The sequence below is a fragment of the Streptomyces sp. NPDC094448 genome (genome assembly GCF_044763775.1).
GTDB lineage: Bacteria > Actinomycetota > Actinomycetes > Streptomycetales > Streptomycetaceae > Streptomyces.
On record NZ_JBIWGU010000014.1, the window covers coordinates 1 to 57,671 of the forward strand.

Below are 57,671 nucleotides of genomic sequence, written 5' to 3' on the forward strand. Positions count from 1 at the left end.
CCTTGGGTGTTGGGGTGGGTCGTAGCGCCCCCCCGGGGGGGGGGGGCCCCCCCCCCCCGGGCCCCCCCCCGCCCCCCCCCCCCCGGGCGCCCCCCCCCCCCCCCCCCCCCCACGGCCGTTCCGGAGCCGGACGGGACGGGCGTCCGTCAGCGGGGCAGCGCGTCCAGCCAGTCGACGAGGAGACGGCTGACCTCGCCGGGGGCCTCCTGCTGGACCCAGTGGCCGCAGTCCGCCAGCAGATGGGAGGAGACCAGGCCCGGCAGTACGGCCGGCTGGGCGTCGATCGCGGCGGCCAGCCACGACATCGCGGCGTCCCGGGCGCCTCCGATGTAGAGCGCGGGCCGGGTGACGGGCGCCCCGTCGAAGGCGGCGAGATCCTCCCAGTCCCGGTCCATGGCCCGGTAGCGGTTCAGCGCACCGGTGAAACCCGTCCGCTCGAACTCCCCCGCGTAGACGTCGAGATCGCCCTCGCTCAGCCAGCCGGGCGGTCCGCCGGCCGGGAACCGCTCCCGCAGCAGCCCGTCCACGGGGACGAACAGCGGATCGGGGGCCCCGGGCGGAGGCATGGTGTCGGCGGACAGCGCGGCGTAGAAGCCCGCCAGCCAGCCCCGTACATCGGGCTCGATTTCCGCCTCGGCCCGCCCCCGCTGCTGGAAGCGGGTGATGTAGAACTCCTCCTCGCCGCCCATGGACGCGCACACCGCCCCGGGACGGGATCCGCCCCGGGGGACGTAGGGCACGCTCAGCAGCCCCACCGCGCGGAAGACCTCGGGCTCCAGCAGCGCGCAGTTCGCCGCGATCGCCGCACCCCAGTCGTGGCCCACGACGACCGCGGACTCCTCGCCGAGCGCCCGGACCACGGCCGCGCCGTCCGCCACCAGCTCCACCATCCGGTAGGCGGACACCCCGGAGGGCCGGGAGGAGCGTCCGTAGCCGCGGACGTCGACGGCCGCCGCGCGGTATCCGGCGGCCGCCAGCACGGGCAGTTGGTGCCGCCACGAGTACCAGCATTCGGGGAAGCCGTGGAGCAGCAGCACCAGCGGGCCCGTGCCCTGTTCCACCACATGGATCCGGCCGCCCGGGGAGGGCACCAGCCGGTGGGTGAGCTGCCGTGCCTGCCGCTCCATGCGTTCCTCCAGGACTGCCGCTCCGCCGTACGCCGCTCGCCAGGTCCGGTCCGCCGGGCCCGCTGCCGCTGCAACCGGTACCGGCGGAACACCCCGCGGGTACGGTACGCGCCCGGCGGGTCCCCGCACAGCAGCCGCGGCGTGATCGCGAGGGGCGCGCCGGGCCCGCTGCCGGGCTCAGGCGGCGGGAAGCCGGACGGCGGACTGCGCCGGACGGGCTGCGCGGGCCGGGTGGGACGGGTGCGGCGGGCGGAACTCCCAGCTGAACACGGAGCGGAACGGGGAGAGTTGCGGGGTTGCCGTCGTTGGGCCGTGGGAGCATGGGGTGCCACGGCCGGAGGTTTCCACGGTCACGGCGCGCGGGGGGACGGACCGGGGGCGGCGGACGGGACGCCACCGCGGCCCCTTGCGTCCGACGGGGAGCCGGTCCCGTTCCCGGCGCCGTACGAAGGGATTCCGAACCGCATATGTCCATACGAACGAGGCTGTACGGGGCGGCCGTACCGCTGCTGGCCTTCCCGCTGGTCCTGCCGGGCGCCGTACCCGCCGCCGCGGCCTCCGCTCCCCCGCCCGCGCCCCTCGCCGTACCCGCGGGAACGTACGGGGAACTGACCCCCGAGGGTGCTTTCGCCGCGCCGCCCCCGGCCGGGCTCTGGTGGTCCTCCACCGGCCGTCCGACCTCCTTCGGGCCGGGGGCGCTCACCACCTCCGTGGGCACCGACAAACCGCGGGTATGGGACGCGATGCTGGGGCGCAACCAGATCCGGCTGAGGGCCGGTGCGCTGTACACGCTGTCGTTCGCGGCGTCGGCGTCGCGGGCCTCGGACATCCGGGTGACCGTCCAGGAGAACAGCGGGGCCTTCACGGCTCCGCTGGACCGGACGGTGACCCTGGGGCCCGGGACCGTACGCCACCAGTGGACGTTCCGCTCCACCGTATCGACGCCGACCGGCCAGATCACCTTCCAGGTCGGCGGGCAGCCCGCGGACACGGGTTTCACCTTCGACGACGTCTCCCTCACCACGTCGACGCCGCGCGAGGGCTTCTACACCGATCCGGACAGCACGGCGCGGCAGTGGGCGGACGGTGATACGACCGGGCATCCGCGGAAGGCGGAGATCCGGTCGAAGATCGCCGACCACACCACCGTCAAGTGGTTCGGCAACTGGTCCGGTGCGACCGACGCCGAGGTGGAGGCCGCCGTGGACCGCTATGTCACGGCGGCGGCGGACGCCGGGCAGATCCCGACCCTGGTGGCGTACAACGTTCCGGGGCGCGACTGCGGCGGCGCGTCGGCCGATCCCTCGGTGCCGGGGACGGCGCAGGCGTACAAGAACTGGATCGCGGCCTTCAGCCGAGGGGTCGGGGGGCGGCCCGCGATCGTCGTCCTGGAACCCGACGCGGTTGCCCAGGCCGACCGGGACTACCGCAAGCACGACGGCACGCCGTGTCTGACCGAGGTCCAGCGCACGGCCCGCTTCGACATGCTCTCCTACGCCACCGGGCAGCTCGACGCGCAGGGCCCGCTGGTGCGGACGTACCTCGACGCGGGCAACGCGCGGTGGATCCTCGGGGAGCAGTTCGACGACACCGGGCCGATGGGCCTGGCGGAGATGGTGGAGATGCTGGGCAGGTCGGGGCTGGCCGACGCCGACGGGGTCGCGGTCAACGTGGCCAACTTCCAGACGAACGCCGTCTCCGACGACTACGGGAGCAGGCTGGCGGCCCGGGCCCTCCAGACCCTCGGCATCACCACCACCTGGGTGGTGGACACCGGGCGGAACGGCACCGTACAGCCGACGGCCCCGGGTGATTTCTGCAACCCCCGCGGCCGCACACTGGGGCTGACATCACGTCAGGGAAGTGGCGCGAGCGGCACGGCCGCGTACTACCTGTGGATCAAGAATCCGGGTGATTCCGACGGCCGGCGGGAGGAGGATCCCCGCTGCGAGGCGGGGGTGCCCAAGGCCGGGCATTTCTCCCCCGAGCTGGCGCTGCGGCTGATCGACGGAAGCTGACGCCGGGCCGGTGCGCCCGTGGTACGGCCGGTCCCGCCGGCCGTACCCCACGGGGTGCGGAGGTCAGTGGGCGCCGTCGAGGCGGGCCCGCTGCTCCGCGGTCAGCTCCAGGTCGACGGCGGCGAGGCTCTCGTCGAGCTGGGCCACCGAGGATGCGCCGACCAGCGGGATGACCGGGATCTCGGCGCCGATGAGCCAGGCCAGGACGACCTGGTTGCGGGTGGCGCCGGTCTCCTTGGCCACCTCGTCCAGGGCGGCGAGCCGGACCGGGGTCCCGGCGTGGTCGAAGTCCGGCCCGAGACGGTCCTCGCTGGTGTAGCCGCCGCCGAGGAGCGGGCTGTAGGCGACCATGGCCAGCTGCGGTTCCTCCCGGAGATAGGTGAGGAGTTCACCGCCGACGAAGCCGACGGGGCCCTCCTCGTGGGTCGCGTCGGGCCGGTCGGTGCGGCGGCGCAGGTAGCTGTGGCTGTACTGGAGGACCTCGTATCCGGGGAGTCCGGCGGCCGCGGCGATGGCACGGGACCTCTCGACCTGCCAGGCCCAGTGGTTGCTGACGCCGAGGAGGCCGACCGTGCCGTCGGCGACGACAGCGGCGAAGCCCTCGACGGTCTCGGCGAGCGGGGTGGCCCGGTCCCGGACGTGGGCGTAGAGCAGGGGGATCCGGTCCATGCCGAGGCGTTCGCGGCTCTGCTCGGAGGCGATGCGGATGTTCTCCGCGGAGAGTCCGTCGCCGTTCTCTATCCAGCCGGTGCCGTGGGCCCGGGGGCGGGCGCCGAGCTTGGTGGCGATGGTGATCTCGTCGCCGATGCCCCGGCTGCGGCGCCAGCGGCCGAGGACTTCCTCGCTCACCCCGCCCTGGCTGTCGTCCAGCCAGTAGGCGTAGTTGTTCGCGGTGTCGACGAAGGTGCCGCCCGCCTCGGTGTAGCGGTCGAGGATGGCGTACGCCGTGTCCTCGTCGGTGCGGGTGCCGAAGAGCATCGCGCCGAGGCAGAGCACGCTGACGGTGCGGCTGTTGGCCGGGTTGCTGCCGATCTGACGGTACTTCACGGGTGGCCCCTCGGGTGCTTGGGATCGTCGGCCCGTGCTGTTCGCCGGGCCTGATGAGGAGCATTCCTGTTGGAGTGCGCTCCAAGTCAAGCCGCGATCGGGGAGCCCTCCGGGTCAGTCCTCGTCGGGTTCGGCGTGGGCGGCCATGATGTCGGTCTCGTACTGGTCGACGACCTGTTCGGCGGTCCGGCCGGTGTAGCGCGCGACTTCGTCGACGGTGGCGACGGCCCAGTTGGCGAGGGAGAGCGCGAACGCGAGTACGGCGTCGGGGCCCTGGGTGCGGCGGACGCCGAGGAGGAAGGCGAGGTTCAGATAGGGCACGAGTTCCGGCGGCTGTTCGGTGTTCTGCCGGACCAGGGCGATGGTGGTACGGGTCGCCTCGGCGCGCAGCGGCAGCAGCCGCTCCCGTTCGGCCTGGACCTCGGCGATCATCCGCCGGCGCCGTTCCCTGTCCACGCGACCTCCCCGTCCGCGGTGTCCTCCGCCGGATGCCACGGTACGGAAGGCGGGCGGGCCGGGGAGGGGGAACGGGCCAGGCGTTACCCGTGGGACGGGGGCGGTGCGGATGGGGCCGTACGGGCGCCCGGAAGTGGACTGGTGTTCCGTGCGGCGCCGGGGAAGTGGCGCCGCACGGAGCGTCGGGTCAGAAGCGCACGGACCAGGTGACCGAACCCTTCAGGGTCGCGGCGATCTTCGGGTCGCGCACCGACGGCGTGCGGTCCTCGGCGGTGACGGTGAGCCGGTGGACGCGCCGGTCGAGCAGGCGCGGGGCGAGGTGGGCGACCTTCACCTCGGCACGGCCCGCGAAGCGGGTCAGTTCCTTGCCGTCGAGGTACCAGCGGAGCGTCAGCTGCCGGCCGTCGGCCCCGGCCAGCTTCACCGGGGCGGCCTTCGCGGTGTGGCGGAGCCGCAGGACACTCGTCGTGGGTGTGACGGCGGTGACCGGCTCGGCGTGGCGGTAGAAGCCCGCGATCATCGCTTCGGTGCCGGGCAGGTTGAACGGCTTGTCGACAGAGCGCATCATCGAGTTCTCGGTGGGCCGGTTGAGGCCCTTGACGAAGTAGCCGCCGCCTTCGTAGGCGCCGACGGTGCCGCCGTCGGGCGAGGTCTCGCCGAGCCAGCGGTGCCATTTGACGCGTCCGGCGCCGATACCGGCGGCGGTGAGGGTGGAGATGTTGACGTCGGCGGGCTCGGGGCCGGTGTACTGCTCGTAGCCCGGGTAGCCGGGGTAGAAGTACTCGTCGGCGAGCTTGCCGAGGGAGTGCCCGGTCTCGTGGATGGCGACCTGGCCGGACTTGGGGTTGCCCGCGGATGCGGTCGCGATGCCCTCGTAGCCGAGGCTCTGGCTGGGCTCGTTGTATCCCGCGCCGCCGTACTTGGCGCTGTTGGCGAGGACGATGACCAGGTCCGCTTCGGGTGCCTTGGCTGCGTAGCGGTCGACCTTGGCCTGGTCGACGCAGAGCAGCCGCTCGATGTCGCCGCACCAGAAGTAGGAGCCGAGGGCGGTGTCGCGGACGGTGGCGCGGTCCGGGTCGCCGGTGACCCCGGTCTCGTTGGAGACGGCGTCGACGGCCCAGACGTTGAAGAGTCCGCGGTAGGTCGTGTACGGCTCGACGGCGGCGGTCTGGTTCCAGATGGCGCGTGCGTCGCTGTGGAAGCGGGGCAGTTCGGCCGCGGTGTAGCCGTCCCCGATGACGACGATGTCGAGCCGGTCGGCGGTGGTGCCGTCGCCGGTGAGCCGGGTGACCCGGCCGTCGTCGGCGGCTTCGGCGGCCGAAAGCTTCGAGTGCGGCCGGTCCCGGCCGGCGGCCGGGACGAGGGTATGGCCGGAGCCGGCGGCGGTGCCGGACTCCGGTCCGGGTATCTCCACCTCGACCCTCGGCGGTACGGTCGGCCCCGCGGTCGCCGGATCGGCGGTCGCACCGGGCGCGACGACGAGGGCGGCGGTGACGGCGGCGGCGGCGCCGGCCGCGGTCAAGGCTCCGCGTCGGATGAACGAGGGCATTCGGGTCCCCTCCCCTGAGACGATTCAAGTGGAGTTAAGTGGGAACTTAACTCCACTTAACGGCGTGCTTAAGCTAGGGGTCCGGGACCCGACTGCGCAATGGTCGGCCGACCGTCGATACTGGGGGTCCGAGTCAGCACGGGGGTCTGGGTGCAGGGGGATTCCATGGAGGACCAAGAGACCGGCATCGGCCGCCGGGTACAACGGCTGCGCAAACAGCTCGGCATGACGCAGCGTCAGCTCGCCGAGCCCTCGTACACCCCCGCGTACATCTCCATCGTCGAGTCCGGGCGGGTCCGGCCGTCGGAGGCGGCGCTGCGCTTTCTCGCGGGCCGGCTCAACACCTCCGTCGAGGAGCTGACGACCGGCCGGCCCGCCCGGCTCGCCACCGAGCTGCGGCTCGCCCTCACCGACGCCCAGCGCGAGCTGGCCACCGGCTCCGCCGTGGCCGCCGCGGGTGCCTTTGAGCAGGTGGCGGCCGATACGGAGCGGCTCGGCCTCGGCCCCGAGCAGGCGGAGGCGGCCCTCGGGCTCGGGGACTGCGCGCTGGAGACCGGGGATCTGGACCGGGCCCTCGAACACTTCGAGGAGGCGGAACGGCTGCTGGCCGACGCCCCGCTGCCGCGGCGGGCGCGGGCCGTACGCGGCCGGGCGGTGGCCCATCTGCTCACCGGTGAGCTGCGGTACGCCTGCTATCTGCTGGAGTCGGCCATCGAGGAGCTGAGCACCAGCGGCCTCGCCGATCCGGAGGCGCTGGTACTGCTGTACGCGGCCGTCATCGGGCCCTATATCGACATGGGGGCGCATGCCCGGGCGGCGCATGCGGCCGAACTCGCACTGTCGCTGGCGCCGCGGGTGAGCGATCCGGCGCTGGTGGCGGGGATGCACCGGCAGGTGGCGCGTACTTTCCTCGCCGAGGGCCGGATCGCGGACGCCGATGCGTCACTGGCCAAGGCCCAGGCCATATACCGGCAGCTCAGGCTGGGCACCGATCTCGCCCACTGCCACTGGATGCGGGGCTATGTCCATGCCCAGGGCGGCGAACTCGCCCTGGCCGAGGCGGAGCTGCGGACCGCGCGGGACATGCTCAGGGCCCGGCGCGCGGAGCTGTTCACCGCGCAGGTCGAGGTGGAGCTGGCGGACGTCCTGCGGCGCATGGGCCGCTACGACCAGGCGGCCGAGGTGGCGGGGACCCTGCTGAGGCTGGACGCCCGGCACGGCGCGGTGCACGCGGGCGGGGCGCACCGGCTGCTCGGGCTGATCGCCGAGGAGCGCGGGGAGACCGAGGCGGCGGAGGAACACTATGTGAAGGCGCTGGCGCTGCTGGAGCGGAGCGGTGCCAGCGGGGACCTGGCGGACCTCTGCCGGCTGCTGGGTGATCTGCTGCGGCGGTCCGGGCGGGTGGAGGCGGCGATGGACGCCTACCGTACGGGCCTGGGGTACCGGGCCACGCCCGGGACGACGACGCTGGGGCCGCCGCCCGCCGCTCCCCCGCGCCCGGAGGAGTGAGGGAGCGGGCGCCGGTTCAGGAGCCGGGGCGTTTCAGGGACGGCATCAGCCGCAGGGCGTTGTCCCGGTTGACGCGCCGCCGCTGGAGCGGGGTGAGCCCGCTGGCCCGGTCGAGCGCGGGTACGGCGACCCCGGTGAGGGTCTCGGCGGGCGTGGCCGGCCAGTCGCTGCCGTAGAGGATGCGGGACGGATCGGCGGTGGCCAGCAGGGCGGCCGCGGCGGCCTCGCCGAGGGGCGCGGCGGTGTCGTAGTAGAAGCGGTGCAGATAGTCCCGTACCCGCGCGGCCTCGACCTTCGGCGTCAGGAAGTGGGCGAAGGCGCCCATCCGGTCCGCGATGAAGGGGAGGAAGCCGCCGCCGTGCGGCAGGATGAAGGAGAGGTTCGGGTAGCGGTCGAGGGTGCCGCTGAGGATCAGATTGACGGCGGCACGGGTGGTGTCGAGGGGGAAGTCGCAGTAGAAGGCGGGCACTCCGGGGACGGCGGGCCGGGCGGGGTCGGTACCGGGCAGCTCGTGCGGGTGCGTGTTGACGACCGCCGACCGTTCGTTCAGTTCGGCGAAGAGGCGGTCGTGCGAAGGGTCGCCGAGATAGACGCCGCGGGTGTTGGCGCGCATCTGGACGCCGACGGCGCCGAGGTCGTCGAGGCCGCGGGCGACGGACCGGCGCGAGGCTTCGAGGTCGTCGGGGAAGACGGGCGTGAAGAAGGCGAACCGGCCGGGGTGGGCGGCGGTCAGCCCGGCGACGGCGTCCAGTGCGACGGTGATGCTCTCCCGGCGCTGGACGCTGGATTCGAAGCCGCGGACCGGCATGGCGGGGCTGACGACGGCGGTCGCGATCCCGGCGCGGTCCATCACGTCGAGGGTGCCGGCCGCTTCCCACCGGGTCCACCAGGGCAGTTGGCCGGCCGAGACCATTTCCTGCCGCTCGGCCCAGGCGAGCCACTCGGGGGCGGTGTAGTGGTGGTGGACGTCGATGCGGGCGGACCGGGCGTCGGCACCGGGATAGCCGGACGGGGTACGTCCGGCGGCGGGGTGGGCGGCGGCCCCGGTGGGGGCGGCGACGGTCACCGCCGCGGCGGCGGGGGCCATCAGCAGCAGACTGCGGCGGCCCACGGCCGGGGACTCGTATGACATGGCCGTTCCCTGGTCGGTGCGGGAGTGGGGTTCCACTGTGGGCCGGTGGCGGGGGGCCGGCTCCGGGCACACGCCGGTACGGCGGCGGGGATCGCCCGAATGCGGGCGATCCGGTGCGGTGGGGGCGGCCGGGCGGGTGACCGCCGTGGCGCCGCCGCGGGTGACGCGGAGCGCGGCCGGGGCACGGGAGCCCTCGACAGCGGCGACGGCGTACGGCGCCGGTGCGGGGCCACCGTACGCGGGGCCGGAGGACGCCGGTACGGCCGCCGCGCTCGCCCCGGAAGGTGCGCCGGCCCGGTGACGGGCCCTTCACGGCGCCCTGTTCCCGGCGGGCACCGGGGCCGGTTGCGGCCGGGCCGTCCGGGTGAGCCCGCACGGCGGGACGGCGGCCCGGCACGGGACCCCGCGCCCGTGGTGGCGGGGGCGGAGTCCGGCCGCCCGGCGGCGTGCAATTGCATATGGGATTGCATCCGGGTTTCGCTTCGGTGGAGAGTGGACGGACCGGTACCGCAAGGACCGGAAGCTGAAATACGTGCTCGATGAGGGGCCTTGCAGTGGAACAGATCGACAAAGGTGTGCGGGAGTCCGCGCTGTCCTCGGTGACCTGGACGAAGAGCAGTCACAGCAATGCCACGGGAAACTGTGTGGAGCTGGCCGCGCTCCCGGACGGCGCGGTCGCGATCCGCAACTCCCGCGACCCCCACGGTCCGGTGCTGATCTATACGCGGGACGAGGTCGCCGCGTTTGTCGCGGGTGCCCGCGCAGGCGATTTCGACGCGGTTATCGGCTGAGAACCTCCGGGCGGGCACGGGGGCTCCGTCCGGTCGCAGCGGCATGGTGAATACTGGCGTTTTCCCCGTATCCGCAGGAGCGCCCGATGGTTGCAGCCGACCCTCATGAGCCGTGGTTCCTCCGGCCCTTGGGCCCGGTGGAGAACAATCCCACGGCGCTGCGGCTGATCCTCGGCGGCAAGCTCCGCGAACTGCGGATCGCGGCGGGCCTGGAGCCCGCGGACGTGGACTCCCGGCTCGGCTTCTCCCGTTCGAAGACCAGCCGGATCGAACTCGGCCGGCACGGCTGCAAACGCCCCGACGCCCTGGCACTGCTGCGGTTGTACGGAGTGGGGGGCGAGGAGCGGGTCGGGGAGTTCATGCGGCTGCTGGAGCAGTCGCACCGGTCCGACTGGTGGCGCTCGTACAGCGATGTGCTCTCGGACTTCTTCACCCCGCTCGTCGCTCTGGAGGGGGCGGCGGAGCGGATCCGTACCTATGAGCCGTTCTATGTTCCCGGGCTGCTCCAGACGCCCGCGTACACCCATGCCGTGATCAAAGCGGGCCCCGGCGGGCTGTCGGCCCGGGACGCGATCCGCCGGGTGGAGCTGCGGCAGGAGCGGCAGCGGCAGCTCGACCTGCCGGATGCGCCGCGCCTCTGGGCGATCGTCGACGAGTCCGTGCTGCTGCGGGCGGTGGGCGGCCGGGAGGTGATGCGGTCTCAGCTGGAGCATCTGCTGAAGATGATGGAGCGGCCGCGGGTCACGCTCCAGGTGGCTCCGCTGGATGTGTCGGGGGCCATCGGCATCGGCACTGGCGTGACGTTTCTGCGGTTTGCGCTCGGCGATCTGAAGGACGCGGTGTACGTCGAGCATCTGACGGACTCGACGTTCAGCCAGAAGCCCCGGGTGGTGGAGGAGTACCGCGACATGCTGGACCGGCTGGGGGCCTGTGCGCTGACTCCCGTGGAATCGGCGAAGGTCCTGCGCAGACAGCTCGGGTTGCTGGGTACGCCCTGAGGGCGGCCCACCGGTGTCCGGCTCCCCCGCGCCCGGCGGGATCCGCGGCCGCGGGAGGGAGGCGGCGGGGCCGCGGCACTGTGACGCCGGTACGGGCCGTCAGACGATCCGGGCGACACCGCCCCATTCGAGCCATTCGTCGGTCTGCTGTACGGGGGCGAGGTCGCTGTCGGGCCGCCACTGCGACACCTCGACCAGACCGGGTGCGAGGATCTCGAACCCGTCGAGGTAGGCACGGACCTCGTACTCCTCCCTGACCCGTCCCCAGGCGCCGCCGGTCGCCTCCGCCATGAAGCCGGTGACGTAGCCGCGGATCTCGGGACGGTCGCTGACCAGCTGGCAGACGACGAGGAAGCTGCCGGGCACGAGGGATCCGGCGACCCGGCGCAGCACGGCGGCCGGGTCGCTCTCGTCCGGGATGCAGTGCAGGACCGAGACGAAGAGCGCGGCAACGGGCCGGGTGAAGTCGATGAGCCGGCGGGTCTCCGCGTGGCGCAGGATGCCGTCCGTGTCCCGCAGGTCGGCCTGGACGACGGCGGTCCGGTCGTCCTCTTCGAGCAGGGCCCGGCCGTGGGCGAGGACGATCGGGTCGTTGTCGATGTACACGACCCGGCAGCCGGGGTCGACCTCCTGGGCGACCTGGTGGACATTGTCGCGGGTGGGCAGGCCGGAGCCGTGGTCGATGAACTGGCGTACGCCGTAGTCGCGGGCGAGGACGCGGACCACGCGCTGGAGGAAGCGGCGGTTGTTGACGGCCAGGGTGCGGGTGCTGGGGACGCGTTTCAGCAGTTCCTCGCTGGCGACGCGGTCGGCGGCGTAGTGGTCGCTGCCGCCCAGGTAGTAGTCGTACATCCGGGCCACGCTCGGCACGGTGGTGTCGACGGCGTCGGGGCGCCACGACGTGGTGTGCATCCGGTACTCACCTGCATCCTCGGTCGCTTGAGCGGTGCCATGCTAGGCCGTGTCCGACAAATCCCGTCCGGCCCGCGACGCCCGGCACGCACACTCTCCCCCTGTGCCCTTCGGGCACGGGTGGGGGGAGCCGCAGGCCCCGCCCTGCGGGCGGACGACGCTGTTTGTCGGACACGGCTCAGTGCCGTCCGGCAGGCTGTGTCCGGTTCGGGATCGTGGTCCTCGGGAGGCGGGCAAGGGCTCTTTCAGGCCAGAGTTGAACATCAAGACATTATTAGCTTAGGCTTACCTAACTCGATTGCGTCCGGCTCTGATCGGCGCTTCGGCCATCGGTTCTGCACCTCTCACAACCCTTTGAGGAACATCCATGCTCGGGTTCACTCGCGTACGTCGTCGCGCCCTCGCCGCCGCGGCCACGGCCGCCGCCGTCGTCCTCACCGTCGGCGGTTGCTCGAAGGACGACGGCGGCAAGGAGTCCTCCGGCTCCGCGGACAAGAGCAGCGGCGCGTTCCCCGTCACCATCAAGAGCGCCCTCGGCTCCGCGGAGATCAAGACGGCCCCGAAGCGGATCGTCACCCTGGGCCAGGGTTCGGCCGAGACCGCGATAGCCCTCGGCACCACCCCGGTCGGCATCGAGGGCTACCCCTGGGGCAGCGACAAGACCGGCTACCTGCCGTGGATCCACGAGGCCGTGACCAAGAAGGGCGAGAAGCTGCCCAAGCAGTTCACGGGCGGCGAGGAGCTGGACACCGAGGCGATCCTGGAGCTGGACCCCGATCTGATCCTGGCCCCCTGGTCGGGTATCACCCAGAAGCAGTTCGACGTCCTCAAGGACATCGCCCCCACGATCGCCTACCCGGACCTGCCGTGGAGCACGAACTGGGACCAGCAGATCGAGACCATCGCCACGGCCATGGGCAAGCCCGACGAGGCGAAGAAGCTCGTCGCCGGCATCGAGAAGCAGCTCGCCGACGCCGCGGCCACCCGGCCCCAGTACAAGGACCTGAAGTTCTCGTACATCTACAACAGCGGTCCCGGCACCCTCGGCGTGTTCAAGCCAGAGGAGCAGCGGGTCAAGATGGTCTCCTCCCTCGGCCTCACCGTCGACCCGGTGGTGAACCAGTTCCCGGAGACCAAGGGCACCGACTCGGCGCTGATCGGTCTGGAGAACGCCGGGAAGCTGAAGGACAGCGACCTGGTCTTCACCTTCTACACGGACGAGAAGAACCGCCAGGAGATCGAGAAGCAGCCGCTGTACGCGGGCATCCCGGCGGTCAAGAAGGGCGCCGTCGTCGTCGGTGACACGCCCTCCTTCGTCACCGCGTCCTCCATCATCAACCCGCTGACCGTGCCGTGGGTCGTCGACCGCTATCTGCCGCTGATCGACAAGGCCGTCGCCGCGGCCAAGAAGTAGGACGGTAAGGACCGTACCGCCAGATGGCCACGATCTCACCGGCACCGCCGGGCGGTGTCTCCCGTACGGGGGGCACCGCCCGGCGGGCTGTCGGCATGTCCGGGGGGCTGCTGCTCCTCGCCTTCGCCCTGTTCGCCAGTGTCATGTTCGGCAGCCGGACGACCTCGTTCGGGGATGTGGTGGACGTGCTCTCGGGCACGGCCGACGCCCAGCTCACCGCGGTCGTCGAGAGCCGCTATCCGCGGACCGCGCTGGGGGTGCTCGCCGGGCTCGCACTCGCCGTGGCGGGCACCCTGATGCAGGGCGTGAGCCGTAACGCGCTCGCCGAGCCGGGGCTGCTCGGCATCAACGCGGGCGCCTCCGCGAGCATCGTCACCGCGGCCGCCTTCCTCGGTGCGAGCGGCAGCACGGCCGCCATGTGGTGGGCGCTGCCCGGCGCCCTGCTGGCGGGGGTGCTCGTCCTGGCGATCGGCTCCGGGGGCTCGGGCCGCAGCCAGGTGCGGCTGGTACTGGCGGGGGCGGTGCTCTCCGCCGTACTGATGGCGTTCATCCAGGCCGTGACGCTGACCCGGCCGCAGGTATTCGACAGCTACCGGTACTGGGTGGTCGGCGCGCTGGGCGGCCGGGACTTCGAGGTGTTCCGGGCGATGCTGCCGTTCACCTGCGCGGGCCTGGTACTGGCCCTGGTGCTGGCGCGCGGGCTGAACGCACTGGCCCTGGGTGATGCCACGGCCGCCGCGCTCGGTGCCCGGCCCTGGCTGGTGCGCTCCGGCGGACTGTTCGCCGCGACCCTGCTCAGCGCCTCCGCGACCGCGGCGGTGGGGCCGATCGCCTTCGTCGGACTGGCCGTACCGCATGTGGTGCGGGCCGTCGTCGGGGTCGACTTCCACCGGCAGATCCTGTTCTCGTGCGTGGCGGGTCCCGCACTGCTGCTGCTCGCCGATGTGGTGGGACGGATCGTGCTGCGCCCGCAGGAACTGATGGTCGGGGTCGTGACCGCGTTCGTGGGCGCGCCGGCCCTGCTGGTCGCGGTGCGGCGGATGAGGGGGAACGCATGACCGCCCCGAAGACACGGGTACGCGACCGGGCACCGCGGGGGACGCCGTACCCCGGTCCGGCCGTACCGCGTGCCGCCGGACGCCCGAAGGGGCTGCTGCGGATCGGTCCGTACGCCGCCGTGTCCGTACGTCCCACAGCCGTCCTCGTCGCCCTCGGTCTGCTGCTGCTGACCGCGGCCGCGGCGGTGGCGACCCTCTCGATGGGCCGGCTCGGGATCCCGCTCGCCGAACTCGGTACGGCGCTGGGCGGCGGTGCCGAGGGCCGGGACGCCTTCGTCCTGGAGCGGCTGCGCGGACCCCGGCTGGTGGTCGCCGTCGGCACCGGGGTCGCGCTGGGGCTGTCCGGCGCGCTGTTCCAGTCGGCCACCCGCAATCCGCTGGGCAGTCCGGATGTGATCGGGGTGGCGGCGGGGGCGGGCGCGGGGGCGGCGATGGCCGCGCTGTTCCTGCCGGGCACCCTCCCGGTCCCGGCCGGCGCGCTCCTCGGGGCAGTCCTCGCAATGGTGCTCGTCTATGTGTCGACGGGCACCGGTTTCCGCAATCCGGCGCGGCTGGTGGTCGCGGGCATCGGGGTGGCGGCGATCTGCCAGGCGATGACGCAGTACGTCGTGTACGCGATGGAGCGGGACAACGCGTCCGCGCTGACGGCGTACATCAACGGCAGTCTGTCGTCCCGGTCATGGGAGGACGCGACGACGATCGGTCTGGTGCTGCTGGCTGCGGTGGTTCCGCTGGCGCTGCTGGCCCGGCCGCTCGGCGCGGCCGAAATGGGTGACGACATCGCCCAGGGGCTGGGGGCCGAACCCCGGCGGACGAAATCCCTGGCCGTGGTGGTGGCGATCGTGCTGGCGGCGGGGGCGGTCGCGGTGGCGGGCCCGATCGCGTTCATCGCCCTGACCGCGCCGCAGGTCGCAAAGCGGCTGACCCGGCTGCCGGGTCCGCATCTGGTGCTGTCGGGGCTGACGGGGGCACTGCTGCTGGTGCTGGCCGATCTCTGTGCACAGCAGTTGCCGCTCTTCGACAATCTGCCGGTCGGGATCTACACGATGGCGATCGGCGGGGCGTACCTCGGCCTGCTGCTGGTGCAGGAGCGGCGGCGCGGAAGGCTCTGAGCCGGGGCCGTCTCCGCGAGGTCCCTGACGGGGCCGTTCGCGCGGCGGGGGGTGCTCTGAGCAGGGGTGGCGCCCGCGGCAGGGAGGTGCGGGGGACGGGCGCCGGAGAGTGCGGGCGGCGGGGTCCGTGCCGTTTCCCGGTACACGGTGGTGCCAACCCTCCCCCCGCACGCGGTCCGCACCCTAGAGTGGACGACCACGGCGCGGGGCCTCATGGTCCGGCCGGTTCCGGCCGCCCCGGGCGCCGTGACAGCTGAGCACGGCCGCGGCTTTGGGGGCGATACGGGCCTTGACCAGGCAAGACTTTACGTTCTGCGGGGCCGGTTGTGCGGCCGTGTATCTGCTGGACGAGGGAGGGGACCGACTGCGGCTCGCCGAGGCCGCGGAAGAACCCGGGGCCGGGTACGGAATGCCGCCGTCCCTCCGGCTCGCCGACCGCTCCCCCGTCGCCGAGGCCTTCCGCACCGGGCGGCCCCACTGGCTGGGCCCCGGCGCGCTCACCGCCCCCGACGCGTCCGGCGCGGAGGACGCGGACGGCGAGACGGCCGCGCTGGCGAAATCGGCCGCGGGCTGGCCCGCGGACACCTCCCTGGCCGTGCTGCCGCTCGGCGGGCACGCGGGGCGGCGCGGCTGTCTGGTGGTGGCCGGGGTGGCCCCCGGGGGTTTCGACGCCGACCGCCGATTACTTCTGGAGCTGTACGCGGACCAGGTGGCGGCCCGGGTCGAGGCCTTCGAATCCCGGCTGGTACGGCGCGGGGAGCGGCGCCCCGATGACGGGGCCGGGCTGGTGCCGGTGCGCAGCGGGGCGTTCGTCGTCGACCTCGCGACCGGCGCGATGACCGCCGACGATCAGGTGCTCGACCTCCTCGGTCTGCCGCCCGGGGAGTTCGACGGCCGGGCGGCGACTCTGATCGCCTGTGCCGTACCGGACGATATTCCGGCGCTGATGTCGGTGGTGGAGCCGGGACCGTGGGCTCCCCCGGAGCATCAACTGGCCTTCCGGGTCCGCTGTCTGAGCGGTGAGCTGCGGTGGCTGGGGCTGCGCTGCCGGATCCTGGTGGCGTCCGACGGGACGCCCGGCCGGCTGCTGGGGGTCGTCGCGGACGCCGCCTATCTGCGGCCGAATGCCGATGAGGTTTCGCAGGTCCAGCGGCTGTCGGCGGCGCTGGCGGGTGCGGCGACGGTCCGTGAGGTGAGCGAGACGGCGGTCGCCGCGCTGCGGGTGCCGCTGGGTGCGAGCCGGGTCGCGGTGGCGGAGGTGGTGGCGGAGCGGCTCTTCGTCACCCTGCTCGATCCGCCCGAACCGGAGGCCTGGCCCGGTCTGTGGCGTACCGAATGGCGTTCGGAGTGGCCGGACGCGGCCGGCAGCGCGCTGCCCACGCTCCGCCGGGCGCTGCGGGAGGGGGCCGTGACCGCCTGGCTGCCGGGGGCCGATCTCGAACCGGGGCTGGTGGACGTCGGCCCCGGGGGTCTCGCGGTGCTGCCGCTCCAGTCCGACGGCCGGGTGGTCGGCGTCTGTCTGGTGGGCTGGGACGAGGAGCACCGGTTCGGTCCCGAGGAAAGGTCCCTGCTGACGGCGGCGGCCAGTCTGGTGGGCCGGGCGCTGATGCGGGCCCATACCCTCGACGCCCGCACCGAGCTGGCGCGTACTCTCCAGCGGAGCCTGCTGCCGCGCACCCTGCCCCGGCTGCCGGGGGCGCGGGCCGTGGCCCGCTATCTGCCGGCGACGGAGGGTCTGGAGGTCGGCGGCGACTGGTACGACGTGATACCGCTGCCGGACCGGCGGGTGGCCCTGGTCATCGGCGATGTGCAGGGGCACAGCGCGGAGGCGGCGACCATCATGGGGCAGATGCGGACGGCGATCCGGGCGTACGCGGTGGAGGGCCATCCGCCCGATGTGGTGCTGAGCCTGGCGAACCGGCTGCTGACGGGTATGGAGACCGATCTCTTCGCGACCTGCTGCTATGTGGACCTCGATCTGGAGGACGGGTCGGCGCTGCTGGTGCGGGCGGGTCATACGGCTCCGCTGCTGCGGCACCCGGGCGGTGCCACCGAGGAGCTGGCCGTACGCGGCGGGCCGCCGCTCGGGGTCGTACCGGACGCGCAGTACCCGATGACCGAGGCGAAGCTGGAGCCGGGGACGGTCCTCACGCTGCTGACGGACGGTCTGGTCGAGGCGGCGGACCTGCCGCTGGACGACGGGATGGCCCGGTTACGGACCCTGCTGTCGGCGATCGACCCGGCGGATCCGGGGCGGGCGGCCGACGAGCTGCTGACCAATGTGGAGCGGCGGGACGACGATGTGGCGGTGCTGCTGCTGCGCTACGACGGTACGGACGTCCGGCCGCGGCGGGCCCGTTGGGCGGTGTGGCGGCTGCCGGACGCGATCGTGCACGCCCGCCGGTTCACCGCGCGCACCCTGCGGTCGTGGGGCGCGGCCGGGCCGCTGGACGTACCGCTGCTGATCGTGTCCGAGCTGGTGACGAACGCGGTGGCGCATACCCGGGGGCAGGTCGGTCTCGGCCTGACGCTGTCCGGTGCGAAGCTGCGGATCGCGGTCGACGACTCGTCTCCGCGCGGGCCGATGCGGCCGATCGTGCTGGACCCGGACGCGACCTCGGGCCGGGGGCTGCTGCTCGTCAAGGCGCTTGCGACGGCGTCGGGTTCGCTGCCTCTCTCCGGGGGCAAGCGGGTGTGGGCGGAGACGGCGGTGGAGCTGGAGCCGGACGGGGCAGGGGGTGCGGAGCGGCCGGGCTGACGCGAGGGCGGGTGGCGGGTCCGGACGGGCGGTGGCCTGAAGGCACCGGCGCCACTGCGGGCGGGTTGCCCGTGGCTGTACCGTTTGCGCGCCGTCCCTGGATACGGGCGATCCGGCCGGGGGGCCGGATCGCCACCCGGTGACCGCGGGTCCGGTACGGGACCGGTCCCGGCGCCCGATACCTCTTCGTCGACCGGTGGCTCCGGGCAGCCCGGTTCGGGTGGGGTTTTCGCGCCGGCCGGATCCGGACGGGCCGGACCGTGTGCAGCCGCTCGGGCTTCCCGCCGGGCCATACTGCGATCATGCGAGTGGCGGTCATGACGGCGGGCTCCCGGGGCGATGTGGCTCCGTTCACCGGGCTCGGGCACGGTCTGGCGCGGGCCGGACACCAGGTCACCCTGGTGACCCACGAACGGTTCGGGCCGCTGGCGGAGGCGGCGGGGATCGGTTTCCGTACGCTGCCCGTCGATCCGCGGGCCGAACTGGAGTCGGCCGCGGGGCGCGGACTGCACCGCAGCGGTACGGGGGCGGGAAAGCTGGTGCGGGTGGTCGCGCTGGCGCGGGCCGTGGCGGGAGAGCTGGCGGAGGGGCTGCTGACGGCGGCCGAGGACAGCGACGTACTGCTGCTGTCGGTTTCGGTGGCTCCGCTGGGCCTGGCGATCGCCGAGGGGCTGAACCTGCCCAGCATCGGCGTATACCTCCAGCCGCACGCCGCCACCGGGGAGTTCCCGCCGCCGATGACCGGAACACGGTCCCTGGGGCGGCCCGGGAACCGGCTGGCGGCCCGGGGGGTGAACGCGGCCGTCGATGCGATCTTCACGGAAGCGGTCCATGAGCTGCGGGCCGGACTGGGGCTGCCCCGCGCGGGGTCACGGGCCGCCCGGCGGGCCCGGGAGGCCGGGGACTGGCCGGTGCTCCACGGCTTCAGCGAACGGATCGTGCCCCGGCCCGCCGACTGGCGGCCCGGACTGCGGATCGCGGGCTACTGGTGGCCGTACGACTCCCCCGCCGCCGCACTCCCCGCCGAACTGAGCGCCTTCCTCGACGCGGGCCCCCCGCCGGTCTTCGTGGGCCTGGGCAGTGCCACCACACCCGATCCCGAACAGGTCGGCGCGACGGTGGTCCGGGCGCTGCGCGCGGCGGGCCTGCGCGGGGTGATCCAGTCCGGCTGGGCCGGACTGCGGGCCGACGGCGACGACATGCTGACCATCGGCGAGGTGCCGCACCGGGATCTCTTCCCCCGGACCGCCGCCGTCGTCCATGCCTGCGGCGCCGGGACCACGGCGGCCGGGCTGCGGGCGGGCGTCCCCGCGGTGCCGGTGCCCGTCCAGTTCGACCAGTCGTTCTGGGCGGCCCGGCTCACCTCTCTGGGCGTCGCGCCCGGCGCCGTACCGCTGCGCAGGCTGACGGCCCCCGCGCTCACCGCCGCGCTGCGGAAGGCCACCGGGGACGAGAGCTACCGGGTACGGGCCCGGACGCTGGCGGCGCTGCTGGCCCGGGAGGACGGGGTCGGGCCGGTGCTGGAGGCGGTCGAGGCCCGCGCCGGAGGCTGAGACCGGCCGGGCGGCGGTCGGAGGGGTACGGCCGCCCCGGGCACACCGGCCCAGGGCGGGGGTCCGTACGATTCCGCGGGTCCCTACTGTTCGAAGAGCGGTATGAGCTGCTCCTCCTCGTACAGCAGATGTGCTTCCAGTTCGGCGGAGAGCCGGTCGACCTCGGCGAGGACGGCCGCCGCGTCGGGCTTCTCCCCGCTGACGGCTCGCTGGAGTTCGCCGATCAGCTCCGCGACCCTCCGGTGCTCGTCCTCCAGCCGGGCCAGCACGGCGGCCGCCTCGGGGAACTGCTGTGCCAGCATCGGGAACATGCCCCGGCTCTCACCCTCGTGGTGGTTGTGCAGCCCCTGGCAGAGACTGAGGCAGTTGACCCGGAGCTGGGCGCCGAGGCTGGTGCCGGAGGCCGCGACCTCCTGCCGGATCAGTGCGAGTTCGCGGCGCAGAAGCCCGTGGATGCGGATGAGGGCGTCGCCGAAGGACTGCGGGCCGCTGATGGTGGGCGGTCCGCCGTCGGCGACCGGCCGGAGGGAGACGACGGGGATGGTCCGGGTGGTACGGCTCTGATACGCGGCCCAGCCGTCGTCGCTCTCCACGGCGCGGGCGAAGGCCGCATCGCGCTCTTCGCCGGTGAGGACGACGGCGTCCGCCTCGTAGGTGAAGACGCCGGTCTCGACCTGGACGCGGGGGTTCGCCACCAGGTTGTGGTACCAGGCGGGGTGACGGGGGGCGCCCGCCGCGGAGGCAATGACGAGGACCTGCCCGTCGGCGTCCGGCAGATAGCCGAGGGGTGTGGTGTGCGGGGCGCCGCTGCGGGCACCGGTGGTGGTCAGCAGCAGGAGCCGGGCTCCTTCGAACGGACCGCCGACCCTGCCGTCGTCGGCCCGGAACTCTTCGATGATCTTCTGGTTGAAATCGTTGGCCATGCTCTTCTTCCGTGAAATCCGATAACGCCCGCGGCCGGCCGGCCGGACGGTTCCGGCGGGTCGGGACGGGCCGTTTCGGAACGGCCCGGGGCGATGGTGCTCGGGGGGAGGAAGAAGGTGCGGCGGGGCTCTCGCCCGCCCCGGAGTCACTCCGAGGCCGGGAACCCTTTGTGATCATGGCGCGAGGCCGACCCGGTAGTCACGTCGCCGACAGTAACCACACTGCCGGGAGGGCCGCAACGCACTTCCGTTCGATCACCCGGGGATACCCGTTCCACCGCGCGCTACCGCCGTTTCGGCGACGGGCGGCGGAACTTCCGCCCCCGGATGCCCGCCGGGGGCATCCGACCACCATTTCCGGCCACACCATGACAACGGGCATAGCCCGCCATACCGCCCGGACGTGAGGGATTCCCGGATCCCCTCGCGGGCGGCGGCGCCGCACCCGGCACGGCCGGACCGCCGACCGGACCAGGGGAACAGCAGGTCAGAAGCGTGGCACCGGGAGGCACGGGAGCGGCTTCCGGACCCGGGCATTACCCAGGAACCCTGCGAAAATATGAGAGGGCGTCACTTCGCCCTGCGCCCAATTCCGTTCGATTCCCCGGCCCGCGCTGAGCTGGCCCGCGATCGGCCGCCGATCGAACACGGCGGGGACTCCACCCCTGGTGCGGCCCGGTACGCCTCCGCGGGGACGAAGGCCGGCCGGCGGGGGGCCTTGCCCTGCCTCCGCCGACCGGAGGTCCCGGTCCGGGCGCGGCCCGCGGGACCCGGCCCGGACATCGCGCTTCATCCGTGCGGGACGCGCGTAGCGCGGCCAAAAGACGTTCTTGTTCCGACGGGCCCCCGGAGTCCAGGATTCCTAGCGCGCCGCTTGTCAGGGCCATGACCTGGATTGAGTCCCCGGGTCCTGTCCACTCCGGCGTTCTCAACGGGCCCGCCCCCCAACGGGTCCTGTATCCACCCGGAGGAAGCGGTGCAGTTCCGGCGCTCGTCCCCCCACAGCGGCACCTTCCGGCGCGCGCGGCCGGACGGCCGCGCCGCCGGGGTGACCGTGACGGTGCCGGCCGCTCCCGCCGCCGTGGCCGGGCCGGGCGGTGGCGCCGAGGGCACCACCGCCCGGCTGGGCCACTACCGGGTGCCGGGCACCCGCAGAGGTGCCGCCCGGACGGCCGTGGGCCGGTGGTCCCCTGTCGGCGGGGGACCACCGGCCCCGGCTCCTCTCCGCCGCGGGGCCACCGCACGGCCTCCCCGGACCACCGCCGGGCCACCGCGTTCCCGGCCGACGGCGTCGCCTAGGCTGTGACCGGCAGAGGTCCACGGCCGGGAGGGGGTCGGTGTGCGGCGGTACTCACGCATCGTGCTGTCGACCCTGCTGCCGGTCCTGCTGCTCGCCCTGTGGACCGCCTTCGCCGCGCTGACCGGCGGATCCCCGGTGTCCGGCGCTCCGAGCGCCACGGCCGTCGGGGCGAACGCGGTCACCCCGGTCCGCGCCGACACGCTCCAGCGGGCCGCTTCGGCCACGCGCCCCGATCCGCGCCGCACCCCCGTCGCCCCCGTGCAGACGGTGGTCGCCGCGGACAGCGGGGACCGGCCGGCCGGTCCGCCGACGGCGGCGTCCGGGCCGGTGACCACGGTGTTGCCGCAGCCGGTGACGGACCGCGATGCGGTCGGCCCGCGGCAGGAGCGCGCGCCCCCGGCCCGCGGCGTCGGCACCCCCCGTACCAGGGCACCCCCCTCTCTCCACGGCAACTGACGCTCCGGCGACCGCCCTCCGGTCGTGCCCGGCGCCTCCCGTCCGGCCCATCGGCGGACGGGACCGCTCCGCGGACACTGCCCCGGCGGCCGCCGCCTCCGTCGCGTCCCCGCACCCCGCCGGGGTGGCGGACGCGCGCCCTCCGGTGCCGTCGTCCCGTGCCGCCCCCGCGCGGCCGTCCGACCGGGCCCGGACCTCTTCCCGTGTCCGCTGACGCGTCACGTCCGCGGACTGCCCGTGGAGCAGTCATGTCTTCCCGTACCTCATCCACCTCGCGCACATCACGTACCTCGCGCGCACCCCGCGGCAATCTGTGGCGGGCGCTCGCCGCGTTCGCCGTCGTCGCGGTCTCCCTGCTGATCGCCCTGACCTCGGCCCCGCGGCTGGGGCTCGATCTGCGGGGCGGTACCCGGATCGTCCTGGAGACCCGGGACTCCCCCACCGTGCGGGCCGACGCCGCCGCCACGGACCGGACCCTGGAGGTGCTCCGCCAGCGGGTGGACGCGCTCGGGGTCGCCGAGGCGTCCCTCGCCCGCTCCGGGGACCGGCGGATCGTCGTCGAACTGCCCGGGGTCGACAACCCCCGTGAGGCGGCGGCGGCGATCGGCCGGACCGCCCAGCTCGCCTTCCACCCCGTCCGGGGCACGGTGGCCGGGCCCGCGAGCGCCCCGGCCGCCGACGGGTCCCGGGTACTCGCCGACCCGGACGCGCCGGGCAGCTTTCTGGCCCTGGCGCCTCCGGCACTGACCGGGAACGGGGTCAAGGACGCCGAGGCCGTGCTCGACCCTTCGTCGGGGCGCGGCTGGACCGTCGATCTCGCCTTCCGCGACAGCGGCGCGAAGGACTGGGCGCGGATCACCGGGCAGGCGGCCTGTGCCGCGCCGGGCGATCCGGCGCGGCGGGTGGCGATCGTGCTCGACGACCGGATCGTGTCGGCCCCGGGGATGGAACGCACGGTGGCCTGCGGCGCGGGCATCGCGGGCGGTTCGGCGCAGATCACAGGAGGTTTCGGCGGGGACGAGGCGCGGGAGCTGGCCGCCCTGGTGAAGGGCGGCGCGCTGCCGGTGCCGGTCACCACCGTCCATCAGAGCACCGTCGGCCCCACGCTGGGCGAGGACGCGATCCGGGCGAGCTTCTGGGCGGCGGTCATCGGGCTGGTGTGCACGGGTGTGTTCATCGTCGTCGTGTACCGGCTGCTGGGGCTGCTGGCCACGGTGGCGCTGGCGCTGTACGGGCTGATCTCGTACGCCGTCGTGGTGGCGCTGGGGGCGACGCTCACCCTCCCCGGGCTCGCCGGGTTCGTGCTGGCGATCGGGATCGCGGTCGATGCGAACGTCCTGGTCTTCGAACGGGCCCGGGAGGAGTTCCCGCGCGGGAAACGGGACGCGGCCGATCCCCGGAAACCGCTGCGGACCGGTTTCCGCAAGGCGTGGAGCGCGGTCGCGGACTCCCATGTGACGACGCTGCTGGCGGCGGGGCTGCTGTTCGCCTTCGCGGTCGGCCCGGTCAAGGGCTTCGGGGTGACGCTCGCGATCGGTGTGCTGGCGTCCCTCGTCTCGGCCATGGTGATCACGCGGCTGTTCGCCGAGTGGATCCTGCACCGGTCGTGGGTGCGGCGGCGGCCGGGTCTGACCGGGATCGCGTCGAAGGGCAGGCTGCGGACCCGGCTGGAGAAGCGTCCGCCGAGGCTGATGCGCCGCCGGAAGCTGTGGCTGGGGCTGTGCGGCGGGCTGCTGCTGGCCGCGGTGGCCGGGATCGGGGTACGCGGTCTCGAATTCGGCGTCGAGTTCACCGGGGGGCGTCAGACGGAGTACGTGACCGGGCGGACCGTCGACGCGGACACCGCGCGGCGGGCCGTGTCGGACGCCGGGTTCCCGCGGGCCGTGGTGCAGGAGTCCGGCGAGGGCGGGATCACCGTACGGACCGGGGAGCTGACCGATGCGGAGCAGGCGCGGATCTCGGCGGCGCTGGGTGCGGTCGCGGACGGGGCGCGGGTGGAGCGGGACGAGCGGATCGGGCCGAGTCTCGGCGCCGAGCTGCGCACCCAGGCCCTGATCGCGCTGGGGGTGGCCGTGGCGGCTCAGCTCGGCTATCTGGCGCTGCGGTTCCGCTGGACCTTCGCGGTGTCGGCGGTGGCGGCGATGGCGCAGGACGTGCTGCTGGTGGTGGGGCTCTTCGCCTGGCTGGGGAAGCCGGTCGACAGCGTCTTCCTGGCGGCGCTGCTGACCGTCGTCGGCTATTCCGTGAACGATTCGGTGGTGGTGCTGGACCGGCTGCGGGAACTGCGGCGTTCGGCGCCGCGCGCGGCGTGGCCCGATCTGGCGGACCTGGCGGTGGCGCAGACCCTGCCGCGGACCGTCAACACGGGTATGGGGGCCTTGTTCGTGCTGGCCGCCCTGGCCGTGCTGGGCGGCGATTCACTGGCGGACTTCTCGGTGGCGCTGCTGGCGGGGGTCGTGGCGGGAATGGCGTCGACGGTGTTCACGGCGATGCCGCTGGCGGTGATCCTGACCTCGGGCCGTCGCGACCGGCCGCGCCGGGAGCCGGTGCGCTCCGCACGTGACGGGAACCCTTCGGGGGCGGTGGTCTGAGGCCGGGCGGCTCCGGCGGGGGTGCGGATCCACGGGTTCGTACCCCCGCCGGTACGGATCCGCGGTCCGCCCGGCGGTACTCCGGTTCGCGGCCGGCGAGCCGTCAGAGGGCGGCCGGGATGCGGAAGCGGAGTTCGGGGCGGGGCCAGGCCACCGCCGGCGGGTTGGGGGGTGCCGTGCCGGTGCGTTCGGCGCCCATCGCGCGGTAGAAGCCCTCGGCGGGCGGGTGGGAGACGACGCGGACGGAGTCCAGGCCGTGGCGGCGGGCCTCGGACGTCATATGGGCGATCAGCAGACGTCCGATCCCCAGGCCCTGCGCGCGGTCGGCGACGAACAGCAGGTCCAGTTCGGCGGTGTCGGTCAGGAGGCCGTAGAAGCCGAGCCGGGCTCCGCCGGCGTCGACGGCGACATGGACGCAGCGGGCCGCGATGTAGTCGCGGCCGACGGTGAGCCCGGCGACGACGGAGGCGTAGTGGCCGTCGTACGCACCCGAGGTACGGACCATCCGGGTCAGCACTCGGGCGTCGGCGGCCGTCGCCCGGCGGATCCGGATGCCCGGGGCCGGACCGGCCGAGTCGGCGCCCCGCCCATCCGTCATAGGTGAACTCATGGTGTGAGTATTACATGCACGGGCGGGGCGGCCCTTCCGGCCCTCCGGGGCCGGTGGTTCAGACCGTCGCGCGCCAGTAGCCGAGGGCGTCGACCCGGTCCTTGGGCAGGGCGAGGTTCTTCCGGGCGTACGAGGCGAGGGCCCGGGTGGTGACGGTGTCGCAGGCAATCCACACGTACGCGGTCGTGGGGTCCCCGATCAGTGCGGGCAGGGCTGCCTTCACCTCGGCCACCAGACCTGCGCCGCCGCCGGTGCGCGGGACGGTGCGCAGTTCGTGCAGGCGGGGGTCGAGGCGGAACGGCAGCTGCTCGTCGGAGGGGTGGCCGGTCTCGAAGAAGACGGTCGCCGGGATACCGGGGAGGGCGTCGAGGAGGGAGTTGACCGCGGGGAGCGAGGCGGGGTCACCGATGAGGACGAGCCGGCCGGGCAGGGGGTCGGGGGCGGTGAAGCCGGTGCCCTGGAGGGTCGCGTCCACGGTGTCGCCGGGGCGGGCGGCCCTGGCCCAGTCGCAGGCGGGGCCGGGGTGCAGGGCGAATTCGAGGCTGAAGGTGCCGTGCGCCGGGTCGGGGTCGACCAGGGTGTAGGCGCGCTGGTGCGGTTTGCCGGCGTTGCCGAACCAGACCCGGACCCACATGGTGGGGTGGGTTCCGGTCTGCGCCAGCATGCCGCCGTCGGTGAAGTGGACGCGGTGGTAGCGGTCGCCGACCGCCTCGCTCCCGGTGACGGTGAACCGGAAGTCCTTCCCCCGCATCAACTTGAGGACCACACCCTCCCAGCCATGCCCCACGCCCCACTCCTTCCTGTTCGTTCGCATTTGTTCATCCGAACGTCCGTGCAGTAACTTAGGCGAGCCTAACCTAATCGAGTTGGGGCGTCGTCATCGAGGGGCGGGACAGGTGAACTTCAGGATCTACCGGGACGACCGGGGGATTCCGCATCTGCGGGCGGAGAGCGCGGCGCAGCTCGCCCGCGCCCAGGGGTGGAACGCCGCCACCGACCGGGCCTGGCAGATCGACGTCGAACGGCACCGCTCGCAGGGCACGTCCGCGTCGTTCCTGGGCGCCGCGGCCGCGGGCTGGGACGCGTTCGCGCGGCGGTCCCTCATCGACGACACCGCACGGCGCTGCTATCTGTCCCTGGACGAGGCCACCGCCGCCTGGGTGGGCCACTATGTCGACGGGGTCAACGCCGGGCTGGCCGAAGGCGCCCGGCGGGATCCCCGGTTCGCGGAGACCGGGCTCCGGCCCCGCCCCTGGGAGCCGTGGGTGCCGCTGGGGATCTGGCTGAGCACCCATATCCTCTTCGCCGGGTTCCCCACGAAGATCTGGCGCGAGGAGGTGGCCCGGACACTCGGCGACGACGCCGTCGGGCTCTTCTCCGCCGAGGGCGCCAACGGTTCGGGGAGCAACGGCTGGCTGGTCGGCGGGGACCGGACGGCGCACGGCGCCCCGCTGATCGCCGGTGATCCGCACCGGCCCGTCGAGGACCCGGGCGTCTACCAGCAGATCCGGCTGGCCTGCGACGAGTTCGACGTCGTCGGGCTCGCCGTGCCCGGGGTGCCCGGCATCGCCCACTTCGGCCATGCCGGGGGCGTCGCCTGGGCCATCACCAACGCCATGGCGGACTACCAGGACCTGTACCGGGAGCGGCTGCGCGAGCGGCCGGACGGCGGTCTGGAGGCGCTCGGCCCCGAGGGCTGGCGCCCCGCCCGGGCCCGTACCGAGACCATCGAGGTCGCCGGAGGCGCGCCGGTGGCCGTCGAGGTGATCGAGACCGACCGCGGTCCGGTGGTCGTCGGCGGCCGCGGCGACGCGGAGGTGCTCAGTCTGCGCACCCCGCCGCGGGTCACCGCCGAGCTGGGTTTCGCCGCACTTCCCGCGCTGCTGCGGGCACGGACCGTCGGCGACGTCGACCGGGCACTCGACGGCTGGGCCGAACCCGTCAACGTCGTTCTCGCCGCCGATACCGAGGGCGGCTTGCTGCACCGGGTCGCGGGCCGGGTACCCCACCGGGACCGGGAGAACCTGCTGCGGACCGTGCCCGCCTGGGAGTCCCGCTACGCCTGGCGCGGCTGGCGGCCCCCGCCCCGCGCGGCCGTCGGCGCGATCGCCGTGATGGCGAACGAACGGGGGCTCGCGGAGCCGCTGGGCGTGGAGTTCGCCGCACCGCACCGGGCCGCGCGCATCCGCGAACTGCTGTACGGCCGGCGGGCGTGGACGGCCGAGGGCATGGCCGAGGTGCACAGGGACACCCGGCTCGCGTCGGCCCGCCCCCTGCTGGCCCTGCTGACCGGACTGGAGGGGCTGAGCCCGGCCGCGGCGGCGCTCCGGGACCGGCTGGCCGGCTGGGACCTCCGGATGGACGCGGAGAGCGCGGACGCCGCCCGCTACGCCGACGTCCGGTCGGCCGTGGTCCTGCGGATCGCCGCGCACCCCGTCTTCCGGGGCCTCGCCGAGGCCGTCGCGGGCGGTGCCTGGCCCGATGAACTGCGCCCGTGGACCGCCTTCGTGCCGCGTGTCGCCTTCGCCCTCGAAGGGCTGCTCGGCTCGCGCGCGCTGCCCCGCGCCGATCTCACCGAGGCGGTACGGGAGGCGCTGGAGGACGTCGCGACGGCGCGGGCCGGCCGGCCCAAGGACGTCTGGGGGGACCGCCACCGGCTCACGCCCTGGCAGGCGCTGCCCGGCGGGGCGCACGAGGCCCCGCCGGAGGGCGGCTGGCCCGGTCTGCCGGGGGACCACGACTGCGTCCTGGCCACCACCAGCATCCCGGGTGTCACCGATACGTGCTGGCGCGGCCCCGCCGCCCGCTACGTCTGGGACCTGTCCCGCCGCGACAACAGCCTCTGGATCGTGCCGCTGGGGGCCTCCGGGGTCCCGGGGGACCCCCACCGCCGCGACCAGCTGCCCCGGTGGCTTTCGGGGGAGTTGGCCCCCGTCGTCACCGACTGGAACAAGCTCACCGAGGAGACCCCGAACGATGTCCGCTGACTCCCCCGCCGCCGTACCCGCCGCCGCTCCGGCGGCCGCCCGTGCCACCCGGCGCGAACCGGTCCATGTCCAGAAGGTCGAGGGCTTCGGCACCGTGAGCGTTCTGACGCTCGACCCGGTCGCCGACCTCGACACCGTCCATGCCTGGGTCACGGCGGAGCGGGCCCGGTTCTGGGGCATGCTCGGGCACAGTCGTGAGCAGGTGCGGGACATCTACGCGTATGTGGACTCCCTCAGCACCCACCACGCCTTCCTGGTGGAGCGCGACGGTGCGCCCGTCGCGCTCTTCCAGACCTACGAGCCGGCCGCCGACCCGCTCGGCGACTGCTACGAGGTACGCCCCGGTGACGTGGGTGTGCATCTGCTGATCGGCCCGGCGGCCGGGGGCGTACCGGAGGGCGAACGCGGCTTCACCGCCGGGCTGATGACCGCACTGCTCGGCTATGTGTTCGACGATCCGGCCGCCCTGCGGATCGTCGTCGAACCGGACGCCCGCAACGAGAAGGCGATCGGCAGGATGCTCAGCGCCGGTTTCTCGGCGGGCCCGGAGATCGACAAGCCGGAGAAGCGGGCCCGGCTCGCGTTCCTGAACCGGGAACGCTGGGAGTCGGCGGGGCACTGAACCGGGCCTGCCGGATGCCGCGCCCGCGGCGGGGGCGGGCGCGCCGTCCGGGCTCTCCGAGCGGAGGACGTACGGCGACGGGGGCGGCCCCGGGCAGTTCCTCCCGCACAGCCACCCGGAGGCCGAAAACCCTTGCGGAGGCGGTCGATCGCACGGGTGTCTTGCGCCTGTGCCTCTTCCACGCGGCGCGCCCGGCAGGGTAAACAGGTGCCGGTCACCCGCCGCCGCACCCGGCCCGCCCTCCGACGACATATGCCATCGGCATCCGCTGGTCGAGTGTTGCCAAACGCCTTACGAGCCGCCGCTCCCTGTGCAACAGTCGTCATGACCCCTTGTTCCGAACCGACCCGGATCCGGCCCGAGGCCACGCCCCGCATCGGAGTACGACATGCCCTCCCAGGTGTTCGAGGACCGTCCCGGCGAGCTGCCGGAGGACGGGTCAGAGTCGGGCCCCGTCGCCGTGGACGCGCTGATCAGCCGGGCGCTCAGGCTGCGGGGCGCCGTGGACGCGGTCCGCCGGGACTCGGTGGCGGACGACGACCATCCGCGGGGCCGGTGGCAGCGGGCCCTGTGCGATCTGGCCGTCCATCAGCTCGACGACCTCGGTGCCCATCTGGGGCAGTTACGGCAGGAGCTGCCCGGGGACGCGGGTGCCGCGTGGCCTCCGGTGCCGGTGTGGTCCGGGACCGGTGACCCCGGCGGGCCCGACCCCTTCGCCCGGACGCCCGGTCTCGCGGCGTACGAGGCGGACCACGCCCAGAGTCCGGGGACGCTCCTCAACCGGGTGGGCAGCGCCGAGTGGAATCTGCTGACCGACGCGGTCAACTGGTCCGACGAGCTGTACACGATCCTCGGCCGCCGGCCCGGCAGCGGCGCCATGACCCTGGACGAGCTGCCGTCCGTCGTCCACCGCGACGACCAGACGCTCCTCACCGCCCTGGTCACGGGCTGTCTGGTCGACGGCCGCCCCATCGACGCCGAGTTCCGGATCGTCCGGCCCGACCGTCAGGTCCGTACCGTCCATATGATGGCCGAGCCGGTCCTCGACTCCGACGGTTCGACGGCCTCCATGTGGGCGGTGTTCCGGGACGTCAGTGCCCTGCGCCGCAGCGAGGAGGCGGTCCGCGACAGCCGGGAGACCCTCCGCCGGCGCCGGCACCGGGAGCGGACCGAGCGCCGGATGGCCGTGGAGATGCAGGAGGCCGTCCTGCCGCCGTGGCGCGGTTCCCTCGCCTTCCCCGTCGGCGGCGCGACCGAACTCGACGTCGCCGCCCGCTACTTCCCGGCCGACAACTCCGATCTGATCGGCGGCGACTGGTACGACGCGCTGGAACTCCCCACCGGGGCCTGTGTTCTGAGCGTCGGCGACCTGACCGGCCACGGGGTGGCCGCGACGTCGTCGATGGCGATGCTGCTGGGCGCGCTGCGCGGGATGGCGGTGGCCGGAATCGCGCCCGAGGCGGTGATGGGGCACCTCAACCATCTGCTGGAGTCCGCCGTACAGCCGACTCTCGGGAGCGCGGTGTGCTGCCGGATCGACCCGGCGCGGCGCACCCTGACCTGGGCCCAGGCGGGCCACCCCGCCCCGCTGCTGTTCCGCGGCGGGACGGGGCGCCCCCTGACCCCGCCGGACGGGGTGCTCCTCGGGGCGACCTCGTCCCCGCACTACGAACAGAACGAGGTCGAACTGCACCCCGGCGACCTTCTGGTGCTGCACACGGACGGGCTGTCCCGTACGGGCGCGGCCGAGGAGTCCGCGGTCGCCGGCCTGCTCGCGCTCGCCCCCCGGTTATCGGACGCGCGGGACGCCCAGGACGGCGTACGGATGGTCGCCGAGGCCTTCGGTACGGGCCGCAAGGACGACGCCTGCGTACTGGTGGCACGGATCAGCGCCTGACCCACCACGGGACGGACCTCCGCGCGGCGGCACGGACGCGGCGGTCAGACCGGCAGGGTCCCGCCCCGCCCGGACGGGCTGTGCGGCAGCACCCGTTCCAGTTCCTCCCTGAGCCCCCCGATCGTGCTGTGACCGGCGAAGCGGCCGGTCAGCCGGTACATCTCACGGAGCCGGTCCCAGGTCCGGTGCGACGAGGTCTCCCCCATCGACACCAGCGCCAGCCGGGCGTAACGGTCGGCCTCCTCGGGGTCGTCGGCGATGAAACAGGCCGACGCCATCGAGATGTAGTCGAAGATCCTGGACCGCTGCCGGCCGCCCTCGCGCAGTTGGAGGGCCTTTCCGGCATGGCCCCTGGCGATCGTGGCCGCCGCCGGTTCGTGCTCGGCGAGGGTACGGTACGCCAGCGCCTCCATCCCGTGCAGATCGGCCTCGTCGAACATCTGCATCCAGCTCGGCGGCGGCACATCGCCCCGGTCGGAGACGAACAGCTCCTCCGCCTCCCCCAGTTTCCGCCGCATCGCCTGCCCCTGCCCCAGGGACGCCTGGGCCCAGGCCTCGATGGTGCAGAGCATGGCCCGGGTCCTCGGCAGGGTCTCGTCGCCGGATCCGGACTGGGCCAGCTTCATCAGGTCGAGGGCTTCGTCGGGGCGGCCCAGATGGACCATCTGACGGGCGGCACGGGACAGCGCCTCGCCCGCTCTGGGCCGGTCGCCGCCCTCACGCGCCGCATGGGCGGCGATGACGAAGTACTTCTGGGCGGTGGGTTCCAGACCGACGTCGTGGGACATCCACCCGGCGAGTACGGCGAGATTGGCGGCCACGCCCCACAGCCGCCGCTGGAGGTGGTCGGGATGGCGGTAGGCGAGCATTCCGCCCACCTCGTTCAGCTGGCCGACGACGGCCTTGCGCTGGAGTCCGCCGCCACGGGAGGCGTCCCAGGCCCGGAAGACCTCGACGGAACGCTCCAGCGCGGCGATCTCCTGCGATCCGATGGGCGCCGCCTCGTAGCGGTCGTACCCGGCGGTGTCGGCGTGAGGGGTGAGGGGGGTGGGGTCGGTCACGAGTGCGGGTTCGCTGTGCAGCCAGTCGTGCATGGCGCCGGTGAGGGCGGAGCCCGCGGCGAGCGCCGCGCCCGCGCCCACCAGCCCGCGTCGGTTGAGCATGAGGTCCATTCCCGTGAATTCAGTGAGGACCGACGCCGTCCGCTCGGGGGCCCAGGGAAGGCCTTCGGGGTTCGCCGCGTCTTCCGCGGCCCGTGCGCCCTTGCGCCTGCCCGCTCTCCCGCTCCGGACGAAGCCCAGGTCCTCGGTGGTCACGACACGGCCGAGCCGCTCGGTGAAGAGTGCGGCCAGCACCCGCGGAACGGGGTCGCGCGGGGTCTCCCCCATGTCGATCCACCTCCGCACCCGCGAGGTGTCGGTCGCCAGCTGCGGATGGCCCATGGCCGCCGCCTGCCGGTTCACGAGTCTCGCCAGTTCACCCTTGGACCAGCCGGCCATGCCGAACAGGTCGCTCAGGCGGGTGTTGGGTCCTCCGGTCACGTAAAGCCCCCAGGTTCTCGGCTGAGTTGACAGTAGCCCCGCGCCAGGGGGGTGGCGACTATTCGCCAGGGTTCGCCAGGGTCCGCCAGATGGTGTGCCACCCGTGCCCTGGTGTGACGTAGGAACGCGCCACCCCGGCCCGGCGGGCGGTCGCACTCCCCAGGGTGCGGGGCCGTGAGGCCGGGGCGGCGCACGCTTTCCGTCGGCGCACGAAGGGATCTGTCACCCCCATGTACGCAGCATCGTCCTCCGTGTCCGCCCCGCCCCGGCCGCAGCGTCCCGCCCTGCAGGCCGGTTCGGGGCCGTATCTCGACCCCAAGCCCGCGAGCCGGCTGCGACGGCCGGCCGTTCCGGTGGCGGGCCAGCCGCTCAGCGGCAGAATCGACCTGTCGGGGCCCCAGGGCAGCCAGTTGCGGATGGCCGTGGCCTCGGTGCACCGGATCTGCCCGGAGTTCCATCCGGTGCAGGTGCTGCGCCGCAGCGGCCGGTCCGTACTGATCGTGGGCACCACCGGACGCACCACGGCCGTCGCCAAATGCCTGCTCGACCACTCCCCCGTCTGGAAGGAAAGGTTCCGGCACGAAATAGCTGTCTACCGCACCTTCGTCCGGCACCGCCCCCAGGACGTCCGGGTACCCCGGCTGGTGGCCGCGGACCCGGAGAACTGCACCCTGGTGATCGAACGGATGCCGGGGAGGGCTGCGGCACTGGCCCGGCATCCCGTGGAGGCCCCGCCACGGGCCGATGTACGGGCGGCGGTCGGCGCGGTGACCCGGCTCAACGACTGGCGGCCGCCCGCCGGACTCTTCGAAGCCCCGCTGGACTACGCGTCCCGGATCTCCCGCTACCACGAACTCGGGCTGTTCACCGACCGCGATCTCGGCGATCTGCTCCAGCTGCTGCGGGGCCCGGGATCCGCGGGCGGGCGGGGCGCGGCCCGGGAGTTCTGCCACGGCGACGCGCTGCTGTCGAACATGCTGCTCTCCCCGGCCGGGCCGGTGCTGGTCGACTGGGAGCACGCGGGCTGGTATCTGCCCGGGTACGATCTGGCGACGCTCTGGGCGGTGCTGGGGGACGCGCCCGCCGAGCGGCGGCGGATCAGCCAGCTCGCGACCCGGAAGGGGCCGGCCGCCCAGAACGCGTTCCTCGTCAATCTGATGCTGGTGCTGACCCGGGAGATCCGTACCTACGAAACGGCCGTCCAGCGGACCATGCGGGAGGCACCTCCGGCGAGTGGTGCGACGGGCGGTCCTTCGGCCGGTGAGCAGCAGCGGCTGCTGCTGCGGCGGCTGCACGACGACTGCGCGATGGCGCGGCGGGCCGTGCGGGCGGCGGTGGGCACGCGCTGAGCCGAAAGGTTCCGCTGCGGCCGTGGTTCCGGTGCGGGGGCACCGGCGCCACGGCTCGTTCGTGACGGCCGTTCGCCGGGAGCGGTCGCCGGGGCCGCGCGCGTGGCCCGTCAGCGGGTGCGGGCGGTGACGTAGCGGGCGAGGACCTCGGCGTCGGGGAAGCCCGGCGGCAGGTTGACCGGGCCGCGGCGGATCCGGTGGACGGGATCCGGCAGGGGCGTGACGCTCAGGGAGTGGACGCGCCGTATCTCGCGGCCCGCGGAGTCCTCGACCCGGGTGATGCGGTGGACGGCCCGGTCCATCTCGTCCCAGGCGATGACGGTGGGCCCGCGGGCGCCCTGCCGGTAGTGGGCGAGCCCTTCGTCGTACAACCGGATCCAGACGGCGGGCCGTTCGGGACCGGGGCGGTGGGCGACGGCGGCCAGTCCGACCAGGAGGGTGATGAGGTAGCCGAAGCCGAAGCCCATCGCCAGTCGGCCGTCCAGCTCGTCCCAGGTGTGGAGGACTCCCCAGGTCGTCAGCCCGCCGGCCAGCAGGGCGAAGGCACCGATGGCGCCCGCCTGGGTCCAGGAGCCATTGCCTTCGCGGCCGCCGACGGCATGCCGGACCGGGCCCTCCCAGCCGCGTTCACCGGTGGCCTCGTCGAACAGTTCCGCCACGTCCCGCGGGACTCGGACCCTCTTCATCTGCTCCCCCGATCCCCGCGGCCCGGCGGTCCGGCGGCCCGGCCGGGTGATGGTCCACGGACAACCCGGGTGAGCGTAACGGACCCCCGAACGCCCCGGCCGGTGACGGGAGCTGCGCCCCGGGGCCGAGCCGGGCCCGGCCGGGACAGAAGGCACCGACACCGTACGGATATTCCTGGGCACGCCCGTTCGAGACGTCTCCCTGTCGAGTGATTCGCGGTGCCGGGAATTCCGGCCGCACCGCCGGGCCGCCCGTCACCTTCGGGGGGACATCCGGCTGGTCGCAGGGGGTGAGCCCGATCCGGGTGCGCGCGGGCGCACGCCCCGAACCGGCCTTCGGATGCCGGTTCGGCTCATCGGATCGGAGCATAGGCCGTACGGGGGAAGGGCATGACTGGCCGGAACCGTTCCGCCCGATCCGAGAGGCCCGGCACGTATGGCACAGCCCTTCGTCCTGCCCGACTTCTACGTGCCGTATCCGGCGCGTCTCAACCCCCATGCCGAGACGGCACGGACGCACACCCGCGCCTGGGCCCGGGAGATGGGGATGCTGGAAGGGTCCGGCATCTGGGAGGAGCGCGATCTGGAGGCGCACGACTACGCCGGGCTCTGCTCCTGGACCCACCCCGACTGCGACGCGGACGTCCTGTCGCTGGTCACCGACTGGTACGTGTGGGTGTTCTTCTTCGACGACCACTTCCTGGAGGTCTTCAAACGGCCCCGCAACCGCGCGGGCGGGCGGATCTACCTGGACCGGCTGGCCGCGTTCATGCCGCTGGATCCGGACGACGGGATGCCGGAGCCGACGAACCCCGTGGAGGCCGGGCTCGCCGATCTGTGGCGGCGGACCGTGCCGTTCATGGGCCCGCAGTGGCGCGCCCGGTTCTCCGCGTCCACCCGCAATCTGCTGAACGAGTCGGACTGGGAACTGGCCAATATCGACGAGGGCCGGATCGCCAACCCCGTCGAGTACATCGAGATGCGCCGCAAGGTGGGCGGCGCGCCGTGGTCGGCGCAGCTCGTGGAGTTCGCGGCGGGGGCCGAACTGCCCGGTCGGGTGGCCCTGAGCCGGCCCCTGCGGGTGCTGACGGAGACCTTCGCCGACGCGGTGCACCTCCGGAACGACCTCTTCTCCTATCAGCGCGAGGTGGAGGACGAGGGCGAGCTGAGCAACGGCGTACTGGTCCTGGAGACCTTTCTGTCCTGTACGACGCAGGAGGCGGCGGAGGCGGTCAACGACCTGCTGACCTCCCGGCTCCAGCAGTTCGAGAACACCGCGCTCACCGAGGTTCCGGCGCTCTGCGCGGAGCAGGGACTGTCGGCCGGGGAGTCCTCGGCGGTCGCGCTGTACGCCAAGGGGCTCCAGGACTGGCAGTCCGGTGGCCACCAGTGGCATCTGCGCTCCAGCCGCTATATGAACGAGGCCGTCCGGCCGGACGGCGCGCCGGTGGGCGTGCTCGGTGCCTCGGCGCTCGATGTGAGGACGCTCTTCGGCCGCCCGGCGCGGGCCCGGCTGCGGACGCTGACGCACCGGCCGCACGCCTCGGCCGGGCCGCTGCTGCTGCCGGAGTTCGCGCTGCCGTTCCCGCTGCGGCTGAGCCCCCATCACCGGGACGCCCTGGAGAAGTCGGTGGCCTGGGCGGAGCGGACGGGGCTGCTGGACGATATCTGGGACGAGGCGATGCTCCGGGGTTTCGACTTCGCGCTCTGCTCGGCCGGTCTGGACCCCGACGCCACGCCGGAGGAGCTGGAGCTGAGCGCCGAGTGGCTGACGTGGGGCACTTACGCGGACGACTACTACCCGCTCGTCTTCGGCCGCGCCGGCAATCCGGCGGGCGCTGCGCTGACCAGTGAGCGGCTGCTGGCCTGCATGCCGCTCGACGCCCCCGCCTCCGCCCACGGCTTCGCGGCCGGCCCGCTGGAACGCGGTCTCGCGGACCTCTGGGAGCGGACCGCCGGGCCCATCAGCCGGGACGACCGGGCCGAGCTGCGGCGCTCCGTCGAGGTGATGCTGGAGAGCTGGCAGTGGGAGCTGCACAACACCGTGCAACACCGGGTGCCGGATCCGGTGGACTATCTGGAGATGCGGCGGTTCACCTTCGGCTCGGATCTGACGCTGCTGCTGGGCCGGCTGCGGCACCGCGCGGAGCTGCCCGCCGAGGTGCTGGGGAGCGGTCCCGTGGCCGCGCTGGAAAGCGCCGCGGTCACCTACGGCAGTCTGATCAACGACCTCTACTCGTACCGGAAGGAGGTGGAGGCCGAGGGCGACCTGCACAATGCGGTGCTGGTGGTGCAGACCTTCTTCGACTGCGACTATCCGCGGGCTGTGGCGATCGTCCACGACCTCATGGCGGGACGGCTGCGGCAGTTCCTCCACATCAAGGCACACGAGCTGCCCGTGGTCTGCGCCGACTTCGGGCTCGGGGAGCGGCAGCGTAAGGCGCTCGACGCCTATGTCACCGAGGTGGAGGACTGGCTGGCGGGCATCCTCAACTGGCACCGCCATGTCCGGCGCTACGGTCCGGAGGACATCCGCCCGGCCGTACCGGCCGCCCGGATCGGCGGGCCCACCGGCCTCGGCACGGCGGCCGCCCGGCTCGCGACGGCCCGCACGGCCTGAACCGTACGCTCCGAGCCCTTCCGGTCCCGGATACGGCGGCGCGCCGTGTGATCCACCGTGGTCACGCGGCGCGCCGGAGGTTACGGGAGCGGCTCAGCCCTGCTGGAACAGCTCCGCGGGCAGCGGCTTGAGCAGAGCGTACAGATCGTCCGTGATCGGCCGGTCCCAGCTGGCGATGGTGACCAGGACGTTGTCGCTGCGGTCGAACTGGACGCAGGAGATCCGGCTCTCGGTGAGCTTGAGCCGCCGGACGATCAGCAGATTGTCGCCCTGCATGACGGGGACGTCCTCCGAGCCGGTGACCTCGACGGGCTCGTCGTTCTCCAGGGCCAGCAGGAGCTGCGCGGCCTCGAAGGGGATCTGGCCCTCCTCCAGCTCCCGCGCCGGGGAGCCCTCGGGCAGATTGCCGATGATCATCGCGGGGCCGCGGCCGCCGAACAGGTCGTACCGGAGGAAGACGCCCTGGCAGGTGCCGTCGGGCGCGGGCAGCAGCCCGGCACCGAGGTTTCCGGGCCAGTCCCCCGGGTCCATGGCCAGGACGTCGAAGTCCGGGCCCGCGGGTGTGGCGGCGCTGCGGCGGCGGAGGAAGGACATACGGCCATGGTACGGGTCCCGGCGCACGGTCCGGACGCCGGGCGGCCCCGCTCACCTGGCCGGGGGTTCGGTGCCGACGACCCACATCGCGAAGAACTGGGAACCGCCGCCGTAGGCGTGTCCGAGGGCCCTGCGGGCGCCCTCGATCTGGTGTTCACCGGCCGCGCCGCGGACCTGCTGGGCCGCCTCGGCGAAGCGGATCATGCCGGAGGCGCCGATGGGATTGGTGGAGAGCACCCCGCCGGAGGGGTTCACCGGCAGTTCGCCGTCGAGGCCGGTGGCGCCGGATTCGGTCAGTTTCCAGCCCTCCCCCTCAGCGGCGAAGCCCAGGTTCTCCAGCCACATCGGCTCGTACCAGGAGAAGGGGACGTACAGCTCCGCGGCGTCGATCTCGCGGCGGGGGTCGGTGATCCCGGCCTGCCGGTAGACGTCGGCGGCGCAGTCCCGTCCGGCCCGGGGGGAGACGAAGTCCTTGCCCGCGAAGAGGGTGGGTTCGCTGCGCATGGCACCGCCGTGCAGCCAGGCCGGCGGACGGGGGGCGCGGGCGGCCCCGGCCCGGCCGGTCAGCACCATGGCGCAGGCGCCGTCGGAGGAGGGGCAGGTCTCGGAGTAGCGGACCGGGTCCCACAGCATGGGCGACGAGCGGACCTGCTCCAGGGTGAGGCCGTGTTCGTGGAGATGGGCGTACGGGTTCTTCAGGGCGTTGAGCCGGTCCTTGTAGGCGACGAGGGTGCCGGTGGTGCCGGGCGCTCCGCTGCGCCGGATGTAGGCGCGGACATGGGGGGCGAAGAAGCCCCCGGCGCCGGCGAGCAGCGGCTGCTGGAAGGGGACGGGCAGGGAGAGGCCCCACATGGCGTTGGACTCGGACTGCTTCTCGAAGGCGAGCGTCAGCACGGTCGGGTGGATCCTGGCGGCCACGAGCTGGGCGGCGACCAGGGCGGTGGAGCCGCCGACGGAGCCCGCGGTGTGGACCCGCATCAGCGGTTTGCCGACCGCGCCGAGGGCGTCGGCGAGGTACAGCTCCGGCATCATCACGCCCTCGAAGAAGTCGGGGGCCTTGCCGATGACGACGGCGTCGATGTCCGCCCAGGCCAGTTCGGCGTCGGCGAGGGCGCGCAGTGCGGCCTCGCGGACCAGTCCGGCGATGGAGACGTCGCGGCGGGCGGCGGCGTGGACGGTCTGGCCGACGCCGACGACGGCGACGGGTTCCTTGGACACCCGGGGCATCAGGCCTCCCCTTCGAGGACGGTGACCAGGTTCTGCTGGAGGCAGGGGCCGGAGGTGGCGTGGGCCAGGGCGCGGCCGGCCTCGCCGCGGTGGATCGCGGCGGCGGCCTCGCCGATGCGGACGAGGCCCGTGGCCATCACGGGATTGGCGGCCAGGGCTCCGCCGGACGGGTTGACCCTAACCCTCGCGTCGAGGTCGAGGGCGCGGCGCAGCACCACTTCCTGGGAGGTGAAGGGGGCGTGGAGTTCGGCGAGGTCGAGGGGGCGGTCGAAGGCCCCGGCGCGCCGGGCGGCGTGCCGGGTGGAGGGGGAGTCGGTGAGATCGCGGACGCCGAGGGCGTGGGCCTCGGTGCGGTGGTCGGCGCCGGTGATCCACGCGGGGCGGGCGCACAGTTCACGGGCCCGGTCCCCGGCGGCGAGTACCAGGGCGGCGGCGCCGTCGCCGACGGGCGGGCAGTCCCCGGTGTGCAGGGGGTGGACGACCGGGTCGCCGTGGGCGACGGCGCCGCGCAGCTGGGCGTACGGGTTGGCGGCGGCGTCGGCGCGGCTGCGGGCGGCGATGGCGGCGAGGGCCGGTCCTGTGGTGTGTCCGGCGTCGATGAGGGCGCGGGCCTGGAGGGCGGCCAGGGCGATGGAGTCGGGCCAGAGGGGGGCGGTGCAGTAGGGGTCGAGCTGGCGGCTGAGGACGTCCCTGAGGTCTCCGGCGGACGAGGTGCCGTAGGCGTAGACCAGGGCGGTGTCGGTCTCGCCGGTGAGCAGTTTCGCCCAGGCCTCGTAGAAGGCCCAGGCTCCGTCGGTCTCGACATGGGATTCGGAGATCGGGGGCCAGGCGCCGACGCCGTCGAGAGCGAGGGTGAAGGAGAAGGCCCGGCCGGCGAGGTAGTCGGAGGAGCCGGAGCAGGTGAAGCCGATATCGGCGGTGCGCAGTCCGGTGGCGGCGAGTACCTGGTGGAGGACGGGCATCAGCATCTCGGTTTCGGACAGTTCGCCGGTGTGCCGCCGGTGGACGGTCTGGGCGAAGGCCACGACCGCGACGGGTGCCGTGTCGGCGGGCGGTGTCACAGCAGCTCCCGGTAGGTGTCGTCGGGGGCGTCGGGTTCGCCGGTGGGGCGGTAGTGGTCGGGGTGGCGGGCGCCGTCGGTCCAGACGGGTTCCACCCGCAGTCCCATCCGCACCTCGTCGTAGGGGATGCCGCCGATGCGTGCGTGGAGGGCGAGGTCGGCGCCGTCGAGGGCGATATGGGCGTAGACGTACGGCACGTCGATATCGAGGTTGCGGGCCTTGATGTTGACGATGCAGAAGGTGGTGACGGTGCCGCGGGGGCCGACCTCGACCTGTCCGGTGGTGGCGACGCCGCAGGTGGGGCAGGCTCCGCGGGGCGGAACGTACACCTTGTGGCAGGAGGGGCAGCGTTCGCCGGTGATCTTCCGCCCGCCGAGGGCCTGGAGGTAGCGGGTCTGGGCGCGGCCGGGGGTGTGGGTGTAGTCGAGCCGGGCGGGGGTGGTGATGCCGGTGACCGGGGAGTCGAAGGTGCCGTCGTGGGGGCGGACGGGCCGGGTGCGGTCGGGCGGGGTGTCGTCGGGCGGGGTGTCGTCGGGTTCGAAGCAGGCGATGTCGGTGATCGCGCCGCTGCGGGTCGCGGCCCAGCGGATCCTGACCCGCATGCCGGTGCGGACGGCCTCGGGTCCGGGGGCGTCGAGGACGTGCAGCAGGGCGGTGTCGGCGCCGTCGAGCCGGACCAGCACCCAGGCGAAGGGGCGGGCGAGCGGCTGGCGGGGGCGGGGGCGGGGGTTCCAGGCCCAGGTGGTGACGGTGCCGCTGGTGCCGACCTGGACGAGTTCGCGGAGTTCGGCTGCGGTGGCGGGGTCGTATTCGACGGGTGGGACGAGGATTCCGGCGCTGCCGGTGCGGACGCCGAGGACGACGCGTTCGCGGAGTCCGGTGAGGAAGGCGCTCTGGACCGGGCCGAGGGAGCGGGTGAAGGGGAACTCCACGGTCAGCGGGGCGGTGAGGGGGCCGGCTCCGGGCGGCCCGGGTGCGCTGGTCATACGGGCTCCGTGCGGGTCGTGGGCGGTCAGCGGCGGTGGTAGACGGGATCGCGTCTCTCGGTGAAGGCACGGGCGCCTTCCGCGGCGTCCTCGGTGGCGAAGACCGGCCGGCCACGGGCCAGTTCGGCGGCGAGGCCTTCGGTCTCGGACAGTTCGGCGGCCTCGTAGACGGAGGCTTTGACGGCTTCGACGGCGAGCGGTCCGCAGGCGTTGACGGCGGCGGCCAGCTCCAGGGCCGTGGCGAGGGCGGCGCCGTCGGGGACGACCCGGCCGATCAGTCCGATGTCCCGGGCTTCGGCGGCGGTGTAGGGGCGGCCGGTGAGGAGCATCTCCAGGGCGTGGGTCCGGGGGATCTGGCGCGGCAGGCGCACGGTCGAGCCGCCGATGGGGAAGAGGCCGCGGCGGACTTCGAAGAGGCCGAAGACCGCGCTCTCGCCGGCGACCCGGATATCGGTGCCCTGGAGGATCTCGGTACCGCCCGCGACACAGGGGCCCTCGACGGCGGCGATCACCGGTTTGCGGGGGCGGTGGTGACGGAGCATCGCCTTCCAGTGCAGATCGGGGTCGGCCGTCATCCGCTCGCGGTACCGGGGTCCGGCGGTGCCGCCTCCGACGAGCGCCTTGAGGTCCATTCCGGCGCAGAAGGCTCCGCCCGCGCCGGTGAGGACGACGGAGCGGACGGAGTCGTCGGCGTCGGCGGCCAGCCAGCCGTCGTACAGGCCGACGAGCATGGGCAGGGAGAGGGCGTTTCTGGCCTCGGGGCGGTCGAGGGTGAGGATCAGGGTGGCGCCCTCGCGGGTGACGGTCAGATGTTCGGTTCCGGGGCCGGTCGCCCCCGGCCCGCCGGCCTCGCCGGTGCCGGACTCGTGGTCTTCCGTGCCGGTCGGGTGGTGCGGTGTCTCGCCGTTCCGTGCCATCCGCGGGGCCTCCCGTCGTGGACCGGGGGAACAGGGTGCAGGAGCCCGGCGAACGGTTCAATAGCTTTCTGACACTTAGTCAGATTATTTGTGCGGCGCTCTTCCCAGATTCTGCGGCGGGCGCTCTAATGTCCGCCTGAGCGCCTCGCCGGGCGTTCGTCCGGACCGGCCGGCCAACAGCCTGGGCGCCCCGGCCCGACGGGCCGGCGGCCCTCGACCGTCCGGGTGCGGGTCCCGGCGTCTGTCCCGGACGCCGGGACGTGCACCCGGACCCCGGCGGGCGGCTCGGACCGAGTCCGCCGCATCGCGCGGGACGCGCCCAGGGTCAGGAGGAACGGTGGAGTACAACCTTGCCGACCTGTTCGAGTCCGTCGTCGACGCGGTGCCGGACCGGGAGGCGCTGGTCTATGCCGACCTTCCCGGGACAGGGGCGGTGCGCAGGCTGACGTACGCGGAACTGGACGCGGCCGCCAACCGGGTCGCGCACCATCTGACCGCGGCGGGGATCCGGCCCGGCGAGCACCTCGGGCTGCATCTGTACAACGGTGTGGAGTACGTGCAGACCCTCCTGGGCGCTCTGAAGGCCCGGATCGTGCCGGTGAACGTCAACTACCGGTATGTGGAGGCGGAGCTGGTCCATCTCTACCGGGACGCGGATCTCGCGGCGCTGGTCTTCGACGCGGAGTTCGGCGGGCGGGTGGCGGGCGCGCTGCCGCGGACGGAGAAGCTGCGGCATCTGCTGCGGGTCGGGGAGCGGGGCGGGGGGCCGGACGGCGGGCGGGACGGCGGGCCGGGCGCGGACGGGGTCCCGGGCGTGGTGGACTTCGCCACGGCGACGGCCGCCGCGTCCCCGGAGCGCGGCTTTCCCGCGCGGTCGGCGGACGATCTGTTCATCGTCTACACGGGCGGTACGACAGGGCTGCCCAAGGGGGTGATGTGGCGCCAGGAGGATCTGTTCTTCTCCGGGCTCGGCGGCGGCGCGCCGACGGGGGTGCCGGTGGGGCGTCCGGAGGAGCTGGCCGAACGGGTGGCCGCGGGCGGTGACGGGCTGGTCTTCTTCCCCGCTCCCCCGCTGATGCACGGAACCTCCACCCTGACCACGTTCATCGCTTTCCACTTCGGCCAGCGGGTGGTGCTGCACCGCCGGTTCACGGCCGAGGATGTGCTCCGTACGGTGGCGAAGGAGCGGGTCAGCACGGTGTCGCTGGTCGGCGACGCGATGCTCAGGCCGCTGATCGACGCGCTGTCCGGGCCGATGGCGGGCACGGATCTGTCGTCGCTGTTCAGTATCTCGTCGTCGGGGGCGATCATGTCGGATTCGGTACGGGCGGAGTTCGCGGCGCTGGCGCCGCACGTCATGCTGCTGAACAACTTCGGTTCGTCGGAGTCGGGTTTCAACGGGACGGCCACGGAGGACTCGGGGCCCGAGAAGGGTTTCCGGCTCCGGGTCAACGCGCGGACGGCGGTGGTCGACCCGGTGACGTACGAGCCGGTCGCCGTGGGCGAGCCCGGCCGGATCGCGCAGCGCGGCCATGTGCCACTGGGCTACTACAACGATCCGGCCAAGACCGCGGAGACCTTCTTCCGGCGGGGCGGCGAGCGGTGGGTGCTGCTCGGGGACATGGCGACGGTGGACGGAGACGGGGTGGTCACCGTCCTGGGGCGGGGTTCGCAGTGCATCAACACCGGTGGCGAGAAGGTGTATCCGGAGGAGGTGGAACAGGCCCTGAAGGCCCATCCGGGTGTCTACGACGCCCTGGTCGCCGGGGTGCCCGATGCCCGGTGGGGGCATCGGGTCGCGGCCGTCGTCCAGCTGCGCGACGGGGTGGTGCCGCCCACGCTGGACGAGATCCGGAACCACTGCCGGGAGCGGCTGGCCGGGTACAAGCTCCCCCGCCAGTTGGTGGTGGCGGGGGAGATCCGGCGCTCCCCCAGCGGCAAGGCGGACTACCGCTGGGCCCGGTCGGTGGCGTCGGAGGCCGCCGCGGGGTGAGCGGGGTCCGCGGTGCCGTCGGCCAGGGCGGCGCGGATCAGCTGGACGGGGTGCCAGGCGGTGCGCTCGGTTCCGTGGAAGATCTGCTGGCGGCAGGAGACGCCGGTGGCGACGATGACGGTGTCGTCGCCCTCGGCCCGTACCGCCGGGAAGAGCCGGTCCTCGCCGACGGTCAGGGAGACGTCGTAGTGTTCCGACTCGAAGCCGAAGGAGCCTGCCATTCCGCAGCAGCCCGCGTCGACCTCGACCACCTCGGCGCCCGGGATGCGACGCAGCATCTCGATGGTCGCGGCGGTGCCGACCTCCGCTTTCTGGTGGCAGTGGCCGTGGTAGAGGAGGCGCCGTCCTGCGGGCCAGGTGTCGGCGCCGAGCGTCAGTCTGCCGTCGTCGATCGCGGCTGTGACCAGCTCCTCGACCTGTTGGACCCGGCCCGCGATGTCCTCGACGGCCGAGTCCCCGGGGAGCAGGGCGCGGTGTTCGTCGCGCAGGGTCATCAGGCAGGAGGGTTCGCAGCCGACGACGGGTGAGCCCGGTGGGGTGGACTCGGCGAGCAGGTGCACCAGGGCGAACGCCTTGTTCGCGGCGTCCTCGACGAGCCCCTTGGAGAGGCTGGAGCGGCCGCAGCAGCCTCCGCTCTCCAGCCGGACGTCCCAGCCGGCGCGTTCCAGGAGTTCGATGGCGGCCCGGCCGATCTCCGGTTCGGTGTAGGTGGTGAAGGAGTCGGCGAGATAGGTGAGGACGCCCTGGCTGCCGGGGGCCGCGGCGGTCCGCCGGTGGCGGCGGAACCAGCGGACGAGGTTGCGGCGGGCGAAGCGGGGCAGCGGCCGGGCCGGGGCGATGCCGAGCAGGCGGTCCATCAGCTTCCGTACGGGGCCGATCCGGCCCGGCAGGTTCGACAGGGGCGCGGTGGCGGAGCCGAGTCTGTTGAGGAAGCGGATCGAACCGAAGACCCGGGAGCGCAGCGGGGTGCCGTGGAGATCGTGGTGGTGGGAGAGCGCCTCGGCCTTGAGGGTGGCCATATCGACGCCGAGGGGGCATTCGCTCTTGCAGGCCTTGCACATCAGGCAGAGGTCGAGGACCTCGTGGAGGCGTTCGTCGCCGAGCGCCTTGCGGGGGTCGGGTTCGGAGAGCGCCTTGACCAGGGCGCCCGCCCGGCCGCGGGTGGAGTCCTCTTCGTTGCGGGTGGCCATATAGGAGGGGCACATGGTGCCGGTGCCGCTCTTGCGGCAGAGTCCGATGTTCATACAGCGGTCGGCGGCGCCGCGCATTCCGCCCAGCACCTCGAAGTCGAGCCGGGTGCGGAGTTCGGGGGCGGGCGGCAGGGCCGGATCGCGCAGATGGTCGGTCATCGACGGGGCGTCGACGATTTTGCCGGGGTTCATCCGGTTGTCGGGGTCGAAGACCCGCTTCACCCGGCGCATCGCCTCGTACAGGTCGTCGCCGAAGATCTCCCGGTTGAACTCGCTGCGGGCGAGCCCGTCGCCGTGTTCGCTGGAGTTGACCCCGCCGTACTCGGTGACCAGGTCCTTGATCTCCTCGGCGACGGTCCGCATGGTGGCGATCTGGTCGGGGTCGGTGAGGTCGAGGAAGGGCCGGATGTGGAGGCAGCCGACGGAGCAGTGCCCGTAGAACCCGGCGGTCAGTCCGTGGGCGTCGAGGATGTCCTTGAAGCGGGCGGTGTACTCGGCGAGGTGGACCGGGTCGACGGCGGTGTCCTCGACGAAGGCCAGTGGCCGCCGGGTGCCCTCGCCCGCCGCCATCAGCAGTCCGAGTCCGGCCTTGCGGACCTTCAGCAGGGCCGTCTGTTCGGCCGGGGTGACGGCCTGGAGGGTGTGGTAGCCGTGGCCCTCGGCCCGCCAGAGCGCGGTCAGCTTGGCCAGCCGGTCCTTCAGTTCGGCCTCGTCGTCACCGGTGAAGGCGGTGAACAGGAGTGCTTCGGGGTCGCCTTCGAGGAGGGAGCCGAGGGACGCGTACTCGATCCTGCGGCGGGACAGGTCCAGGATCGTGCGGTCCATCAGCTCCACGGCCGACGGGTCGAGGGAGAGGGCGGATTCGGTGGCGCCGATGGCTCCGGCGACGGAGGTGAAGTGGCCGACGGCGGAGACGGTGTGCCGGGGTTTGGGCACCAGATCGACCAGGGCGCGGGTGGCGATCACCAGGGTGCCTTCGGAGCCGACGACGAACTTCGCCAGGTCGAAGGGGGTGTCGTCGCGGGCGAGCCGGTCGAGGCGGTAGCCGCAGGCGCGCCGCCAGAAGCGGGGGAAGCCGTCGGCGATGGCCGCCGCGTCGGCCCGGATGATCTCCGGGAGTTCGCGGTAGATCCGGCCTTCGAGGGTGGCGCGTCCGGCGCGGCGGGCGCGTTCGGCCTCGTCGACGGGTTCGAAACGGGCCGTGGTGGCGTCGGAGAGGACGACGTCGAGGGCGCGGACGTGGTCGATGGTCATTCCGTGGCGCAGCGAGCCGCTGCCCGCGGAGTTGTTGCCGATCATTCCGCCGAGGGTGGCGCGGTTGCTGGTGGAGGTGTCGGGGCCGAACATCAGCCCGTGCGGGGCGGCCGCCCGGTTGAGCTGGTCCTGGACGACCCCGGTCTCCACCAGGGCGGTACGGGTGCCGGGGTCGAGCTCGATGATCTTGTTCATATGGCGGGACAGGTCGAGGACGAGCCCCGGGCCGACGGTCTGCCCGGCGAGGCTGGTGCCGGCGCCCCGGGGCAGTACCGGAAGGCCGTGTTCGGCGGCCGCGGCGACGGCCGCCCGGACGTCGTCCTCGTGGCGGGGGAAGACGACGCCGCGGGGTGTGATGGCGTACATGCTGGCATCGCGCGAGAACAGCCTGCGGGTGTAGTCGTCGAAGGCGACCTCGCCGTCCAGTTCGCGGCGCAGGCGGTGTTCGAGATCGCGGTCGGCGGTGGTTCGGTCTGCGGCCGGGGCCGGGGGCACGGCTCCGGGGCTGTCGTGGACGGAGGTCATGGGCGGTGCTCCCGGAAGGATGCGGTCGGGCGGTGGGGCGTCACGGGGTGCTGAGCACCTCCAGCGCGGCGGGGAGTCCGGCCGGGTCGGCGGGGACTCCGGCGAGGTGGAGTCCCATCTGCACCCCGGCGAGGGTTCCGGCGAGGGTGAGGTCGTTGAAGTGGCCGAGGTGCCCGATCCGGAAGACCTTCCCGGCGAGCTTGCCGAGCCCGGCACCGAGGGACATGTCGAATCGTTCCAGGACGATCCGGCGGACCTTGTCGGCGTCGTGGCCCTCGGGCAGGAGGACGGCGGTGAGCGACCCGGAGTGTTCGCGCTCGTCGGCGCAGAGGACTTCGAGGCCCCAGCCGCGGACGGCGGCGCGGGTCGCCTCCGCGTGCCGGGCGTGCCGGGCGTACACCTCGGGCAGCCCCTCGGCGTTGAGCATCTCCACGGCCTCCACCAGCCCGTAGAGCAGGTTGGTGGCCGGGGTGTAGGGGTACTGGCCGCGGCGGTTGGCCTCCAGGATCGGCCCCCAGTCCCAGTAGGAGCGCGGCAGTCCGGCCTGCTCGCGGGCGGCGAGCGCCTTGGGGCTGACGGCGTTGAAGCCCAGTCCGGGCGGGAGCATCAGGCCCTTCTGGGAGCAGGAGACGGTGACGTCGACGCCCCACTCCTCGTGGCGGTAGTCGATCGAACCGAGGGAGGAGATGGTGTCGACGAGCAGCAGGGCCGGGTGGGCTGCCTCGTCGATGGCGCGGCGGATGTCCGCGATCCGGCTGGTGACGCCGGTCGACGTCTCGTTGTGGACCACGCAGACCGCCTTGACGGAGTGGTCGGTGTCGGCGGCGAGCCGGCGCGCCAGTTCGTCGGGGTCGGCGCCGTGCCGCCAGTCGCCGGGGACGATCTCGGTCCGCAGGCCCAGGGAGCGGGCCATCTCCTCCCAGAGGGTCGAGAAGTGGCCGGTCTCGAAGCAGAGCACCCGGTCACCCGGGCTGAGGGTGTTGACCAGGGCGGCTTCCCAGGCCCCGGTGCCGGAGGACGGGTAGATCACCACGGGGCCCGAGGTGCCGAAGACCGGCCTGATCACATCGAGCAGACGGGTGGTCAGGGCGGCGAACTCGGGGCCCCGGTGGTCGCAGGTGGGGGCGGACATGGCGCGGAGGACCTGGTCGGGGACGTTGGTGGGGCCGGGGATCTGCAGGAAGTGCCGGCCGGTGCGAACGGTCATGGGAGGGACTCCTCCAAAACTCTTGTGCCGTGTAGCGGCACGCTGTACCGTGGGATGGCACGGGGAGAATGGCACGGCCCTACCCGGGAGTCAATAGATGCAGAACGTTCTCAATGCCCTGCGCACCCTTGAAGAGGTCGCGGAACGGCAGCCCGCGGGGGTCGCCGAGCTGGCGCGGGCGCTCGGCCTGCCGAAGAGTTCCGTCCAGCGGGCCCTGGTCACCCTGCACGAGGCGGGGTGGATCCGGCCGGCCTCCGGAACCCCCACGCGATGGACCGTCACCACCAAGGCACTGCATGTGGGCCGGCGCGCGACGGGCGAGCTGGACCTGCGCGATATCGCGGTCCCGGTGATGGAGGACCTGCGCCGGCTCACCGACGAGACCGTGCATCTGGCGGTGCCGGAGAGCGGGAAGGTGGTGCTGGTCGAACGGCTGGAGACCAGCAAGCCGGTACGGATCGTGCTGCCGCTCGGCCATGTGCTGTCGCCGCACGCCTCGGCGAACGGCAAGGCCCTCCTGGCGGCCGGCCCGGCGGAGGCCGTGGAGCGGCTGATCGCACACGGTCTCGAACGGTTCACGGACGCGTCGATCACCGATCCGGCCGCGCTCCGCGCCGAGCTGGCGGCGATCCGCGCGCGGGGTTACGCGACCAACGGCGGCGAGTGGCGGACCGATGTGTCGGCGGTGGCGGCGGCCGTGGTCGACCCTTCGGGCACCCCGGTGGCGAGCATCAGCGTCAATGTTCCGAGCAGCCGGATGACGGACGGCTCCCAAGCCGCCCTGGGCGCGGCGGTGCGGGACGCGGCCCGGTCGGTGGGCGAGGCGCTGGGGCGGCCCCCGGCCCGCTGAGACGGCCGCTGAGACGGCCCGCCGAAACGGCCGGGGGACGCGGCGCGGCGGATCGGACGGCTCGGGGAATCTCTGTCCGACCTCTTGACTCGGCCAGGAGCGGGGGCCTTCCATACTCCCCATCGCGGAACTTGCGTTCCAAATGGCGGAATTCGTTGATGCGTGGGGACAACGCGTCAAGGCCCGCCCCCTTCCGGCACCGCCCTCCCCCTCGGCGTACCCGCACGCCCGGTGGTGCCGTCGCCCCGTAGTGACCATCGACCGAAGGCGAGGAAGCCTCGTGTCCGATCACGTCCTGGCCATTGCCGCTCTAGCCGTCGTTTTCACCGTCGCCACCGTCACCTCTGTCCATATGGGCGCCCTCGCCATCGTGGCCGCCTTCGTCACCGGATCCCTCTTCTTCGGCCAGTCCGCGGACGATCTCTTCGGGGGTTTCCCCGGCGATCTCTTCGTCGTTCTGGTCGGCGTCACCTTCCTGTTCGCGATCGCCCGGAACAACGGCACCGTGGACTGGCTGGTACAAGCCTCGACCCGGGCCGTACGCGGCCGGATCGCCCTGATCCCCTGGGTCCTGTTCCTGGTCACGGCCACCCTCACGGCCGTGGGCGCCGTGGTGCCCGCCGCGGTGGCGATCGTCGCCCCGATCGGAGCGGGATTCGCCACCCGCTACCGGATCAACCCCGTACTGATGGGCCTGTTCATCATCAACGGGGCCAGTGCGGGCGGATTCTCGCCCATCAGCGTCTTCGGCAGCATCACCAACGGCGTCGTCTCCCGCAACGGGATCCCGGGCAACCCCGCCCTGCTCTTCGCCGCCTCCTTCGTCTTCAACGTCCTGCTCTGTCTGGTGGTCTTCGCGCTCTTCGGCGGGCGCGGGCTGCTGGGGCGCCGGGTGGGCGAAGAGGGCACCGCCGCGGTACCCCCGCCGGCCGGATCCGGCGGTACGGGCTCCGCCCCGGCCCCGAGATCCCCGGGGGCCTCCGCGGCCGGGGCGCCCGGCGCGGGAGGTGCCGTCGCGCTGGCACCCGCCCCTGTCGTATCCACCGTGGAACCGGAGCTGCGGCTCGACCGGATCCGCGCCCTGACCCTGCTGGGACTGCTCAGCCTGGTCCTCGGGGCGCTCGTCTTCGATCTCCATGTCGGACTGCTCGCGCTGACCGTCACCGTGGTGCTGTCCCTGGTCTCCCCGGAGTCCTCGAAGGGGGCCGTGGACCGCTGCGCCTGGTCCACGGTGCTGCTGGTCTGCGGCATCGTCACCTTCGTCGCGATGATGGAGCGGATCGGCACCATCTCGTATCTGGGCACCGAGGTCGCCGGTATCGGGACACCGCTCCTGGGCGCCCTGCTGATCTGCGCCATCGGGGCGGTGGTCTCCGCTTTCGCCTCCACGACCGGCATCCTCGGGGCACTGATCCCGCTCGCGGTGCCGTTCCTGCTGGCCGGCGAGGTGGGCGCGGTCGGTCTGGTGATCGCGCTGGCGATCTCCTCGTCGGTGGTGGACTCCTCGCCGGTCTCCACCAGCGGAGCCCTGGTAACGGCGAGCGCGCCGGAGGGGGAGCGGGAGACGGTGTTCCGCCGGCTGATGGTCTGGGGATTCAGCATGGCGGTCGTGGCACCGCCGGTGACCTGGTTGCTGTTCGTCGCCCCCGGGTGGCTCTGAATTCACGCCGCCCGGGCGGGGTCCGCACACCCCGCCCCCGGGCCCGCCCCCACCCACCGGACCCGCCGCTGCGCAGTGGCGCGGCCCGGCTGCCGGGGTTTCGGCACCACGGGAAACGTGCCGCCGCTCCCGTACCGCACTCCCCGGAGACACCCCCAACTCCCCTACCACCAGGCCGACTTGCCCCGTCAGTCACCGGCCTCCCGGAGGCCTCCCCGGCCTCCCTTTTCCCGTTTACTACCGGCGGGTCATATTCCGGCTCTGCATTCCGGCCACCGCTCCCCCGCCACCGGGCCGTATTAGTCATTTCGTCAGTGGTGCACGTTTCAACCGTGCTGAACTGGTGAACAGTGGCGCACAGCGCGTCGTGCGACTGCGCTGTGGATACGCGGCCACGAGCAAAGGAGCAATACATGACGACGGTTCTGCTGGTCCATGCGGTATCTCTGTGGAGGGCCTCGCTGGCCTGTCTGCTGAGCAAGGACGAGAACCTCGACGTACACGCCACCGACAAGGGCGGCGTGAGGACCGCCGTACAGGATTGTCCACCGCACGTGATCGTCACCGATCTGGAGTGTCCGCACTCCATGGAGGTGCTCACCTTCATGGAGTCCTTACGCGGTGCCGAGGAGTCGGGTCCGGGGCTGGTGGTCCTGGCACGGGCCGACCGGGCTGGTGATCTGCGCCGGGCCGGGGACGCCGGGGCCATGGGGTACGTCGACAAGCTCGGCCCCGTGGACAGCCTCGGCGACGCGGTCGGGAAGGTGGCGGCGGGCGGCCGGTTCATCGACGAGTCGCTCGCCTTCGGTCTGCTCAACGCCTCCGAGGTGCCGCTCTCTCCCAGAGAGTTACGGGTGCTGGAACTGGCCGCCGAGGGCGAATCGGTGACGTCGATCGCCAGCGCGCTGCATCTGGCGAGCGGGACCGTGCGCAACTATCTGGCCGCGGCGATACGGAAGACGGGTGGCCGGAACCGGCTGGACGCGATACGGCTGTCCCGGGACTTCGGCTGGCTCTGACGGCCACCGCCCGCACCGCGGCTACCGGGACTCCGGCCGGCTCCGACCGACTCCGACGGCCACCACCGGGCACCACGGCTACCGGGACGAGCGGACCGCCCGGTCCGGTGGCACCTCTGCGGCCCGGGGCGGAGCCCATCGGCCGGTCAGCTCACGGAAGAGCGCGGAGCGCGTGAGCAGTTCGTCCGGGGTGCCTTCCTCGGTGCGGGCGCCGTCCATCACGAGGACGCGTGCGGCGCGCCGGGCGGACGACAGCCGGTGCGCCACCACGACGAGAGTGTCGGCGCGGGCCGCGAGCGCGGTCTCCGCGCGGGCCTCGGCCGCCGGGTCGAGATGGCTGGTCGCCTCGTCGAGGACGAGCAGCGGCGCGGTCGCCACATGGGCCCGGCCCAGGGCGATGAGCTGCCGCTCCCCCTGGGAGAGCCGGCGGGGGTCGAGGGGCGCGTCCAGTCCGCCGATGCGGGCCGTGAGGGCGTCGAGGCCGATGGCGGCGACGGCGGCCGCGAGGTCGCCGTCGGGCGCGCCGGGCCGCAGATAGCGGAGGTTGTCGCGGAGCGTGCCGGTGAAGACGTACGGCTGCTGGGGCAGCAGGGTACGGACCGCGGTGGGCTCCTGCCCGGCGGCCGGCCGGCCCAGCCAGCGCACTTCCCCGGCGGTCGGCCGCGCCATTCCGGCGAGGACGGCGGCCAGCGTGGACTTGCCGCTGCCGCTGGGGCCGACCACGGCGAGGTGGTCGCCCGGGAGCAGGCGCAGGTCGAGCCGGTCGAGGACCGGGCGGGCCCGGGGCCCGTAGGCGAAGGACACCTGCCGCAGTTCGGCGCGGGGCACCGGGACCGCGGCCGCCGTGGAATCCGTCGCGGGCACGGCGGTACGCGGCACGGCGCCCCGGCCGCCGGGGGCCGCGGCGGGGTCGGGGGGCAGTTCGGCCCGTCCGGTGAACCGGTCGAGGACGACGAGGAGCCGGCCGCCGGCCGTGCCGAGGGCGGCCAGCAGGGCGTTGAGGGCGGGCGCGAGGGACGTCGTCAGATAGGTGAAGGCGCCGATGAGTCCGCCGGTGGTCAGGCCGTGGTCCATCAGCCGGGGCGCGGCGGCCAGGAGCAGGACCGGGGGCAGCCGTTCCGCGACGGCGAGCGCCACGATCCGCAGGGCCGACCAGCGGGCGAGGGAGCGGGCGGCCGCGGTCTGCGCTTCGGCGAGTTCCCTGCTGCGCCCGGCGATCGGGCCGGCCGCCCCGGTGGCGGCGATATCGCGGAGGGCGGCCGTGGTCCGGCCGGTGTGTGCGGCGAAGGCCTCGTCGGCGTCGAGGTAGTCCCGCTGCCGGGCGCCCATCGGGATCAGGGTGGCCAGGAAGAGTCCGGTGCCCAGCAGCAGCGGCGGCAGAACGACGACGAGCAGCAGTGGGGAGAGCGCCGCGAGTCCGGCGAGCGCCCCGGCGGAGGTGAAGACGAACCCCCGGAGCGCGAGGACCAGTCCGGCCCAGCCGTCGCGGGCGATCTCGCTCTGGTGGGTGACCCGGGAGACGGCTCCGGTGCCCGCGGCGGGGTTGCCCGCTTCCGTGGCCAGGGCCTTGGCGGTGGCCCGGCGTACCAGCCCGTCCCGCAGGGGTTCGACGAGGTCCGCGAGTCCGGCGAAGACGCCCCGCTGGGCGAGGAAGGCGGGGACGACGGCGACGGCGGCGAGCGCCAGCCAGAGCGTTCCGGTACGGGGGGCTCCGGCGAGGAAGCCGTCGTCGAGGGCGCGGGCGACGGCGTATCCGCCCGCGAAGGTCTGGGCGAACTCCAGCAGGGACCAGCCGAGGAGTCCGCGGAGTACCCGGGTGCGGGCCCGGAGAAAGGGGAGGCCTTCGGCGGCTACGCGGCGCAGGGCGCGCTGTTCGGCCCGGCGTGCGGAGCCGGATTCGCCGCTTCCGCGGGGGTGGCTGTCTCCGGCGGATTCGCTGGTTCCGCGGGCGCCGGACCCGGTGTCGGGTGCGCCGGTCATGACGGCTCCTCGGCGGCGCTGAGCGCGGGCGCGGGGGCGGGGTGGGTGGTGCCGTCGGCTCCCCGGACACGGGAGGGGCCGGGTGGGGCCGGGGGCTCGGGGGGCTCGGGAGGCTCGGAAGGATCCGGGGCGTCGAGCCGCTCGGGGGCTGCGGACGGATCGGAGGGTCCTGTCCGCCCGGAGGGTCCCATGAGGTCGGACGGTTCTGCGCCCTCCCACGGTCCTGTGAGGTCGGCCGGTCCCATGAGGTCGGACGGTTCTGCGCGCTCCGACGGTCCCGTGAGGTCGGACGGTCCCGTCGGGTCGGGTGTGCTGAAGACCGCGCGGTACTCCGGATCGCGCCACAGGTCGGCGTGGCGCCCGGTCGCGCGCAGTCTGCCGCCGTCCAGCCAGACCACCAGGTCGGCGGCGGCCGCGGTCGCGGCGCGGTGGGCGACCAGCAGCCGGGTGCAGGTCCCGGCCCGGCGGGCGAGGGCGTGCTGGATACGGGCCTCGGTGACGGTGTCGAGGCTGGAGGTGGCGTCGTCGAGGATCAGGAGCCGGGCGTCGCGGACGAAGGCCCTGGCGAGTCCGAGGCGCTGGTACTCGCCGCCGGAGAGGGGCGCTCCGGCGAGCGGGGTCCGGACTCCGGCGGGCAGCAGGGCGACGAATCCGTCGGCGCTGGCGTCGCACAGCGCCGTGTCGACGGCGCCGGGGCCGGGCCGGCCGGGCCCGAGTGCGACGGCGTCCTCGACGGTGGTGCCGAGCAGGGCGGGGCGGGCGAAGGCGTAGCCGATGTCGTACCGGAGCCGGATCGGGTCGGCGCCGTCCAGGGGGACGCCGTCGACGGCGACGGTCCCGGTGTCGGGGTCGGTGAGCCGTCCGGCTACGGCGGCCAGCAGCGACTTCCCCGCGCCGGAGCGGCCGACGACGGCCGCCGACGTGCCGCCGGGCACGGTGAGCGTGATGCCGTCCAGCAGGGTCCGGCCGTCGCGGACCACGCCGACGTCCCGGAGTTCCAGGGTGCCGGGGCCGCCGGCCGGCAGCACGAGGGAGCGGTGCGGTACGGGTGCGAGGGCGAGCAGCGGGTCCAGCCGGGCGGCGGCGGCGCGGCCCCGGGCGAGGGCGCCGAGGGCGCCGGTGAGGGCGCCGAGGCCGAGGGCGAGTACCGCGTAACGCGAGACGGCGAGGAGATCGCCGACCGTGATCGCGCCCGCGGCGAGCCGGGTGCCCGCGACGGCGAGGACGACCACGGTCAGCAGGGGCATCAGAACGGCCGCCTGGCCGGTGGCGGTGCCCTGGATACGCCAGGTGCGGCGGCCGTGGGCGGCGAGACGGCCGAGGGGTTCGGTGATCCTGCTGTGCTCGCGGGAAGCCGTACCCGCGGCGCGGACGGTGGCGATGCCGTCGAGTGCCTCCGTCAGCCGGGTGGCGACGAGGGCCTGTTCGCGCTGGTAGTCGGCGGCGGCATCGGCGCTGCGCCGCATCAGGACGCGGAGCAGAAGGACGGCGGCGGGGAGTCCGGCGACGAGCGCGAGACCGGTCCACGGGTCGATGAGGAGCAGGGCGACGGCGGCGCCGAGGGGCAGCAGCACGCCGGGGACGGCGGCCGCGGCCGTGACGGGGACCGACGCGGCGTCGGCCGCGTTGGCGGTGACCCGGGTGGTGAGGTCCCCGGACGGCAGGGCATCGGCGTCCCGCGGGGTCGCGCGCAGCAGCCGTTCGAGGGCTTCGGTGCGGAGCCGGGCCGTGCGGGTGGCGGTGCTGGTGCCGCCGAGGAGGGCGACGAGTGCGTCGAGCCCCGCGTCGGCGGCGGTCAGTGCGGCGCAGAGCGCCAGTCCGGCCCAGGGGACTTCGCCCCCGGTGACCACCCGGTCCAGGGTCCGGCCGAGCACGGCGGGCAGCGCGACGGCGGCGAGGGCGCCCGCGGTGGTGCAGAGGACCAGGACGGTGATCAGGGCCCGGCCGGATCGCGGGAGGGAGGGGGACGGATGCGGCGGAGCGGTGGTGCGGGCGTCGCTCATGAGAGGGGCCGGATCCGGTACGGGCCCGTGCGGGCCGGGTTCCCGGGGGCCGGGAGCCGGGTGCGGCGGGTCGTCATGCGGACGGTCCTTCCGGTGTGCGGGGTCCGGCCCGGGAGAGCGGCCGGACGGACCGGACCGGTCCCGGGGCGGCAGCCCCGGAACCGGTCCGTACGCCGAGGGGGCGTCAGCAGGCCAGCAGGCTCAGGTTGCTGTGGGGGCCACACGCCGTCAGGCTGAGGTTGCTGCCGGTCTCGACGTCGCCGAAGGCCTCGTCCTCGGTGATCTCAAGGGCCTGGAGGTCGAGAAGCGCCATGATTGTCTCCTTCATCGTGGGGACGGTTGGTGGTGCGCGGCCCCTGGGTGGGGCCGGTCTGTGGGCCGCGGTGGCGGCGGGAGGAACGGCAGGGCGGCCGGGGTGTCCCCGTACGCGCTGCCGAGGGCGAGCAGTACCCCGGCGGTGCCGGTGGCCAGGTCCATGGACCGGCGCATCATCTGCTCGCCGGGGAAGGCGAGGTCACCCCGGTAGGGGGTGGCCTGGAGGCCGAGGAGCCGGGTGTGGCGCTCGACGGCGCGGCGCCGTTCGGCGGGGTCGCCGGCGGGGGTCCGGGCGAGGTGGAGGACGAGTCCGGCGATGCCCCGGTAGAGACCGGGCTGGACGTAGAAGGCGGCGCGCAGAGCGGGCGCGATCGTCTCCCGGGCGGTTTCGAACCGCTCGTCGGGCCGGTGGGCCAGATACTCGTCGAGGACAACGGCGATTCCGGCGCTGCCGGCCCCGAGGTAGGGCATCAGCCGTTTGCCTTCGACGACCATCAGCTCCCCGGACTTGCCGGGTTTGCAGCGGTCCAGGTCGCGGGCGAGTGCGGTCCGGGCCAGGTCGAGCAGGGCCGGATCGCCGGTGGACTCGTACCTCCGTATGAAGAGGAGGGCGAGGCCGGTGGCACCGTGCAGCAGTCCGGTACGGGACGAGGGGCGGCCTTCGGTCAGGGAACCGGCGGCGTAGGCGGCGCAGCGGTCGGCCGCCGCGGCGAAGGCGGTGGCGTCGGGGCCGGAGGCGTCCCGGGCCAGTTCGTCGAAGGCGAGGGCGATTCCGGCCTGGCCGCTGTGGAGATCGGCGGTGAGCCGGTCGAGGGGCTGTTCGGCCACGAGGTGGGCGAGTTCGGCGGCCCGGTCGCGGTGGCCGAGGCGGTTGAGGGTCCAGGCGATGCCCGCGAGTCCGTCGTGGAAGCCGGGCGGGGTGCCGGGGGCGACGGTCTTGGTCCGGGTCAGCAGCCATTCGACGGCTTCCGGGCAGGGCGGCGCGCCGGTCTCGTGCAGGGCGTGGAGCACTCCGGCGGCTCCGGTGCCGAAGCACTGGCCGCCGACCGGGGTGGCGAACTGGGTGATATCGCCGGGGAAGCAGCGGTCCTCGCGTTCTGGGGTGAAGGAGGCGGCGATCGCGCGGGCCATGGAGTCCCGGCTCCAGGGCCAGTCGTCCGGTTCGGGGACGGCCGGTTCGGGCGCGTGTTCGCCGGGCATACCGCGGACGATCTCGCGGACGGCGGGCACGAGGGCGGCTTCGCCGGTGCCGAAGAGGCGGGCCGTATCGCGGGCCATCCGGGGGGCCCGGCCGCGGTCGATGAAGAAGAGGGTGGTGAGCGGCGCGAGCAGGGCGATGCGCAGACAGGCGAGGGCGTAGCGGTCGATGCCGGTGCCGGTGCGGTCGGCGGGGGCGACGAAGGCCGGGTTGGCGACGATCTGCCGGCGGTCCTCGTCCGCGGCCGGGAACGCGGCCTCGAAGTCGAGGAGGACGACGCGGGACTCGTCCTCGCTGACCATGATGTTGTTCATGTGGAGATCGCTGAAGACGAGGCCGCGGTCGTGGATCCGGCGCACGGCGGCCTCGACCAGTCCGTGGATGCGTTCCACCCAGGCGACGTGTTCGGCGAGGGCTTCGGGCGCGGGGTCGGGCGCGGAGAGCGGATAGCGCCGGGCGAGGAGGGTGTTGAGGGTGTTGCCCTCGATGTGCTCCAGGGCCAGGAAGCGGTGGCCGCCGAGGTCGAAGGCCTCCCGGACGGCGGGGACGCAGTCGAGTCCGGCGAGCTGCTCCAGCGCCGTGCGTTCGGACTCCAGCCGGGCGACGGCGTCGGCGCCGTCGGCGGCGAGTCCGGCGTGGGGCCGGGCCTCCTTGAGGACGACGGTCTCCCCGGTGC

The 57,671-nt window shown here is 73.6% G+C and carries 42 protein-coding genes (1 of these 42 running past the window's edge); 20 read left to right on the plus strand and 22 right to left on the minus strand.

The annotated features are described in order from the left end of the window. Nucleotides 1-146 precede the first annotated feature (146 nt). Nucleotides 147-1,127 (minus strand): alpha/beta fold hydrolase, encoded by a 981-nt coding sequence (locus tag ACIQ9E_RS25205; RefSeq protein WP_403710634.1) that lies wholly within the window; start codon nt 1,125-1,127, stop codon nt 147-149. Nucleotides 1,128-1,594: 467 nt separating this feature from the next. On the opposite strand from ACIQ9E_RS25205, the gene ACIQ9E_RS25210 reads away from it, so the two are divergent. After that, entirely contained in the window at nt 1,595-3,145 is a 1,551-nt protein-coding gene (locus tag ACIQ9E_RS25210; protein WP_403710636.1) for a glycoside hydrolase family 6 protein, read from the plus strand. A gap of 63 nt (nt 3,146-3,208) precedes the next feature. On the opposite strand, the gene ACIQ9E_RS25215 is transcribed toward ACIQ9E_RS25210, so the two are convergent. The 3 genes from ACIQ9E_RS25215 to ACIQ9E_RS25225 all read right to left on the minus strand — a co-directional run bounded on the left by ACIQ9E_RS25215 (nt 3,209) and on the right by ACIQ9E_RS25225 (nt 6,170). Beyond that, nucleotides 3,209-4,192: an aldo/keto reductase gene (locus ACIQ9E_RS25215; RefSeq protein ID WP_403710638.1), complete on the minus strand. Its 984-nt coding sequence runs from the start codon at nt 4,190-4,192 to the stop codon at nt 3,209-3,211. 114 nt (nt 4,193-4,306) lie between these two features. Further along, entirely contained in the window at nt 4,307-4,648 is a 342-nt protein-coding gene (locus tag ACIQ9E_RS25220) for a hypothetical protein (protein ID WP_403710640.1), read from the minus strand. Between the two features lie 187 nt (nt 4,649-4,835). Then, on the minus strand, nt 4,836-6,170 hold the full coding sequence (locus ACIQ9E_RS25225) for a M64 family metallopeptidase (RefSeq protein ID WP_403710642.1): 1,335 nt from the start codon (nt 6,168-6,170) through the stop codon (nt 4,836-4,838). 192 nt (nt 6,171-6,362) lie between these two features. Between ACIQ9E_RS25225 and ACIQ9E_RS25230 the strand changes: the two genes are divergently transcribed. Next, entirely contained in the window at nt 6,363-7,706 is a 1,344-nt protein-coding gene (locus tag ACIQ9E_RS25230; RefSeq protein ID WP_403710644.1) for a tetratricopeptide repeat protein, read from the plus strand. A gap of 16 nt (nt 7,707-7,722) precedes the next feature. Here ACIQ9E_RS25230 and ACIQ9E_RS25235 read toward each other — a convergent pair whose 3' ends face one another. After that, a complete protein-coding gene (locus tag ACIQ9E_RS25235; protein WP_403710646.1) occupies nt 7,723-8,838 on the minus strand; it encodes an amidohydrolase family protein in 1,116 nt (371 codons plus the stop codon). Between the two features lie 539 nt (nt 8,839-9,377). On the opposite strand from ACIQ9E_RS25235, the gene ACIQ9E_RS25240 reads away from it, so the two are divergent. After that, complete coding sequence (locus ACIQ9E_RS25240) at nt 9,378-9,629, plus strand: DUF397 domain-containing protein (RefSeq protein WP_403710648.1); 252 nt, start codon at nt 9,378-9,380, stop codon at nt 9,627-9,629. An 86-nt stretch (nt 9,630-9,715) separates the two neighbouring features. Then, entirely contained in the window at nt 9,716-10,627 is a 912-nt protein-coding gene (locus ACIQ9E_RS25245) for a helix-turn-helix domain-containing protein (RefSeq protein ID WP_403710650.1), read from the plus strand. A gap of 99 nt (nt 10,628-10,726) precedes the next feature. On the opposite strand, the gene ACIQ9E_RS25250 is transcribed toward ACIQ9E_RS25245, so the two are convergent. Then, nucleotides 10,727-11,539, minus strand: coding sequence for an SAM-dependent methyltransferase (locus tag ACIQ9E_RS25250; RefSeq protein ID WP_403710652.1), 813 nt, complete (start codon nt 11,537-11,539; stop codon nt 10,727-10,729). A gap of 367 nt (nt 11,540-11,906) precedes the next feature. Between ACIQ9E_RS25250 and ACIQ9E_RS25255 the strand changes: the two genes are divergently transcribed. The 5 genes from ACIQ9E_RS25255 (at nt 11,907) to ACIQ9E_RS25275 (ending at nt 19,434) form a co-directional block, all read left to right on the plus strand. After that, nucleotides 11,907-12,953, plus strand: coding sequence for an iron-siderophore ABC transporter substrate-binding protein (locus ACIQ9E_RS25255; RefSeq protein ID WP_403710654.1), 1,047 nt, complete (start codon nt 11,907-11,909; stop codon nt 12,951-12,953). A 23-nt stretch (nt 12,954-12,976) separates the two neighbouring features. Further along, nucleotides 12,977-14,011, plus strand: coding sequence for a FecCD family ABC transporter permease (locus tag ACIQ9E_RS25260; RefSeq protein ID WP_403710656.1), 1,035 nt, complete (start codon nt 12,977-12,979; stop codon nt 14,009-14,011). Then, complete coding sequence (locus ACIQ9E_RS25265) at nt 14,008-15,123, plus strand: FecCD family ABC transporter permease (RefSeq protein ID WP_403710658.1); 1,116 nt, start codon at nt 14,008-14,010, stop codon at nt 15,121-15,123. Before ACIQ9E_RS25260 ends, ACIQ9E_RS25265 begins: the two co-directional genes overlap by 4 nt. Before the next feature lie 289 nt (nt 15,124-15,412). Further along, complete coding sequence (locus tag ACIQ9E_RS25270) at nt 15,413-17,881, plus strand: SpoIIE family protein phosphatase (RefSeq protein WP_403710660.1); 2,469 nt, start codon at nt 15,413-15,415, stop codon at nt 17,879-17,881. A 302-nt stretch (nt 17,882-18,183) separates the two neighbouring features. Then, nucleotides 18,184-19,434, plus strand: a complete 1,251-nt coding sequence (locus ACIQ9E_RS25275) for a glycosyltransferase (protein WP_403710662.1) — start codon at nt 18,184-18,186, stop codon at nt 19,432-19,434. Nucleotides 19,435-19,517: 83 nt separating this feature from the next. Here ACIQ9E_RS25275 and ACIQ9E_RS25280 read toward each other — a convergent pair whose 3' ends face one another. Further along, nucleotides 19,518-20,357: a nitroreductase/quinone reductase family protein gene (locus tag ACIQ9E_RS25280; RefSeq protein ID WP_403710664.1), complete on the minus strand. Its 840-nt coding sequence runs from the start codon at nt 20,355-20,357 to the stop codon at nt 19,518-19,520. 1,360 nt (nt 20,358-21,717) lie between these two features. Between ACIQ9E_RS25280 and ACIQ9E_RS25285 the strand changes: the two genes are divergently transcribed. Together ACIQ9E_RS25285 and secD are read left to right on the plus strand one after the other, a co-directional pair. Then, nucleotides 21,718-22,113 carry a hypothetical protein gene (locus ACIQ9E_RS25285; RefSeq protein WP_403710666.1) on the plus strand — a complete coding sequence of 132 codons (396 nt, stop codon included), beginning with the start codon at nt 21,718-21,720 and terminating at the stop codon, nt 22,111-22,113. A 248-nt stretch (nt 22,114-22,361) separates the two neighbouring features. Further along, complete coding sequence (gene secD, locus ACIQ9E_RS25290) at nt 22,362-24,704, plus strand: protein translocase subunit SecD (protein ID WP_403710668.1); 2,343 nt, start codon at nt 22,362-22,364, stop codon at nt 24,702-24,704. Nucleotides 24,705-24,807: 103 nt separating this feature from the next. Here secD and ACIQ9E_RS25295 read toward each other — a convergent pair whose 3' ends face one another. Next, nucleotides 24,808-25,314 (minus strand): GNAT family N-acetyltransferase, encoded by a 507-nt coding sequence (locus ACIQ9E_RS25295; protein WP_403710670.1) that lies wholly within the window; start codon nt 25,312-25,314, stop codon nt 24,808-24,810. A 58-nt stretch (nt 25,315-25,372) separates the two neighbouring features. Continuing rightward, entirely contained in the window at nt 25,373-26,101 is a 729-nt protein-coding gene (locus ACIQ9E_RS25300) for a siderophore-interacting protein (protein WP_403710902.1), read from the minus strand. 109 nt (nt 26,102-26,210) lie between these two features. On the opposite strand from ACIQ9E_RS25300, the gene ACIQ9E_RS25305 reads away from it, so the two are divergent. The 3 genes from ACIQ9E_RS25305 to ACIQ9E_RS25315 all read left to right on the plus strand — a co-directional run bounded on the left by ACIQ9E_RS25305 (nt 26,211) and on the right by ACIQ9E_RS25315 (nt 30,820). Next, nucleotides 26,211-28,301 carry a penicillin acylase family protein gene (locus ACIQ9E_RS25305; protein ID WP_403710672.1) on the plus strand — a complete coding sequence of 697 codons (2,091 nt, stop codon included), beginning with the start codon at nt 26,211-26,213 and terminating at the stop codon, nt 28,299-28,301. Further along, a complete protein-coding gene (locus ACIQ9E_RS25310; protein WP_403710674.1) occupies nt 28,291-28,923 on the plus strand; it encodes a GNAT family N-acetyltransferase in 633 nt (210 codons plus the stop codon). Before ACIQ9E_RS25305 ends, ACIQ9E_RS25310 begins: the two co-directional genes overlap by 11 nt. 388 nt (nt 28,924-29,311) lie before the next feature. Beyond that, a complete protein-coding gene (locus tag ACIQ9E_RS25315) occupies nt 29,312-30,820 on the plus strand; it encodes a PP2C family protein-serine/threonine phosphatase (RefSeq protein ID WP_403710676.1) in 1,509 nt (502 codons plus the stop codon). A 44-nt stretch (nt 30,821-30,864) separates the two neighbouring features. Here ACIQ9E_RS25315 and ACIQ9E_RS25320 read toward each other — a convergent pair whose 3' ends face one another. Further along, nucleotides 30,865-32,361, minus strand: a complete 1,497-nt coding sequence (locus ACIQ9E_RS25320) for a hypothetical protein (protein WP_403710678.1) — start codon at nt 32,359-32,361, stop codon at nt 30,865-30,867. 230 nt (nt 32,362-32,591) lie between these two features. On the opposite strand from ACIQ9E_RS25320, the gene ACIQ9E_RS25325 reads away from it, so the two are divergent. Beyond that, nucleotides 32,592-33,710, plus strand: coding sequence for an aminoglycoside phosphotransferase family protein (locus ACIQ9E_RS25325; protein WP_403710680.1), 1,119 nt, complete (start codon nt 32,592-32,594; stop codon nt 33,708-33,710). A 110-nt stretch (nt 33,711-33,820) separates the two neighbouring features. Here ACIQ9E_RS25325 and ACIQ9E_RS25330 read toward each other — a convergent pair whose 3' ends face one another. Continuing rightward, nucleotides 33,821-34,396, minus strand: a complete 576-nt coding sequence (locus ACIQ9E_RS25330) for a hypothetical protein (protein ID WP_403710682.1) — start codon at nt 34,394-34,396, stop codon at nt 33,821-33,823. Between the two features lie 436 nt (nt 34,397-34,832). Between ACIQ9E_RS25330 and ACIQ9E_RS25335 the strand changes: the two genes are divergently transcribed. Continuing rightward, a complete protein-coding gene (locus ACIQ9E_RS25335; protein ID WP_403710684.1) occupies nt 34,833-37,016 on the plus strand; it encodes a germacradienol/geosmin synthase in 2,184 nt (727 codons plus the stop codon). Between the two features lie 93 nt (nt 37,017-37,109). Here ACIQ9E_RS25335 and ACIQ9E_RS25340 read toward each other — a convergent pair whose 3' ends face one another. From ACIQ9E_RS25340 to ACIQ9E_RS25360, 5 genes are read right to left on the minus strand one after another with little or no spacing between them, the layout of a single operon-like run. Continuing rightward, nucleotides 37,110-37,610 carry a hypothetical protein gene (locus ACIQ9E_RS25340; RefSeq protein WP_403710686.1) on the minus strand — a complete coding sequence of 167 codons (501 nt, stop codon included), beginning with the start codon at nt 37,608-37,610 and terminating at the stop codon, nt 37,110-37,112. Nucleotides 37,611-37,661: 51 nt separating this feature from the next. Continuing rightward, a complete protein-coding gene (locus ACIQ9E_RS25345; protein WP_403710904.1) occupies nt 37,662-38,828 on the minus strand; it encodes a thiolase domain-containing protein in 1,167 nt (388 codons plus the stop codon). An 8-nt stretch (nt 38,829-38,836) separates the two neighbouring features. Beyond that, the gene (locus ACIQ9E_RS25350) at nt 38,837-39,898 is read right to left on the minus strand and encodes a lipid-transfer protein (RefSeq protein WP_403710688.1); all 1,062 of its coding nucleotides are present in this window, start codon (nt 39,896-39,898) and stop codon (nt 38,837-38,839) included. Beyond that, a complete protein-coding gene (locus ACIQ9E_RS25355; protein ID WP_403710690.1) occupies nt 39,895-40,884 on the minus strand; it encodes a Zn-ribbon domain-containing OB-fold protein in 990 nt (329 codons plus the stop codon). The genes ACIQ9E_RS25350 and ACIQ9E_RS25355 overlap by 4 nt, the downstream gene beginning before the upstream one ends. Nucleotides 40,885-40,910: 26 nt before the next feature. Beyond that, the gene (locus tag ACIQ9E_RS25360) at nt 40,911-41,801 is read right to left on the minus strand and encodes a crotonase/enoyl-CoA hydratase family protein (protein ID WP_403710692.1); all 891 of its coding nucleotides are present in this window, start codon (nt 41,799-41,801) and stop codon (nt 40,911-40,913) included. A gap of 337 nt (nt 41,802-42,138) precedes the next feature. Here ACIQ9E_RS25360 and ACIQ9E_RS25365 point away from each other — a divergent pair, with 337 nt between their 5' ends. Continuing rightward, nucleotides 42,139-43,794, plus strand: a complete 1,656-nt coding sequence (locus tag ACIQ9E_RS25365; RefSeq protein ID WP_403710694.1) for an acyl-CoA synthetase — start codon at nt 42,139-42,141, stop codon at nt 43,792-43,794. Here ACIQ9E_RS25365 and ACIQ9E_RS25370 read toward each other — a convergent pair. Together ACIQ9E_RS25370 and ACIQ9E_RS25375 are read right to left on the minus strand one after the other, a co-directional pair. Continuing rightward, a complete protein-coding gene (locus ACIQ9E_RS25370; protein WP_403710696.1) occupies nt 43,749-46,763 on the minus strand; it encodes an FAD-binding and (Fe-S)-binding domain-containing protein in 3,015 nt (1,004 codons plus the stop codon). The genes ACIQ9E_RS25365 and ACIQ9E_RS25370 overlap by 46 nt on opposite strands. Nucleotides 46,764-46,803: 40 nt before the next feature. After that, nucleotides 46,804-47,970, minus strand: a complete 1,167-nt coding sequence (locus ACIQ9E_RS25375; protein ID WP_403710698.1) for a pyridoxal-phosphate-dependent aminotransferase family protein — start codon at nt 47,968-47,970, stop codon at nt 46,804-46,806. A 97-nt stretch (nt 47,971-48,067) separates the two neighbouring features. On the opposite strand from ACIQ9E_RS25375, the gene ACIQ9E_RS25380 reads away from it, so the two are divergent. The 3 genes from ACIQ9E_RS25380 to ACIQ9E_RS25390 all read left to right on the plus strand — a co-directional run bounded on the left by ACIQ9E_RS25380 (nt 48,068) and on the right by ACIQ9E_RS25390 (nt 51,499). After that, nucleotides 48,068-48,820, plus strand: a complete 753-nt coding sequence (locus tag ACIQ9E_RS25380; RefSeq protein ID WP_403710700.1) for an IclR family transcriptional regulator — start codon at nt 48,068-48,070, stop codon at nt 48,818-48,820. A 280-nt stretch (nt 48,821-49,100) separates the two neighbouring features. Then, nucleotides 49,101-50,480, plus strand: a complete 1,380-nt coding sequence (locus ACIQ9E_RS25385) for an SLC13 family permease (RefSeq protein ID WP_403710702.1) — start codon at nt 49,101-49,103, stop codon at nt 50,478-50,480. A 413-nt stretch (nt 50,481-50,893) separates the two neighbouring features. Continuing rightward, nucleotides 50,894-51,499 (plus strand): LuxR C-terminal-related transcriptional regulator, encoded by a 606-nt coding sequence (locus ACIQ9E_RS25390; protein ID WP_403710704.1) that lies wholly within the window; start codon nt 50,894-50,896, stop codon nt 51,497-51,499. A 78-nt stretch (nt 51,500-51,577) separates the two neighbouring features. Here ACIQ9E_RS25390 and ACIQ9E_RS25395 read toward each other — a convergent pair whose 3' ends face one another. The 4 genes from ACIQ9E_RS25395 to lanKC all read right to left on the minus strand — a co-directional run. Beyond that, a complete protein-coding gene (locus tag ACIQ9E_RS25395; RefSeq protein ID WP_403710706.1) occupies nt 51,578-53,479 on the minus strand; it encodes an ATP-binding cassette domain-containing protein in 1,902 nt (633 codons plus the stop codon). Next, nucleotides 53,476-55,482, minus strand: a complete 2,007-nt coding sequence (locus ACIQ9E_RS25400) for an ABC transporter ATP-binding protein (protein ID WP_403710708.1) — start codon at nt 55,480-55,482, stop codon at nt 53,476-53,478. The genes ACIQ9E_RS25395 and ACIQ9E_RS25400 overlap by 4 nt, the downstream gene beginning before the upstream one ends. Nucleotides 55,483-55,666: 184 nt before the next feature. Then, nucleotides 55,667-55,810 carry a SapB/AmfS family lanthipeptide gene (locus ACIQ9E_RS25405; RefSeq protein ID WP_403710710.1) on the minus strand — a complete coding sequence of 48 codons (144 nt, stop codon included), beginning with the start codon at nt 55,808-55,810 and terminating at the stop codon, nt 55,667-55,669. Further along, nucleotides 55,807-57,671, minus strand: partial view of a class III lanthionine synthetase LanKC gene (lanKC, locus tag ACIQ9E_RS25410; protein WP_403710712.1) — the 3' portion only. Its footprint extends 751 nt past the window's final position; only the last 1,865 of its 2,616 coding nucleotides appear in the window; its start codon lies off the right edge, out of view — the gene reads right to left on this strand; it ends in the stop codon at nt 55,807-55,809. Before lanKC ends, ACIQ9E_RS25405 begins: the two co-directional genes overlap by 4 nt.

Coding starts and splice junctions, on each gene's coding strand:
- ACIQ9E_RS25340 (WP_403710686.1), bottom strand. CDS start 37,610: ATGTCCTTCCTCCGCCGCCGCAGCGCCGCCACACCCGCGGGCCCGGAC.
- ACIQ9E_RS25355 (WP_403710690.1), bottom strand. CDS start 40,884: ATGACCAGCGCACCCGGGCCGCCCGGAGCCGGCCCCCTCACCGCCCCG.
- ACIQ9E_RS25405 (WP_403710710.1), bottom strand. CDS start 55,810: ATGAAGGAGACAATCATGGCGCTTCTCGACCTCCAGGCCCTTGAGATC.
- ACIQ9E_RS25280 (WP_403710664.1), bottom strand. CDS start 20,357: ATGGCCAACGATTTCAACCAGAAGATCATCGAAGAGTTCCGGGCCGAC.
- ACIQ9E_RS25245 (WP_403710650.1), top strand. CDS start 9,716: ATGGTTGCAGCCGACCCTCATGAGCCGTGGTTCCTCCGGCCCTTGGGC.
- ACIQ9E_RS25390 (WP_403710704.1), top strand. CDS start 50,894: ATGACGACGGTTCTGCTGGTCCATGCGGTATCTCTGTGGAGGGCCTCG.
- ACIQ9E_RS25380 (WP_403710700.1), top strand. CDS start 48,068: ATGCAGAACGTTCTCAATGCCCTGCGCACCCTTGAAGAGGTCGCGGAA.
- ACIQ9E_RS25335 (WP_403710684.1), top strand. CDS start 34,833: ATGGCACAGCCCTTCGTCCTGCCCGACTTCTACGTGCCGTATCCGGCG.
- ACIQ9E_RS25315 (WP_403710676.1), top strand. CDS start 29,312: ATGCCCTCCCAGGTGTTCGAGGACCGTCCCGGCGAGCTGCCGGAGGAC.
- ACIQ9E_RS25325 (WP_403710680.1), top strand. CDS start 32,592: ATGTACGCAGCATCGTCCTCCGTGTCCGCCCCGCCCCGGCCGCAGCGT.
- ACIQ9E_RS25360 (WP_403710692.1), bottom strand. CDS start 41,801: ATGGCACGGAACGGCGAGACACCGCACCACCCGACCGGCACGGAAGAC.
- ACIQ9E_RS25255 (WP_403710654.1), top strand. CDS start 11,907: ATGCTCGGGTTCACTCGCGTACGTCGTCGCGCCCTCGCCGCCGCGGCC.
- ACIQ9E_RS25395 (WP_403710706.1), bottom strand. CDS start 53,479: ATGACCGGCGCACCCGACACCGGGTCCGGCGCCCGCGGAACCAGCGAA.
- ACIQ9E_RS25330 (WP_403710682.1), bottom strand. CDS start 34,396: ATGAAGAGGGTCCGAGTCCCGCGGGACGTGGCGGAACTGTTCGACGAG.
- ACIQ9E_RS25295 (WP_403710670.1), bottom strand. CDS start 25,314: ATGAGTTCACCTATGACGGATGGGCGGGGCGCCGACTCGGCCGGTCCG.
- ACIQ9E_RS25375 (WP_403710698.1), bottom strand. CDS start 47,970: ATGACCGTTCGCACCGGCCGGCACTTCCTGCAGATCCCCGGCCCCACC.
- ACIQ9E_RS25230 (WP_403710644.1), top strand. CDS start 6,363: ATGGAGGACCAAGAGACCGGCATCGGCCGCCGGGTACAACGGCTGCGC.
- ACIQ9E_RS25260 (WP_403710656.1), top strand. CDS start 12,977: ATGGCCACGATCTCACCGGCACCGCCGGGCGGTGTCTCCCGTACGGGG.
- ACIQ9E_RS25210 (WP_403710636.1), top strand. CDS start 1,595: ATGTCCATACGAACGAGGCTGTACGGGGCGGCCGTACCGCTGCTGGCC.
- ACIQ9E_RS25250 (WP_403710652.1), bottom strand. CDS start 11,539: ATGCACACCACGTCGTGGCGCCCCGACGCCGTCGACACCACCGTGCCG.
- ACIQ9E_RS25370 (WP_403710696.1), bottom strand. CDS start 46,763: ATGACCTCCGTCCACGACAGCCCCGGAGCCGTGCCCCCGGCCCCGGCC.
- ACIQ9E_RS25275 (WP_403710662.1), top strand. CDS start 18,184: ATGCGAGTGGCGGTCATGACGGCGGGCTCCCGGGGCGATGTGGCTCCG.
- ACIQ9E_RS25240 (WP_403710648.1), top strand. CDS start 9,378: ATGAGGGGCCTTGCAGTGGAACAGATCGACAAAGGTGTGCGGGAGTCC.
- ACIQ9E_RS25400 (WP_403710708.1), bottom strand. CDS start 55,482: ATGAGCGACGCCCGCACCACCGCTCCGCCGCATCCGTCCCCCTCCCTC.
- ACIQ9E_RS25235 (WP_403710646.1), bottom strand. CDS start 8,838: ATGTCATACGAGTCCCCGGCCGTGGGCCGCCGCAGTCTGCTGCTGATG.
- ACIQ9E_RS25310 (WP_403710674.1), top strand. CDS start 28,291: ATGTCCGCTGACTCCCCCGCCGCCGTACCCGCCGCCGCTCCGGCGGCC.
- ACIQ9E_RS25205 (WP_403710634.1), bottom strand. CDS start 1,127: ATGGAGCGGCAGGCACGGCAGCTCACCCACCGGCTGGTGCCCTCCCCG.
- ACIQ9E_RS25265 (WP_403710658.1), top strand. CDS start 14,008: ATGACCGCCCCGAAGACACGGGTACGCGACCGGGCACCGCGGGGGACG.
- secD (WP_403710668.1), top strand. CDS start 22,362: ATGTCTTCCCGTACCTCATCCACCTCGCGCACATCACGTACCTCGCGC.